We start from the raw sequence: 45,921 nt of genomic DNA, 5'->3' as shown, positions 1-45,921 counted from the left end.
CGCGGTCGTCTGCGCCGCGGCGGGCGTCTCGGCCGCGGGCCCCGCCGCACGCCGCCTGCGCCGCCCGGTGGGTGCCGTCGCGGCCGTGTCGGAGGAGGCGGCCGCGGCGGCACCCACCTCGCTCTCCAGGAACGCGTCCACGGACGACCGGCGGGCCCGCCGCCGCCCGCCGCTCTGCTGTGCGGCCGGCTCGGGCGGGACGGCCTCGGCCCCGGACTCCTCCGCGGGAGCAGGGGGCGCCGCCACCGCCCCGGCGCCACCGCCGAGCGGCACCTCCAGCACATACGCGCTGCCGCTCATGCCGGGCACCTCGTGCGTCTGCAGCACACCGCCGTGGGCGCGCACGATGCCGCCGACGATCGGCTGGTGCACCGGGTCTCCCCCGGCGTACGGGCCGCGCACCTCGATCCGTACCACCTCGCCGCGCTGCGCGGCGGCCACGACGACGGTGTTGTCCATGTAACCGCCCGCCGAGACGGGGGCGTTGCCCGTGGCGTCCACGCCCGCCACGTCCGCGACGAGATGCGCGAGCGCCTGCGCGAGCCGCTGCGGGTCGACCTCGGCCTCGATGGGCGGGGCGTGGACCGCGAACTGCACACGCCCGGGCCCGATCAGTTCGACGGCGCCCTCGACACCGACGGCGACGACCGCGTCGAGCATCACGGGTGTCCGGACGAGGTCGTCCTCTCCGGCGTCCAGACGCTGGTAGCCGAGGACGTTGTCCACGAGGGTGGTGATGCGCGAGTAGCCGGCCGCGAGGTGGTGCAGCACCTGGTTGGCCTCGGGCCACAGCTGGCCGGCGTCGTCCGCGGCGAGCTTGGACAGCTCACCGCGCAGCTCGTCCAGGGGGCCGCGCAGCGACCGGCCGAGCAGGATCAGCAGTTGATCGTGCCGGGCGGCGAGCGCCTCGTACCGGTCCTTCTCGCGTTCGCCGAGCGCGGCGTACCGCTCGTCGCCCGCCGCGATCTCCTCCGCGTGCCGCTCCCTCAGCCCGTCGAGCTCGGCGGCGTGCTCCTTGCGCAGCCGTTCCAGCTCCGCCTCGTGCTCCTCGGCGACCCGCTCCAGCTCTTGCTTGTGCCGCTTCTCGGCCGCGTCCTTCTCGGCGACGACCGCCTCGTACGGCCGCCGGTCGGTGAACGTCAGCACCGCGCCGACGAGCTGGTCGCCGTCGCGCACCGGCGCGGTCGTCAGATCGACCGACACCTTGTCCCCGCTCTTGGACCACAGCACCTGTCCGCGCACGCGGTGCTTGCGTCCGGAGCGCAGGGTGTCGTGGAGCGGCGACTCCGTGTAGGGGAAGGGGGAACCGTCCTCGCGGGAGTGCAGCACCAGGGTGTGCAGCTCCTTGCCGCCCAGGTCACTGGCCCGGTATCCGAGTATCTGGGCGGCGGCCGGGTTGACGAGCACGATCCGCCCGTCGGTGTCCGTGCCCACCACACCCTCGGCCGCCGCCCGGAGGATCATCTCGGTCTGCCGCTGCGACCGGGCGAGTTCCGTCTCCGTGTCGACGGTGCCGGACAGGTCGCGGACGACCAGCATGAGCAACTCGTCGCCGGTGTAGCCGTAACCGTCGTAGGCCTGCCGGCCGTCCTCCAGGTTGGCGCTGGTGACCTCGACGGGGAACTCGCTGCCGTCCGTGCGTCGGGCGATCATCCGCGTCGGCTTGGTCCGCCCCCGGGGGTCCATGGAGTCGGGGCGCCGCATGGATCCGGGGATCAGCCGCGAGTCGAACTGCGGCAGCAGATCGAGCAGCCCGCGCCCCACCAGGGCCGTGCCGGGCGTCTCGAAGGTCTCCAGGGCGATGGTGTTGGCGTTGACCACGGTCCCGTTGGCGTTGACCAGGACCAACGCGTCGGGCAGCGCGTCCAGTATGGCAGCGAGGCGAGCAGCGCCTCGGGATGGCCTGCTGCTCACGCGACGCTTCCTCCCTGTTACCGCACCTTGCCCACTGCGGAGGCCATCTTGCCAACCGGCCCGCAGCGTGTCACGCGAGGGAGTCTACGGGCAGCGGCCCAGCTCGCGAGGCCGGATGAGAGGGAGGTCGCACGCGGAAGTGACGCAGAACCCGTGACCGTGCAGGTCGCCCGCGGGACCTGGTAGCCGCCCGCGGGGACGGCCCTGATGCGGCGGCGCGCGAGCCTACGAACGAACGTCCGGCAGCACGGGCACCAGGTCGTCCCAGCGGGCGATCTGACAGCCGTTGCTGCGGTCGTACCGCGCGTCCACCGGGCGCCCCGCCCAGGTGCCGGTCACCCGCGCGGTGGCCGTGCCGCCGTACTGCATCGTGCACAGGCTGCGCGGCGGCACCGGGGCGAAGGGGTCTTGGCCCCAGACGGTTCGCCGGTCGAGCGCGTCGCACGCGGCGACGGGGTCCGGATGGCTGCCGCCCCCCGGGTGGCACCGCAGCACATATGTACCGTCGGCGCGCCCCGCGTGGCTCACGGTGACCACGATCCGGTCACCGAGGGGAACGGACGGACGCCCGTGTGCGTACGCCGGGGCCGCGGCCCCGGCCGTGGAGAGGAGGGCGACGGCACCGAGGAGCACGCCGCAAGAGGTGAACTGGACCATGCCGTGACTAACGGCCCCGGGGCGTGACGGTTGCGGACACGGCGGGGCGGGCCCCCGGAGCGCCCTGCGGAAGAGGCATCCCGCCCCGCGGATTGCGGCCCGATGCTTTGCCCTGCGGGCTTTCTGCCTAGTACCGTAGGCGTCGATTGGTGACACCCCACTCGGCTGTGTCATCATCTGCACGCACCACTCGCGCTCGCGCGGGCGGTTGTGCTGGAGGCGTCGCCTAGTCCGGTCTATGGCGCCGCACTGCTAATGCGGTTTGGGCCTTAAAGCCCATCGAGGGTTCAAATCCCTCCGCCTCCGCCCTCTGACCAGGGAGTTCGGCTGATTTCGGCTGGGCTCCCTGAGTCGCGTTCAGGGCCACTGTCAACGCTCTGACGGCACGGTGGGCACCAACGGCTGAGAGTGGTGCAGCGGGCACTTCTGCGGCCTGTCCGAGGCCCGGTTCGCACGCGGGATGAACGCCGCGATCCGGCGCGTGGCGTCCGCCGCCGTCTCCTCGGCGACGACCGCGTACACGTCCTTCGTGAACGCCACCGAGGCGTGTCCCAGGACCTCGCTCACGAACTCGCCGTCGACCCCGGCCGCCAGGAACATCGTCGCCGCGCCGTGCCGGAGGTCGTGGAAGCGGATGGGCGGCAGCGGCATCAGCAGCGCCACGCGCACCGCGGCCTCCGTGGTCCGGAACTTCCGCGCGATCCGCTCGACCGGTCAGCCCTCGCCGGCCTTCTCGTGATGTCGGCGTGCCGCTCGATCAGGATCCGGTGGCGGCTCGACAGGTACTCGGCCTTGAGCTCCGTCCTGTCCTCGCAGACGTACACGCGCCCCGAGTCCTGGTACGTCCCGCTCCACTGCAACCGCTCTTCGAGCTTCCGCTTCCGCCACGCCTTGTGGACCCGGGCGGTCTCCTCGTCGAGGGAGACCTGTCGCCGACCGGCCTCACGCCGCTGGACGGCGTGACGGCACCGAGAGCGGTGGAGCACCGGGAGCTGTGCCTACGCCTGGCCCGCACCGTCGAGCGCGTCGAGCGCGGAGCCGTGGCCGCAGCGGAGCTGCTGACCACGTGCATGGATAAGGCTCTCCAGGCGCAGCGGGAGAAGGACAACCCGGGTGGCGACGCGCTCGACGCCCTCTTGGGCGGACTGGGTGGGTTCGGTCTCCAGGCCGGCACGCTGGTCCAGCCAGGTCGGCCCAGCCTCAAGCCGTTGTTGTTGTGCTTGGCCGCCGGTGGGCCAGTTACTTGGAGGGCGTTTCTCACGCCGTCACGCATCGGCGAGGAGCGGGTCATACCGGGTGGACCGTTGGCGCCCGGACATGAAGGACAGGAAGTCGTTGACGAATGTGCTGCGGGTGTACCCGCCCTCAGCACCGGTCGTGTCACGGTGGAACGCGGTACGGAACAGGCTGCGGTACTCGTCTGCGTCGATGCGCTGGTCGCCGTCCTTGTCGGTGACGTCGAAGAGGACCTCGGCGACTTCGATCAGAGCGGGCCCGGCCAGTGACGGAACAGCCGTGGCGTATTCCTGGGCGCTCACGCGGCCGTCACCATCGGTGTCGAGGGCTGCCTGCAGTTCGCGCCACCAGTCGGCGAAGGCGTCGTAGAGCCTGGTTTCCCCGGGTTCATCCAAGTCGAGGCGGCTGGACAGCTCGCGGGCCATGGCTGCGCAGTCCGGCCAGTCCAGGTAGCCATCGCCCGTCTGGTCAAGCACCTCGCGGAAAAACTCCGCCGCGCCGCGCTGCGCCTCGCCTCCCGCAGTAGGCCGGTGTGAGACAAGTGGTGTGATGAGCCTGAGCAGCGCTCCGGCGCGCTTCATCTTTTCGCGCAGGGCAACGACCGTCCTTGCCCGAGGGTCGTCGCTGTCGGGTGAGAGGGCCAGCAGGTCCGCGATGACTTCCGCCTGGATCCAGCCATCGGGAAGAAAGCGGGCCAATCCGACGGCGAGGTAGGCGCTCTGCATCAGGGTCTGCGCGCCGGGCATCTCGGGCAGTCCGGCACGTCGGCGGAAGGGCTCCGGGAGGGATGCCACAGTGATCGCCCCGATGACTGGGCCGATCAGTGCGCGGCCGGTCGCCCACAAGGTGGGCAGGCCGTTCAGCAAAGGAGGGGCCGGCAGATGATCGAAGAGCCTGTACAGGATGATGCGCATGGCCTCCGTGTTCTCCAGCTCCTCTGCGACCACGCGGTCGTAATAAGCCCAGAACTCGTGAAGGGCCGGCGGCAGATGGCCGGCTTCGTCTCCCATGGCGGCAAGGAACCCCTGGAATTCGGCATACAGCCGCTCCATTGCCGTTTGTTCGAGAGGCTGTCCGCTCAGCCGGTACATAGTGACTGCACTCTCGAACAGGGTTGCGACCACCCAGGCCCGCGCGTGAGGGTCCATCGCGTTGTACGGCCGATTCTGTGTGTCGGTTCCGCGGAGCCGTGCGTGCAGCCGGTTGAGTCGCGCTGCCTCCCTGCTTCGTACCTGCTCGTCGGAGCCGAACATGCGCTGCATGCTCACGAAGGTGTTTCGCAACCGCCGCCAGGGATGGGCGACGAATGTGGAGTTGCCGATCAGCGCGGCGCCGATCTGTGGGTGTGCCGCCTCTAGCACGGTCGCACGCACCATTGCCAGTGCCCAGCGCGGGTCATTGAAGAATGCCTCGAACTGGGAGCCGGGTCCGAACACGGGTTCAGTCTCCGACTCGATGGCGGACCGCTCGGAACAGCCCTCGCGCTCAGTGGCGTCGGCACCAACACCGTTCTGTTCGTTGGTCACGGTCAGGATCCTCCGTTCTGCTTCGGCAGCACGTCGCCGAAACGGCGCTCTCGTTGTTGGTAGGTGTGCAGGCACTCGAGGAAGTGCGGCGCGCGAAAGTCGGGCCATAGCACTCGTGGGAAGATCCACTCGGCATAGGCGACCTGCCACAGCATGAAGTTCGAAATGCGCTGTTCACCCGAGGTGCGGATCACGAGATCCACATCGGGCGTGTCAGGAAAAGGCAGGTGGGCGGCGAAGCTCTGCTCGGTCACGGCCTCGGCCGGCACACCGGCCCGGATGAGAGACCGTGCGGCCTCGACAATGTCCCTGCGCCCACCGTGATCGAATGCGATGGTCAGCGTCATTCCTCGGTTGTCGCTGGTCAGCGTCATCAGGTCGGTGAAGTCCTGGGCCAGTTCCGCGGGAATGCGCGGATCCGTCATGCCGAGGAAGCGGCAGCGGATCCCGCGTGCGTGCAGCAGCGGGGCATGCTTGCGGACCACGCGGCGGACCAGCTGCATAAGGAAGTCCACCTCAGAGCTCGGGCGGCGCCAGTTCTCGGTGGAGAACGCGTACAGGCTCAGCCATCCGACACCAGCCGCCCTCGCCGCCTCGATGACGTCGATGACCGTTGTCTCCGCCGCCCGGTGGCCTGAGGTACGCGGCAGTGACCGCTGGGCCGCCCACCGGCCGTTACCGTCCATCACACATGCGACATGACCTGGCACTCGGCGCGCCACTGGGCCACCCGGGTGGCGATGCGTCGAGCCGAGTGAATCGGCGGAATCACCAATAGTCGGCCGAACTGCCACACCAGCCCCCTCCGACGTCACCTGCGACGCCGCACCGTCTCTCAGCAGCCACCTCAAGACGGGCCCATGTACGGCCGTCGTGCCGCATGTCCTCTGTCCGTGCCGGTTCTCCCGGGACGCCAGACATCCGACAGCGCAGCTCAACGAGCCGATTCGATACCTCCAGCACAGTGCCAGGCTTCGGTTCGCGGAGGATGGCGAGTGCAGCGGTTCCACCCTTGAAACGCCTGTCTGAGTCGGTTGGACCGCGCGGAACGCCGAGCGATGCTGCGCGCGAAAGGCACTCCTCGCCACGGAGCAGGCTGAACACGTCGGGGTGACGGTCCTCGGTCTGCCCGCTCATGAAGTCGCCTTCGCTCAGCGTGCGGCGGTCGTCCTCCTCGGCCGGGGACCTGGTCGACCAGGCCCGGGACCGAACCAGTGGTCGGCGGAGCAGCAGAAGGCGTGGCCGAAGCCCACGGGGGTGCCGCCCGCGTACGCGACGACGAGGGTGAAGCAGGCGCTGGCCGATGTGCAGCCTGCACTTCTTTCCCCGGCAGCGCGAGGCAGGTCCGGTCCTTGCCGAAGCGCTCGGTCTCGCCGGTACCGGCACACTTCCGGCACGGGGTGAACGGCTGGGCCGCGCACAATGCAATGCAGCCGAGCAGACCGACGAATGGACCGAACAACGCCGCTACACCGGCCCGGACATCCTCGCCGAGTGCATCTCCGGCAAGTCAGCCGAGCCCGGCACTCCCGACCTTGGAGGCCAGCCGCCCGCCCTCAGCCATTGAGCCATGTGAGGGACCGCCTCCGGCGGCCCTCACATCCTCATCCGTACACCACGTCCGTGGACGTGACCTCGGGCTCGGCGTCCTCGATGCCTTGGAGAAGGCCGCTGAGGAAGATGAGACCAGGTCAAAGGGGGCGGCGGTGAGGAACGAAACAGGCAAGACGGCGAAGCCGATCCCGGACGGGAGGAGCGACGACGGGTGAGGCGCCAACGCGAGCTCCGGCTGAAGGCCGCCCTTCTGGGGCGTTCGAGGGCGTTCGAGGGGCGGACAGACCGGCAAGGTCCACCTGGCAGCCGACCGCAGATGCCGGCCGCTGGCGTCCGCCCTGACCGCGGGGTCAGGCTGCCGACAGTCCGCAGTTCATCCCCGTCCTGGCCAAGGTGCGGGTCCGCGGTCCGGTCGGCCGTCCCCGGACCCGGCCCGGCCCGGTCGTCGCGGACAAGGTCTACTCCTCTCGCGGCAACCGCGCCTACCTGCGCAGACGCGGCATCAAGGCCGTCATCCGCAGAAGAAGGACCAGGCCGCCAACCGGAAGAAGAAGGGCTCCCGGGGTGGGTGGCCCGTCAGCCACGACGCCGAGCTCTACAAGGAAAGGAATACCGTCGAGCGTCTGATCAACAAGCTCAAGGCCTGGCGAGGCATCGCCACCCGCTACGACAAGACCCCAGGCAGCTACCTCGCCGGACTCCACCTCCGTGCCTCTATGATCTGGATCAAGGACCTCGTCCGGGCCGCTCAACGATCACGATCCGGCTGCTACTCCGCCGGTGACCAGGGAGCGGAGCGCAAGTGCGCGACGCTGTGCCGGGCGCGGCCCTCCGGCGGTCCGTCGGCCGCCTTGCCCACCGCGACCATGGAAACGATCACCCAGCCAGGGTTCGGGGCCAGCTCCTTGGTGAGCCCTTCCAGGTCGAAGGCCCGGAACTGGTGCGCAGCCAGTCCCATGGCCTGGGCCTGGACAGTCAGGTGGGCGATGGCCTGGCCGAGGTCGTAGTCCGCAAACTCGGAGTAGAGCAACTGCGTGTCATCGACGTGCCGGCGCGTCAGCGTGACGACGAGCAGGCCCGCATCCGTCGCCCAGCGGGCCGAGCTCGGCGCGAGGTGAGGGAGCACCCGGTCGTGCTCCGGCTCACCGGGCCTGCCGGTGAAGAAGCCCCACGGCTGGGAGTTCCCCGCCGACGGTGCCCATCGCGCGGCTTCCAGCAGCAGCCCGAGGGTGTGGTCGTCGACAACCGCCGACGGATCGAACCGGTAGGGGCTGAAGCGCCCGGCAAGCAGTGGGTGTATGCCGCTGGGCGGCTCCTGAGGATGGCGCATGTTCCGCTGCAACCGGCGGCCGTGAGTGCGTATTCCGGCTGGTGAGAGCGCAGGCACCGCCGACGCCAGACGATCTGCCAGAACGAAGATCAACGAGGGGAAAGCCCACACATTGATCACGACCCGATACACGCCCTAGGCCCAGCGGCCGTCCTAAGGGCGGGCGCGGCCCTGCCGGCGTCACGGCGGGTGATGGCAGCCACCACATCGGCGCGCGTGATGCCGCGTCGGTTGCGGCCCTCGCCGTCGCTGTCCGTGCCCCACACATGCCCCGTCTCGACGCCCCACGGTTTGAGCGCGCTGGTGACCTGGGCGCCGCCCCATTCGCCGTAGACATCGGGCCAGCGCTCGCCGAGGCGGGCCGCGATCCGTTCGCACCACACCCGCTCCTCGGCGGCCGGGATGACCCCGAGGTCGTCCATCCCGGTGTGCGCCTCGGGGCCCTCGCCGATGGCGTGGCCGTGGACCTTGCGTACGGGGCGCTTGCCGCGGTCTGCGCGGCGGGCCTGGTCGGCGGCGCGCTCGTACTCCGCGGCGGCCCCGATGACGCCGGTCTCCGGCATCTCCTCCGGGGCGTAGACGTCGGCCGGGTACGGCGCACTGGTCGGCTCCTGCTCCCGGAAGAGGGCGGCCGGGGCGATGACCGAGCGGACCGCGTCGGCGACGGTGCCGAGCAGGCCGCGGACGGTACGGGCGGCGCGAGGGGCCGTGAGAAGGTCCAGCAGAGCGGTTCTCCTGTCGTGTCAGGCGTTTCGTGAGGCCCCGACCGGAAGGTGACAGCTTCGGTCGGGGCCGCTCCGTTTCGGGAGCCACAAACTGTGTATCTACACGGAACTGATAAAACCGTGTAGATACACATGCCGTGTGGGAAGTGGCGGAGTCCGTGTCGCTGCACGGGTGAGGGAGGGGGCGGCAGATGGCCGAGCAGCAGGGGGCCGCTCCGAAGCGGCACACCACCCCGCGCCCGATCCGGGTGCCTGACCGGCTCTGGCGCGCGTACGGGCACGTCTGCGAGCGGCTCGGCACCGACCGCACCAATGACCTCCTGGACCACATGCGCGCCCAGGTGTGCGAGCACGGCACCGAGGAGGACCGGGCGGACCTCCTTGCCGCGGAGCGCGAGCTCGCCGAACGCCGCTCGCGCAAGGGAGGCCGGCCCCGCCGTACGCCCACGTCGGAGGGGTCCCGGAAAGCGTGAGCTGATGGCGCGCGGATGGCGTCAAGAGTGCGGGACGCGTTCGGACGCCGTCCGTCCGGATCGGTCAACTACCCACGCTGGGCTGGGCATACGGGTCGCTGTCGGGCGAAGCGGGTCACGCTCGGACGAACTCCGGCGCACTGCTGATGCGGTTTGGGTCTTAAGGTTCATCGAGGGTTCAAATCCTTCCACCTCCGCGCATGATCACCGAAGCCCCGGTCCGTATGGCCGGGGCTTCGACGTTCCCGCCCCATGCGCTGGCCCTCACCCGTCCGGCATGGCGTTTTCGCAGGTCACAAGGGGTGCGGCAAACGGATTTCACATGGCGGCGACTGTCATGTAATGTTCTTCCTGTCGCCGCGAGCGGGCCGGAAGAGCCCAGGAGCGGGGAGGAAAACAGAACAAGCACTCGTAGCTTAACGGATAGAGCATCTGACTACGGATCAGAAGGTTGCAGGTTCGAATCCTGCCGAGTGCGCGCAGGTCAGAAGCCCTGCCGGATCTTCCGGCAGGGCTTCTGACATCAGCGAGTGACATCAACGCCCCCGCGTAGTGCCGTTCAGGCCGCGCTGTCGTCCTCCGTCTCGCCCTCGTCGTCGAGCCCCAACGCGTCATCCATCCGGTCGGCGGCGGCGCGCAGGGTCGTCCCCATCACGTGCGCGTACGTGTCCAGCGTCATCGTGATGGTGCTGTGCCCGAGCGTCTCCATGATGGTGCGGGCGTCGACGCCTTGGGCCAGCAGCAGCGACGCGCAGGTATGACGCAGGTCGTGAACCCGCACCCGCCGCACCCTGGCGTCCCGGCACAGGATGGTCAGCATCCTGTTCAGCCCGCGCGGGTCGATCACTCTGCCCGTGGACGTCGTGAAGATGAGCCCTGCCGGCTGTCCCTCGATCGGCTTCCACTTCGGCCCTGCGACCTTGCGTTCCCGTTCCTGCGCCTCGCGGTGCTCCGTGAGTGCCTGCACGCACCGTCGGGGCAGGGAGACGGTACGGATGGACCGCATCGTCTTCGGCGTGCCGAAGATCAGTTCCCGCCGAATGCGCTGGACGTTGCGGCGGACGCGGAGGGTCCCGGCGTTCAAGTCGACGTCCGACCACGTCAACGCCAGTGCCTCACCGCGGCGCAGGCCGGTGGAGACCAGCAGCAGCCACAGGGCGTAGAGGCGGTGGGACCGGGCCGTCTTGAGCAGCGCTTTCGCTTCTCCGGCGTCCAACGGGCGAACCTCCTTGTGGTCCACGGTGGGGGTTTCGACGATCCGGGCGACGTTCCGCGCGATCAGTTCCTCACGGATGGCCTGTTGCAGCGCGGACCGCAGGACGGCGTGCACGTACTGGACGGTGCGCGCGGACGGACGCCGCTCGCAGCAGCGACCGACCGCACAACACGTGCGCTTGTCCTCCGGGCGTTCCTTGTCCGCTCCACGCAGACAGCACAGGCACGCCGACTTGAACTCGGAGAGGAAGCGACGCACGTCTGCCGGTGACAGCCGGTTGAGCCGCTTCTTGCCCAGCGCGGGCCGGATGTACAGCCGGGCCAACCCCTCGTAGCTGTTCAGCGTCGCGGGCTTGAGCCGTTCCGGGGCGATCGTGGCGAGCCAGTACGTGAGGTAGTCACCGAACGCCATGGTGGACGATGCCGCCGGGATGCCCTGCCGGGTCTTCTCCTGCATCTCCGTGAGCTTGTCGGCGACTTCCTCACGGGTCTTGCCGTAGACGAATCTCCGGGTGCGGGTGCCGTCGGGGCGGTAGACGTACGCGGCGGCGTGGTACCGACCGTCCTTCCGCTTGGTGATCGTTCCTTCGCCGTTGGCGCGTCGCTTGGCCATCAGGCGGCTTCCTCCATCCGGTTGTGCATGTACTGGCGAACGGCGTCGACCGGGATGCGGCGGCACCGGCCAGACGTGAAGCTGTGCAGTTGCTTGGAGCGGATCAGGTCGTAGACCTTGCTGCGGCTGAGTCGCAGGGCGCTCATGACCTCCGGGACGGTGAGCGCTTCCGGCTCGACAGGGACGACGGTGAGCACGCCGAAACCTCCGTGATGGGTCGGGGCACCTGGGCCCCCTTCTGGGAAGTCCGCTACATCCGCTACAGCGCTACATCGCAGGTCAGCGGGGGTGTTTTTGTAGCGGAGGGGTGGCGTGTAGCGGCTACGCATGCGCAACGGGGTGGCGGGCGTAGCCGCTACAGGCTTCGGTGCCGCTACAGATTCAGGGGCTCTGAGCTGGGCTGTAGCGGTGTAGCGGATGTAGCGGAGTCCCGGGGAGGGGGCGGGCAGTAGCGCGACCATGCGTCCGCCAGATCCTCGGCGTGGAAGCCTTTGAGGACTCCCCCGGCGGTGCGGATGTTGCGGGACCGGATGGGGGCGTTGTCGGCGGTCATGTACTCGCCGAGCATCCGAGCAAGGCGCCGGTTGTCGAGCGGCTTGCCGTCGAGGTCGGCCCATGGGGCGTCGTCGAGGGCGTTGAGCCGGTCGAGGATGGCGATGGTGGGCAGCTTGTCCACACCGATCAGGACGTGGTCGCGCAGGTCAGTCAGCAGTCGGATGCCGAGGCTGTGCTTGTCGGTAGTCTGCGCTGCTCTGACGAGCGTCACGCAGGCCGCGCGGGCTCGCTCGGGCCAGTGGCCGCCGACGGCGTCGGCGATGGCGAGCAGGGGTTCCCACACGTCGGCCGGGCGGTCGGTGACGCCGTCGGGCATGTCCGGCCATGCGCCCATGACGAATCCGCGGGCGTGTTCGGCCCACTGTGCGAGGCGGTCGCGGAGCTTGTGCCCCTCGGCCTCGTGGAGGCGGGCTCGGAAGGCTTCCACGCGTTCGTTGCGTGCCCGGCGGCGCATGCGGATGACGACCGAGCGGGTCATGATCGTGTCGGGGAGGGAGCCGAGTCCAGCGACCGCGACCGCGCAGTACGACGGGAAGGCTTGCACGGTCTGGTTGCCGCCGTCGCCGATACATCGGTAGGTGACCCCGGTGCGGCGGTGGCCTGCGTTCAGGAACCCGCGCAGTTCCTCGTTGTCCCCCGCCTTGGGTCCGAAGATCGTGTCGATCTCGTCGAACAGGATCGTGGGCCGGCCGCTGGGGTTGGACACGGACCGGAACAGGGCGGCGGCGGACGCGTTGACGGCCGTCATGGGCTGGGGAACCAGCGTCTCTACGATCTCCAGCGCCCGCGACTTGCCTGATCCCGGTTCCGGGGACAGGAACGCCAGCCGCGGGGTGGAGTCGAAGCACTCCAGCAGGTGCGCGTGCGCGTCCCACAGCGCGACGGCGACGTAGGCGGCCTCGTGGGGGAAGACGTTGAAGCGGCGGTGGAAGGCTTCCACCTCATCCAGCAGCGCGGCCCCGTCGACGGTGGGGGTCATGCGGCGGCCCTCCCTTCGGTGGGTTCGGCAGGCTTTCCGGTGCAGAAGTGCTTGTGGGCGGCGTACTCGGCGGCCAGGGCGGCCACGGCTTCGGGGCCGGTGGCGGTGCCGGTCTGCCCGCAGGTGCAGGCGTAGGCGGCGGTGGGGGTGTCGCCGTAGCGCTTGGACCAGCGGGCGCCGTCGTAGTGGTGGCGGTAGACCGGTGGGGCGTAGATGCGGATACCGGGCCGATCCGGTGTCGGGTCGTCCGTGCCGTGGCGCGCGTCGTCTGCCCGGAACCGGTTCGAGCGAAGGGCAGTTTGGACGCCCTTGCGGGCGGCGCCTTTCGGCTCGCCCACAGCCGGACGCGGTGCGGCCGGTTCGGCGGCGCTCGGCCTGGTGGGGGTGGTGGTGATGCTCTTCAGTGGGGGATGGGGGCGGGGGTTCATGCCGCATCCCGCCTGCGCTGGTTGTGGGTGATGGACCAGTGCAGGGCGCTGCGCAGGGTGGAGCGGCACTCGGCCGCGGACAGTCCGGCCGCCTCCCCCGCCTCCTGAAGAGCCTGCTCGACCACGTGCCGGGGGAGGTCGCCCCACGCGACGAACCGTCCCAGGGCGCGCGCCGCCCGGAACAACGTCGCTTCCCGCGCGCCGAGTTGGGCCGAAGCGACGTTCCGGGTCTCGTTGTTGAGTGCTACGTCCGCGTATCGGCGTGATTGCCCCGCTACAGCCATTGAGGGCGCCTGTGCGGGCTTGGGGGCGGGTTTCAGGATGCTTTGCAGCCACGCGGGCAGGTGGGCGGTCACAGGGCCGCACAGGGCCTCGTACGGTCCGGTGGGGGTCGTGCTGCCGGCGGCGACGACGTAGCCGCCCCACGCGCGGGTGTCGACCAACGGGGCGATGGTTCCTGCCGTGTTGGTCAGCCGGATGCCGGGCGGGGCGGTGAAGTACAGGTGCGTCCCGCCGCTCGCGGTCCGGGTGCGGTAGGTGGTGGGGACGGCGTGGCCGGCGCGCTCGCAGAGCGCTCGAAAGGTTGTCGCGCCGCCAGGCGCGTCCGAACTGCCCTTGTCCTTGGGCTCGTCGAGGTCGACGACGACCAGCCCGGACGGGCCGGTCGCGATGCCGACGTTGTAGGGGGCGTGCGACCAGGTGGCGCGGATGCGGTCCGGGTCGGTGGTCGCGCGTTGCTCCCACTTCAGGTGCCCCTCGGCGCACGGGCCGGTGCGTGGGCAGGCGGCCTCTCCGTGGAGGGCGGGGCGCTTGGTGCCGGGGCGCAGGGGGAAGACGTGCCAGCCGTGTTCGGCGGCGTCCAGTGCCGCGCGCAGCAGCGCGGTATGGGGGTCATGGGTCATGCTGGAGGTCTCCAGTTCCTTGGATGGATGCTGGCTGGCAAGGGCGGCCCCGGTCTTTGGCGAGAGGGGGCCGCCCTTGGCGTAGCTAGTTGTTCTTGGCCCAGTAGACGTACTGTCGGCGGACGTAGGCGCGCGGGTCGCAGATCACGCCCGTCTGGTCCATGTCGAGCAGCATCAGGGCCGCCGCTTCGGCGGTTTCGGTGGCGGCGGCGCCCATGGCGCCGGGTTCGTCGAGCAGGGCGATGCGGTCGAGCAGTGCGGCCTTGCGCAGGTAGAACTCCCGGTCCAACTCGCTGTAGCACTCGGCGTCGGCGAGGAAGCGGGCCGTCCATCCGATCTCGCTGTTGATGCTCGGGGCGTCGGCGTATGCCTGCTGGGGGGTGGGCCAGTCCTCGGGGGTGGGGCGGTGGTCGGCGGTGAGGTAGAGGCGGGTGCGCTCACCGTCGCGGGTCGGGTACCGGCGCACGTCGCCGCCGGTGAACGCGGCGGTCAGCGCGGTGGTGACGCGTTCGGTGTCGGCGGGGTCGCAGATGACGCGGATCTCGAACACGGTTCTCCTTCGGGGGCGTTCAGCCGTGGAAGTGGTTGCGCTTGAAGATGGCCTTGCGGATGTTGACCGTGGTCCCGCCCTCGCGCTGTCCGTGCGCGCTGAAGACCTGCACGGCGATCCATCCGCCGAAGACGACCGCGGCGAGGATGATGAGCTGGGTGACCAGCGCGGTCAGCGCGGCGATGAACGTGGTCAGCAGCAGCAGTCCGCCGCACACGGCGAGAAACCCGACGCCCCCGAGCGCGACGTTGACCGCCGCGCGGGAGACGGCCGGCTTCACGGCCACCGGTTCGGGTCGGGTGGGCTCGATGGCGTAGCCGGTGACGACACGGCCGTCCGGGAGGACGACGGACGCGACCGCCGGAACGCCGTGCGGCTGGAGGGGAACGAGCGGCGCCGGGTACGGCGCGGTGGGGGTGATGGGGGTGGGCTGGTGGACTTCCGGGGCCCGTACGGCGGGCGCCCGGTCGGTGTGTTCGGGGTACATGCGGAATCCCTTCCGATGACGGTTCAGGGAGGTAGAGGCACCCCCTTCGGGGTGCGCTCTGGAGGGGGTTTCGGGGGTGCTGACCTGCGTGCCTCCCTGCCTCCCTGAACGATCATTCGTGCAGGTCAGGGCCAGGGAGGCGGGCCAGGGAGGCGTTCAGGGAGTTCTCCCTGCCTCCCTGACCCGTCGGCGGTGTGTTCCCTGTCATCCGTCGGCGGAAGCGGAACCCTCGCTGTCGCGGTTGGCGAGGGCGCGGGCCACGCGGTCGCGGGCGACGACCATCACGCCGTCGGACTTGTACGGCTCCGCGCCGGCGTCGTCCAGGACTCGCTTGAGGTCGATGAACGACCAGCCGCCGTAGGCGTCCGCGTTCCGTGTGGCGAGCCGCGCCAGCACGTCCTTGGTCCGCACGCGGGGCGCGTCGCCGATGACGGCGGCGATGTCGGCGAGCGGGTCGTGTTCCTGCCCGCGCTCGATGGCGTGCAGGGTGGTGACGCCGTCGCGCAGGGCCTTGGCCCGGTCGGTGATGGCCTCGGCTGCGTCGTCGTCGATGTAGTGCGTGCGCACCGTGATGGACGACTGTCCGGCCGGAATGGTGATGCCGTCGGAGGCGACGACCAGGGTTCCCCGGTCCAAACCGGGTCGCAGCAGGTTCGGCGCGGCGCCGCCGTCGACGGCCTTGTCCCCCAGGGCCATGCGGGCCTGGGACTCGGTGCCCAGTGCGAGAGAGGCGCGGGTGTGGGCGCCCTCGCGGACCAGCTTGGGAAGGTTCTCGTTGGTCGGGTCCTGGGTGCCCTGCCACATCAGCACGTTCACGGCCCGCCCCTGGTTGTGAATCTTCCGGACGGCCATGAAGTACCGGGAGTTGGCCTTCGACCCGCCATACGGGCGCTTGTCCTCGTCCTTGGCCGGGCACATGAACGCCACCTGTGCTTCGTCGACCAGCACGATCAGCGGCGGGAACACGGTGCCGGGCGGCGCCTGGATACGGCGGTTCATCTCGTCGACTGCGCTTTCGACCATCTCGGTCACCTGGATCACGTGCTCGTCCGTCGGCCCTTGGATCAGGGTCGTGGCGAGTCCGTCGAACATGGCCCAGTCGCCTATGCCCTTGAGGTCGCCCATGAGGAACTGCACCGACTTGTCCAGCGACAGCCACAGGGCCAGGGAGCGCAGGGCCACGGTCTTGCCCTGGTTCGACAGGCCCGTGATGAGCAGGTGGCGCTGATACAGGCTCAGGCTCGCGGCGTCTCCGCGCAGGTCCTGCCCCCAGGGCGCTTTGCCCTTGGCGTAGTCGGCGGTCATCGTGTCGTCGGTGACCAGCGGTGACGGGCCGATCGGCTCGTCCAGCGCACCCGAGTCGGCGATCCACAGTCGCACCGTGCGGGCGGCCTGGGGGATGGTGATGAACACCTCGTGTTCGTGCCGGGTCAGGTTCTCGGCAAGCTTGCGGCGCTTGTTCTGCACCTCGTTGGTGGACACCCCGGAGGGCAGGGTGACGTCGACCTCGACGCCGCATCCGGCGATGGTGATCGGTCCGAGCATGGACGCGCCGGCGTCGCCCATTTCCTTGATGGCGCGGGCCAGGGCGGGCACTCCGAGGTCGCGCAGGGCCTTGACCACGATGGACGGGGTGATCGGCTCTCCCTCACCCGACCGTACGTTGGCGGGCAGTGCCCAGTTGGGTGCGGCGTGCTGCTTGCGGCCGACGGACCACAGGGCGAGCAGGGCCAGGAACGGGCCGATCGTGAGCGCCGGACCCCAGACGACCTGAACGATTCGGATCAGCAGGGCGATGAAGTCGATCGTCGCCGACAGGGGCGTGATGACGTCCCCGGCATGGCCCGTGTTGAGGGCCATGACGACTCCGAGGGCGACCAGGACACCGATGCTCATGCCGGTGCCGACGGCCACGCCCTTGGCGGCCTCCACCGGGGAGTGCAGCAGGTCCATGCGGCGGTGGTGGCGGGCGGCGCGGAAGCGCTGCAACCGCTCCTCCCACTCTTCGGCCGCTTCCAGGTTCCCCGCGGCTTCCGCCGCACGGATCATCCGCTCGTAGCGGGACCCGGTACGGCCGTCCCAGGTACGCCGGGCCACGATCCGCCCACCGTTGAAGGTGTAGAGGCTGTGCCGGGCGGCGGCACGCGCGGCGGTGCGGGTGCGCTCGTGCGTGAGGGCCGTCTTCACCGTGCGCCCGGAGCGCACCCACAGCGGAACCGGGGCGGGCGGTGCGGGGTCGGGGACCACGGTCAGGGTGGTCACGGCGGACGGTTCGGCGGGGGTGGTGTCTTTGTGCAGGTGGACGACGGTGTCACCCATGACGGGAACACTCCTGACTGCCCCGGGGCGGGGCGGGAAGTCGGCGGGGGCCCCGCCCGGCAACCAGGACGGGCGGGGCGGGGGTGGGTGGTGGTTCAGGCGCCGTGGCGGGCGCGGTTCTCCGCACGGCTGAGCTGGGACGGGTCGACGCGGGGGCCGTCGAACCAGCAGAACGGGCGGATTCCGTCGGCGGCCTTGAACACCCGGATCGCGGTGCCGGGCGCGGCATGCGGGAGGGCGTAGACGCGTCCGCCGTCGAGGGAGGCGAGCAGGCGGGCGCCGTGGTGCTCGCAGCCGTCCGCGCCTCCGTTGAAGCGGTCCAGCACGGTCACCACGACCGGACCGACGCACGGCGTCGGGTCGTCCGGGTGGGCGGCCGGGCAACGGCCGCCTGCGGGCTGCGTGTTCACCACCACCGCGACGTGCCCTTCTTGGCGGCCTTGGCGGCGGCGTACTCGCGCACGATGCGCTGACGCTCGATGTGCAGGGCGGTGATCTCGGCCGTCAGCCGGGTGATGGCCTGCTCCGAGACGGACTCCAGCCGGTTCTCCTGCCGGGTGGCGCTCTTGCCGCGCAGGACCCGGTACGAACCCCCGGCGAGCGCCCCGATAACGGCGCGCCGCTCGGCACTGTTCAGGGGCCACATCTCGCCCCGGCGGACCGCTTCCAGCTTGCGGTTCGTCCTGCTGATCTCGCGGTCGATGCTGCGGGTGTCGGGCTTGCCCATGACGTGAGGACTCCTCAGACAGAGTGGTGCGAAGCAGGGGGAAGGCGTCAGGCCACGACGCGCTTCCACGCGGCGCGCAGGCGCATCTCGGATGCGGAGTGGCCGGCCGCGCGGAAGCGGATGGCCATCTCGCGGTAGGACAGAGCGGGCGTCTGGCTGTGACGGATCTCGTCGACCAACTCGTCAAGCGCCGCGTCCGGCAGGGCGTTGCCGTCCCCCGGCGGGAGCGCGGCAACCGGCTCCACAGGGCCCCACACGGGCAGCTCCCACGTGGGCGTGACGTCGGGTGTGACGCGGGCCGTCACGCTGGTCAGCGCCCTGCCGGTGTCCTCACCCCGTCGCGCCGCCTCCAGCGTCGACCACGCGTCGGCCAGGGTGGCGGCGGTCTCGGCCTGGACGCGTGCGACGCGCGCGCCCGCCTGCGTCACGGCCGTCAGCCGGGTCTCCTCGGTGGCCGCTTCGGCCCGCAGCCGGGCACGGGCCACGGCCGCTTCGTCGCGGGCTTCCTGCTGGATACCCGCGATGGCGTCCAGCGCGACCGGGGTGAGCGCGGTGCGCTCCCACAGCCCGTGCACCAGCCACAACGCTTTGGCCGCGACCGGGAGCCACGCCACGGCCAGCCACGCGCCGGGGGAGTCCTCCCCGAGGGCGTGCGCGACCAGAACGCCGGTCGCTACGGCGCCGAAGCACCAGCCGACGGCGGTGACGGCGCGGCTGTGGTCACCCTGCGCGGCAAGGCGGCGTTCGTAGGCGAGGGTGGCCAGCCATCCGCCGTCGATGCCGAGACCCACGACCAGCGCGACGGGCCACGGCATCGCGGTGCCCAGCCACATCACCACCACGGCCAGGGTCAGGACCATGGACACCGCCGTCATCGCAACGGCGGGCAGAACGGTCTTGGCCTTCACGCCGCACCACCCGGCATGCTCGCGCCCGCCGCGCGGTTGACCAGGTCCCGCCGCGCGGTCAGCACCCGGTTACGGGCCCGGCGGATCCGCCGCGCGTCCAGTTCGGTCGGCGTGCGGTCAAGGGTCATGATCTGCGCGTCGAGCAGGTCGACCTCCGCCAGGATCGCGGGCATCTCCTGCTCGATCGCGTCCAGCTCCGCAGCCGTCGGCTCGCGGTCGAAACCGTCGACGGTAACAACCATCTGAAGTGCACCGATGTGCTCCATGGGTCGTGTTCTCCCTTGCAGGTGGCAACGGCCCGAACCGCGCCCCGGTGTTCCCGCACCGGGGCGCTTGCCGTTGGGGTCGGACGATCCGGCTCCCCTCGGCGCTGCCCGTACGAGACGAGCAGCGGAGGCAACCGGCCGCGGCGGTGGGTGCCGCGAAGTGGTTGAGCGTGCGTGTCGCTGTCTCCTTCGGGAGCGCGCTCCCGTTTCAGGCGCATGGAGACGTGACCTTTCGGTCTAAGCCCTCCGGTTGACCAGGGGTCCGGGTCCCTCGGCCCGCTCTGTCCCGGGCCCCTTCACCCCGGGCGAGCCTGCGAGAAGACACAGGAATGCCCGGGGCGCTGTAGCTATTGTCCGTACAATGGCTACAGTCAGGATGTTGGCAGACGTGGCGATGGGCCGCAAGAGCATTGGCCGCATTGACTGGACAATGCAGTCAGCGAGCGGCTTCCATGGGAGGCATGGCAGTGACCCGACTCGGGCGAAACCCGATGTACCAGCAGATCGCGGACGCGCTGCGGGAGCAGATCACGTCCGGGAAGCTCGAACCGAACGCGAAGCTTCCGACGGAGGCTGAGCTGCGCGACCAGTACGGCGTGTCGCGGGAAACCGTGCGAAAGGCGCTCGCACAGCTCGTGAACGAGGGGCTTGTCGTCTCAGCCCGGCCGCAGGGTCACTTCGTCCGGCGCCGCCGGCCGATGGTGTTCCGTCCGCAAGCGGAGTTCCGGAAGCGGCCCTACTCGCCAGAGATGGACGCCTTCATGACCGAATACTCGGCGGAGGGACGTGAGCCGCGGCAGGAGATCGAAGTGGCGATCGTGGAGCCGCCGGAAGACGTGGCCAAGCGGTTGCGGTTGGAGCCGGGCGAACTGGTCGCGGTCCGCAAGCGGGTGCGGTACCTCGATGGCGAGCCCTTCAACATCAATGACAGCTACTTCCCGCTCGCCATCGTGCGGGACTCGGAGGTCATGCGCCCGGAGGACATCTCCCGCGGCGCGAACGAGGTGCTGGCCGAACTCGGGTACCGGCAGGTGCGGGCGCTGGACGAGATCTACATCCGGATGCCCACGCCGGAGCAGGTGCATCGGCTCGACCTTGGCCCCGGCACGCCGGTCGGCGTCCACATGACCACCGGATCTACGGCCGAAGGGCAACCCGTGCGCGTCGCTGTGACCGTGCTCCCCGGGGACCGGCACGTGATCTCCTACGAGCGACAGCGCGAAGCGCCGAACGAGGAAGCATGAGCGATCTGCACATCCGTCCCGGCCGTCCTGACGAACTCGGCGTCGTGGAAGGGCTGCTGAGTGGCGCGTCCGCATGGCTCGCATCCCGCGGCATCGACCAGTGGCAGTACCCGCCGCACCGCGACCGCATCATGACGGCGCTGGAACGGGGAGTGTGCTTCCTCGCATTTGAGGACGGCGAGCCGATCGCGACCATGCAAGTGGACGACTTCGCCGACCCGGAGTTCTGGACGCCGGACGACGATCCGGGCGCTGCCCTGTACCTGCACCGCATGGCTGTGAGCCGGAGCGCGGCCGGCGTCGGCGTGAGGCTGCTGGACTGGGCCGCCGAGCGTGCGGCGGCGCAGGGGAAGCGGTGGCTTCGTCTGGATGCATGGAAGGACAACGAGGGACTGCACCGGTACTACAAGGCTGCGGGATTCACCCTCGTACGCATCGTGGACCTACCACACCGCAGGTCAGGAGCACTGTTTCAGCGTCCGGCCGCATCACCGTCTGACACCAACCGCTGACATCAACAGCGGCGTACATCAAGGTACGACGGCGCACCGTCCGCCGTGTCCAGGCGGCGCGCGACGAGCCGAAAGCCCCTCGTTGGGACGCGGCGCTCACGCGATGCACGCGCCTACGGATCAGAAGGTTGCAGGTTCGAATCCTGCCGAGTGCGCGCAGCTCAGAGGCCCCGGAATGATCCGGGGCCTCTGGCGTTTCGGGAGCGTACAGCAGCGAAGTACAGCCGCAAATGATCGCAGCTTGCCAAGCCGAGAGCACTCTGCCTGACGGATACTCGGCCGACCCCTCAGTCACTCAATCCCATCTCGCCGACGCGCACGCCGGCCTGGAACCGCGAGGCCGAGTCGAGGGCGTCGAGCAGGCCGGCGACGCGGCGGCGGTAGGTGCGCAGGGACATGCCGAGCCGGCGCGCGGCCGCCTCGTCCGTGGCGCCGGACCCCAGGGCGCGCAGGACCGTTCGGCTCTCGGCATCGAGACGGGGGTGCTCGCCGCGCAGGAAGGCATGGAGACCGGTCGCGGTCTCCCAGGCGGCTTCGAACAGCGCGTATACGCCGCCTACCAGGGTGGGCGCGGTGGTCAGGGTGTATTCGCGGCCACCTGGGTCGTTCACGCCGGCGAGGATCGCGAACCGGCGGTCGATGATGATCGTCTCATGAGGCAGAGCGGTGGCGGCGATCCGTACCTGGGCGCCCTTGTCGACGAGCCTGCCGAGGTGCTCGCGGCTGCGCCGGTCGGCGAGCGAGGCCGGGCTGAACAGCTTGCGGATCCGCCTGGGGTCACCGTTCATGAGGTGGGCGCCGGCGGCCTGCCGGGCCCCGGGGCGGGACCAGGTGTCGAGATCGCGGGCGGCACAGATGAACTCCTCGTGAACAGCGGAGAAGACATGCTCGGTACGAGCGAGGAGTTCCAGGTCACCTCGGATCGTCACGATGTCTGCCACTCCGCCATTCTGCCCGATGGCAGCAAGCTGCCACGGGTTCGCGGGCCGCACCCCCGCGGTCCAGGCTGGGGGCATGGGAAACGACTTCCGCCTCGGTGGCGACCTTCTGCTCAACCGGATCGGCTTCGGGGCCATGCGCCTGCCCACCGACAGCTTCCATGGTCCGGCGCGCGATCCCGGAACCGGTCGCGCCGTCCTGCGCCGTGCCGTGGAACTGGGCGTCAACCACATCGACACCGCAACCTTCTACACCAGCGGCGACGGCACCGTTCGGGCCAACACCCTGATCCGGGAGGCTCTTCACCCCTACCCGGCCGGGCTGGTCATCGCCACCAAGGTCGGCCCGGCCCGCACCCCCGACGGCGGCTTGGCCGCGACCACCGATCCCACGGTCCTGCGGCCCATGGTCGAGGAGAACCTCGAAACCCTCGGTGTGGACCGGCTCGACCTGGTTTATCTGCGCATTGGGGGCGTCATGCCGCCGCCGCACGGTGAATCCGTCGCCGAACGCTTCGAGGCGCTGGCAGCGCTGCGCGAGGAGGGACTGATCCGCCACCTCGGCCTGAGCAACGTCGACGCAGGCCACCTCGCCGAGGCCCGCGCGATCGCACCCGTCGCCGCCGTCCAGAACCACTTCCACGCCGCCAAGCGCGATGACACGGAGGTCCTGGCGGTCTGCGAGGACGCCGGCATCGCCTACGTGCCGTTCTTCCCGCTGGGCGGCGGCCTGAGCGACCTCACCGGTGACCGCATGGCCAAGGTCGCGGACCGGCATGGCGCCACGGTCCCTCAGATCGCCCTGGCCTGGCTGCTCGGCTCCTCCCCTGTCACCCTGGCCATCCCGGGCACCGGCTCCCTCGCCCACCTGGAGGAGAACACCGCCGCCGGAGAGATCGTCCTCACGCAAGAGGATCTCTCCGACCTCACCTGAGGTGAGGAGCGCTCCGGCCCTGCACGCGCCTTCACGGCGGAGCCCTTGCATGCGGTCCGGAACGGAGCGCCGTTGCGGGCGTCAGCCAGTGGCTGGGCCACGATCGCCGGAAGCCGCCCACGAGGATCGATGTCAGTGGTGGCCCCTACTCTCGGCAGTGATGACACAGCTGTGGAGATGCGCGGGGCTGCGGTGGGGTGACGGCGTGCCCGTGCTGGCGTGGGAAGGCGGGCGGTGCAGTGGTCTGGAGCGGGGCAAGCGGGTGGCCTTCGCGGTCGTGGCGGGCGGCGCGCGGAGCTGTGTGGGTGCGCGCGGACACGGATGCCCGGCGCGGGCCGGGGTGCCGGGACGCAGCACCGGTGCACGGTGCGAGGAGTGCGCGCGCCTCGACCGGGCCCACTCGGTCGCCGCCGACACACTCGCCGACGACCCGCGGCCGTACCGCGTCTACCTCGCGTGGTTCGGGCCCGGCATGGTCAAGGTCGGGATCACGGCGGTCGGGCGTGGACCGGCGCGGCTGCTGGAGCAGGGCGCCGTCACCTTCAGCTGGCTGGGGCGTGGGCCGCTGATGGCGGCGCGGCGCACGGAGGAACTGCTGCGGGCCGCGCTCCGGGTGCCGGACCGGATTCCGTACGCCGGTAAGCGGGCGGTGCGGGCCGGCCTGCCGCCGATCGGGGAACGGGAGGCCGAACTGGCGGAGCTGCATACGCGGGCGCTGGCGCTCCACGGATGGCCGGAGTCGCTGGAGCGGGCGCCGTTCCGGGCCGTCGACCACGGCGCGGTGTTCGGGTTCGAGGGGCTGCCGCGCACGGACGGCGTGGTGAGCGAGCTGGTCGCGGGCGGGGTGGTGAGCGGGGACGTGCTGGCCGCCGCCGGGCCAGATCTCCATCTGGCCGCCGGGCGCGGGGTGGTCGTCCTGGACACGCGTCTGATGACGGGATGGGCGCTGACCACTGCCGACCGGGACGACGTGACCGTGCCGGTGCGCGAGGTCGGGGACGCGGGGGCGCAGGAAGGGCTGTTCTGAGGGGGCGGCGATGCCGTGACGGCGTGGCTGGCGGCTCGATGCCCCGTGGATCCCGTTCGAGAAGGGACTGGACCGGCGGTGCCCGATCACCGATCGTGGAGTCATGAGCGATCACCGCGTTGCGCCTGGTGGGTCCGTGCCCTCCCCCGGCGCCCCCGCACCGGCCCCCGTCCCCGTCCCCGTTCCCGTCCCCGCCCACGAACCCCCGTACTACGCCGTCGTCTTCACCTCCGTGCGGGCCCAGGACGACAACGGGTACGCGGAGACCGCCGAGCGGATGGAGGAGCTGGTCAAGGAGGTCCCCGGGTACCTGGGGATGGACCACGCCCGGACGCCGGGCGGGCTGTCGATCACGGTCGGGTACTTCCGCGACCTCGCCGCCGTCGAGGAGTGGCGGGGCGACCTGGAGCACCGGGCGGCTCAGAAGCAGGGGCGCGAGCGCTGGTACGAGTCGTACTCGCTGCACGTCGCCAGGGTCGAGCGCAGCCACACGTTTCAGCGGGCGCACGCAGAAGGGTGAACCGCCCGGGACACGTCCCGCGACACCGACCCGGCCGTTAGTGCTGTCCCGTCAACTATGCGCATTCCAAGGCGGGTTCACGGTCTCCTAGGAGTTTCCTGAGAGGTGCCTGTGTGTTTCTTAGGGAAATCACAGACGGGTGAAAGGGCGCTCTCAGGGGACCCCGACAAGGTGTCGAGCATGACCACGACCTCGCCCCAGAGGCGCACCGAACTGCTGAGGCCGGACGGGAGCCCCGTCCGAGTGCTGGTGGTGGACGACGAGTTGTCGATCACCGAACTGCTGTCCATGGCCCTGCGCTACGAGGGCTGGCAGATCCGCAGCGCGGGTGACGGACACGGCGCTATCCAGGCCGCGCGCGAGTTCCGGCCCGACGCCGTCGTTCTCGACATGATGCTCCCGGACATGGACGGCCTGGCCGTGCTGGGGCGGCTGCGACGCGAACTGCCCGACGTGCCCGTCCTCTTCCTCACCGCGAAGGACGCCGTCGAGGACCGCATCGCGGGCCTGACCGCGGGCGGCGACGACTACGTCACCAAGCCGTTCAGCCTCGAGGAGGTCGTGGCCCGGCTGCGCGGGCTGATCCGGCGGTCCGGTGCCGCCGACCGCCGCTCGGACTCCGTGCTCGTCGTCGGCGACCTCACCCTCGACGAGGACAGCCACGAGGTGTCGCGGGCCGGTGAGAACATCCACCTCACCGCCACCGAGTTCGAACTGCTCCGGTTCCTGATGCGCAACCCGCGGCGCGTGCTCAGCAAGGCGCAGATCCTGGACCGCGTGTGGTCGTACGACTTCGGTGGGCAGGCCAACGTCGTCGAGCTCTACATCTCCTACCTGCGGCGGAAGATCGACGCGGGCCGGGAGCCGATGATCCACACCCGGCGCGGCGCCGGCTACCTGATCAAGCCCGCCGCGTCATGAGCGGGCGACGGCGGTCGCGTACCCGCAGGGGAGGACGACAGCCGCGCACGCTGCGCACGCGGCTGGTCGTCTCGGCGGTGGCGTTGATCGCCGTGGTGTGCGTCGTGATCGGTACGGTGACGACGATCGCGCTCGGGCAGCACCTGTACCAGCAGTTGGACGGCCGGCTGGGCGAGGTGGCGGCGCGGGCGACGGGCGGGCCCATTGGAGCCCCGGTCGGGCCCAAGGGGGTCGCGCCCGAGCACGGGAACGACACGTTCACGCTGGAGGACTTCGTCGCCCGGGGCCCGCAGCCGATGAACACCATCGCTGCGAAGGTCGAGAACGGCGGCATCACCGAGGCCAGGATCGGCAAGCGGTACAAGGACGCCAACGGCGTTCCCCAGTCCAGTGCGCGTGCCCTGAGCGCGGCCCAGACCGCCGCGCTCGGTTCCGTCCCCAAGGACGGCGGGCCGCACAGCGTGGACATCCCCGGGCTGGGCGAGTACCGCGCCGAATACCGGACCGGTGTCAACGGCAGCTTCTACGCGGCCGTACCGACCGCGGACGTCACCAACACCATCGACACCCTCGTCATCGTCGAGGTCAGTGTCACGGCCGCCGGTCTCGTGGCGGCCGGTATCGCGGGCTCCGTGCTCGTCGGTCTCGCCCTGCGCCCCCTGCGCAAGGTCGCCGCGACCGCCACCCGCGTCTCCGAACTGCCGCTGCACGCCGGCGAGGTGACCCTCGACGAGCGGGTCCCGGCGTCCGAGACCGATCCGCACACCGAGGTCGGACAGGTCGGGGCCGCGCTCAACCGCATGCTCGACCACATCCACGGCGCGCTGCACGCGCGGCAGCAGAGCGAGATGCGCGTACGGCAGTTCGTCGCGGACGCCAGTCACGAACTGCGCACCCCGCTCGCCTCCATCCGCGGATATGCCGAGCTGACCAGGCGGGGACGGGAGGAGACCGGCCCCGACACCCGGCACGCCCTGGGACGGATCGAGTCCGAGGCAGGGCGCATGACCCTGCTCGTCGAGGACCTGTTGCTGCTCGCGCGCCTGGACGCCGGGCGACCGCTCCAGTTCGAGCGGACCGACCTCGTCCCGCTCGTCGTGGACACCGTCAGCGACGCGCGCGCCGCCGGGCGGGACCACAACTGGCGGCTCGAACTGCCCGACGAGCCCGCGCTCGTGTCGGCGGACGCCGCACGGCTCCAACAGGTCCTCGTCAACCTGCTCGCCAACGCGCGCAACCACACCCCTCCCGGTACGACCGTCACGGCGCGCGTGCGACAACGCGGGCCATGGCTGTGCACGGACGTCCAGGACGACGGCCCGGGCATTCCGCCCGATCTGCTCCCGCACGTCTTCGAGCGGTTCGCGCGCGGCGACTCGGCACGGTCCCGGTCCACCGGCTCGACGGGGCTCGGGCTCGCCATCGTGCAGGCCGTCGCGGCCGCGCACCGCGGTGCCGTGACCGTGGACAGCGTGCCCGGCCGCACCGTGTTCACCGTGCACGTGCCCGCGCTCACCGCCGAGGTGGCGCCGCACGGCTCGGAAACGGGACCGCGACGCCACTCACAGCCGCACCACAGTGCCAGCACATGGGTGCGACAGGGCGCTTGAGAAGAGTCGGTGCCATGCGAACCGATTCCTCTCCCGGCACCCTGCCGGCACGGGAGCACCTCCCGGCCGCCGGAGCCGGTACGCCTGTCCTGGACGTAGTGGTCCCCGTCTACAACGAGGAGAAGGACCTCCAGCCGTGCGTGCTCAGACTGCACGAGCACCTCAAGCGCACCTTCCCGTACGCGTTCCGCATCACGGTCGCGGACAACGCCTCCACCGACACGACCTCGCAGGTGGCCGCGCGGCTGGAGGCACAGATCCCCGAGGTGACGTGCTTCCGGCTGGAGCAGAAGGGCCGGGGCCGGGCGCTGCGGACCGTCTGGTCCGCCTCCGAGGCCCCGGTCCTCGCCTACATGGACGTGGACCTGTCGACGGATCTCAACGCGCTGCTGCCCCTGGTGGCGCCGCTGATCTCGGGCCACTCCGACCTGGCGATCGGCTCCCGGCTCGCCCGCGCCTCCCGCGTCGTGCGGGGTCCCAAGCGCGAGTTCATCAGCCGTGCGTACAACCTGATCCTGCGCGGATCGCTGCAGGCCCGCTTCTCGGACGCGCAGTGCGGCTTCAAGGCGATCCGCCGTGACGTGGCCCAGGTGCTGCTGCCGCTGGTCGAGGACACCGGCTGGTTCTTCGACACCGAGATGCTGGTCCTCGCCGAGCGCGCGGGCCTGCGTATCCACGAGGTGCCGGTCGACTGGGTCGACGACCCCGACACCACCGTGCACATCGTGAAGACGGCGACCGACGACCTCAGGGGCGTGTGGCGCATCGGCAGGGCCCTGGCCACCGGTTCGCTGCCGCTCGACCGGCTCGCCCGGCCCTTCGGGGACGATCCACGCGACCGGGAGATCAAGGACGTGCCGCGGGGCCTGGCTCGCCAGCTCGTCGGGTTCTGTGTGGTCGGCGGTCTGTCCACCATGTTCTATCTGGCGCTCTACAGCCTCTTCCGCCAGGTCGCGGGCGCGCAGATCGCCAACGCGCTCGCCCTGCTGGTCTCCGCGGTCGCCAACACGGCGGCCAACCGCCGGCTCACCTTCGGCGTGCGGGGCCGCGGCGGTGTCGTCCGTCACCAGGCGCAGGGCCTGGTGGTCTTCGGTATCGGCCTCGCCCTCACCAGCGGCTCCCTCGCCGCCCTGAACGCGGCGACGAGCGACCCCTCGCACTCCACGGAACTGGCGGTGCTGATCGCCGCCAACCTCGCCGCGACGGTCCTGAGGTTCCTGCTCTTCAGGGCGTGGTTGTTCCCGGACCGGCGCGACGGTCTCCCGGCGTCTCCGCCCCCCGCCGCCCGGCAGCACCTCCAGCACCAGCAGCACCAGCAGTACCAGGACCATCCCGGCCAACAGCAGTACCAGCAGGACCCGCGCGCTGCCCACGACGCGTACGGCACCACCGGGTTCCGCGCCGATGCCGACGCGGACCGCACCACCTGAAGGGACGCGACCATGCCACTGCAGCCGGTGCGCCCGCACACCACCCATGCGAGGAACCACGATGGCAACTGACCATCCCCGCACGACCTTCCCCGGGGACACGGCGCCCTCCTCCTGGGGGCCGCCCCGCCCGGCAGGTGAGCCCGGGCAGCCGCCGCCGGCGCACACACTCCGGCGCGGGCGGCCCGAGGACCCGCGCTGGGCGCGCCCCGCCTTCCTGGGGCTGCTGCTCGTCACCGCGGTGCTGTACCTGTACGGCCTGAGCGCATCCGGGTACGCCAACTCCTTCTACTCGGCGGCGGTCCAGGCCGGCAGCAAGTCGTGGAAGGCGTTCTTCTTCGGCTCGCTGGACGCGGGCAACGCGATCACCGTCGACAAGCCCCCGGCCGCGCTGTGGCCGATGGCGCTGTCGGTGCGGGTCTTCGGCCTCGGCTCATGGGCGATCCTGGTCCCCGAGGCCGTCATGGGCGTTCTCACGGTCGCCGTCGTGTACGCGGCGGTCCGGCGCCGCTTCAGCCCCGCGGCCGGCCTGATCGCGGGCGCGGTGCTGGCGCTCACGCCGGTCGCGGCCCTGATGTTCCGGTTCAACAACCCGGACGCGCTGCTCGCGCTGCTGATGGCGCTCACGGTCTACTTCGTGCTGCGGGGCCTGGAGGACGGCCGTACCAAGTGGCTGGTGTGGGCGGGCGTCGCGGTCGGCTTCGCCTTCCTGACCAAGACCCTGCAGGCGTTCCTGATCCTGCCGGCGCTGGCGGTCGTCTACGGCGTCTGCGCACCCGTCAAGCCGATGAAGCGGCTCGCGCAGCTGGCCCTCGCGACCGTCGCGCTGGTCGTGGCGGGCGGCTGGTGGGTCGCGATAGTCGAGCTGTGGCCGGCGTCGTCCCGCCCGTACATCGGCGGTTCGCAGAACAACTCCTTCCTGGAGCTGACCTTCGGCTACAACGGCCTCGGCCGCATCAACGGCGACGAGACCGGCAGCGTCGGGGGCCGGGGCGGGGGAGGCGGCGGCAGCGGCGGTCCGTGGGGGGAGACCGGCTGGAACCGGATGTTCAACTCCGAGATCGGCAGCCAGGTCTCCTGGCTGCTCCCGGCCGCGCTGATCCTGCTCGTCGCGGGCCTGGTACTCACGCGGAAGACCGCTCGTACGGACACCGTCCGCAGCGCGTTCCTCGCCTGGGGCGGCTCGCTGCTGATGACGCTGGCCGTCTTCAGCTACATGGCCGGCATCTTCCACCAGTACTACACGGTGGCGCTGGCCCCCTACATCGCCGCCCTGGTCGGCATGGGCGTCGCGGTCCTGTGGGAGGAGCGGTCGAGGACATGGGCGTCGCTCACGCTCGCGGCCGCCGTCACGGCGACGGCGGCGTGGGGATACGTCCTGCTCAACCGCACGCCCGACTATCTGCCCTGGCTGAAGTGGCTGGTCCTCGTGGGCGGTCTGGCCGGTGCCCTCGGCCTGGTCTTCGCGGGCCGGCTCGGGCGGCGGCTCGCCCTCGCGGTGGTGGGCGTGAGCGTGGTGGCCTCGCTCGCGGGCCCGGCCGCGTACACCCTCACCACGGTGAACCAGGGCCACACCGGCTCCATCGTCACGGCCGGTCCGGTGGGCGCGAGCATGATGGGCGGCCGGGGCGGTCCGGGCGGTGGGGGTATGCGCGGCGGCTTCGGCGGCGGCATGCCGGGCCGGACCCAGCCGAACGGCACCACGCAGATTCCGAACGGCCCCCCGGGCGGCAGCACCGGAGGCTTTCCCGGCGGCGGCATGCCCGGCCAGAACGGCCAGAACGGCCAGAACGGCCAGAACCGGCAGGGCAACGGCACCGGCCCGAACCAGCAGGGCGGTGGCCTCCCCGGCGGCGGCCGGACGGGCGAGGGCGGCATGGGCGGTGCCGGCGGCATCGGCGGTCTGCTCAACGGCGCGAACGTCGGCTCCGAGGCCAAGAAGCTGCTGGAGAAGGACGCCGGGGACTACACCTGGGTGGCCGCGTCCGTCGGCTCCCAGAACGCCGCCAGCTACCAGCTCGCCACGGGTGACCCGGTGATGGCGATCGGCGGGTTCAACGGCAGCGATCCCTCCCCGACGCTCGCCCAGTTCCAGAAGTACGTGGCTGAGGGCCGGATCCACTACTTCATCTCCGGTGGCGGTTTCGGCGGCTGGGGCAACGGCAAGGGCGGCTCCTCCGTCTCCTCGCAGATCAGTACCTGGGTCGAGGAGAACTTCACCAAGGTGACGGCCGGTTCGGCCACCCTCTACGACCTGACTCGCAAAACGAGCGGGAGTTGACGGTTCGGCCGTGACGGCGGTGGGCGGGGCACCGGTGTGCCCCGCCCACCGGGTTTCCCGCGGCGGCGTTGGCGCACAGGGCGCAGCGGGCAGACTCGCAGGAGGCGGTCGCCGGGAAGCGCCGGACCACGGCGTGGCCGGTCGAGCGCGGGACGCTCGCGGCCGAGGTGCGGATCCTCGCGTTCCGGTCGGGGCCTAGCATCGTGACCAGCGGTCGGAGTGTCGAGGAAGGTGCGCCATGGTCAACGCAGCCCAGCGGGCGGGGCGCCCGGCGCGGACCAGCGTCTGGCTGGAGGGCAAGGCGCCTCGGGGCGGTGGAGCGCGCGGTGGCGGCGGTCAGCCCTCCGGCCTGGACCGGGGCCGGATCACCGAGGCGACGGTGCGGCTGCTGGACGCGGAGGGCCTCGCCAGGTTCTCCATGCGCCGCCTGGCCACGGAGCTGAACGTCACGGCCATGTCGGTCTACTGGTACGTGGACACCAAGGACGACCTGCTGGAGCTGGCGCTGGACGCGGTCTTCGGCGAGATGCGGCTGCCGGCCGCCGACTCGGACCAGGACTGGCGCGACCAACTGCGGGCGCTCGCCACGGAGTACCGGACGCTGCTGGTGCGCCACCCCTGGCTGTCGCCGCTCGCCGGAACCTTCCTCAACATCGGCCCGCACTCCATCGACTTCTCGCTCGCCGTGCAGCGGGTGATCCGCCTGACCGGGCTGCCCGCGCACGGCCAGACGGGCGCGATCTCGGCGGTCTTCCAGTTCGTGTACGGCTTCGGCACGATCGAGGGCCACTTCATCGCACGCTGCGCCGCGGCCGGGATGAGCCAGGACGAGTACTTCCGCCATGCCATGGGCGCGGTGACCCGGAGCCCCGAGCTGAGCGAGGTCGTGCACCGGTCCGCGGCCCTCGTTCAGGCCCGCGGCGGAGACACGGTGGAGGAGATGCGTGAACGCGACTTCACGTTCGCGCTGGAGACACTGGTTGCGGGCATCGAGGCGATGGTCGCCCGGAACCGGCGGGGTTCCTAGTCGTCCGAGGACGCCAGGCGGGCTGGGAAGCCGCCCGTCGCCACCGGTCCCCACCGCTGCGGGGTGACCCGGATGATCGACTTGCCCTGCTTGACCATGGCCTGCCGGTACTCGTCCCAGTCCGGGTGCTCGCCCGCGATGTTGCGGTAGTACTCGACGAGGGGCTCGACGGAGTCCGGGGTGTCGATGACCTCGGCGGTGCCGTCGACCTGGACCCATGGCCCGTTCCAGTCGTCGCTCAGCACGATCAGGCTGACACGCGGATCCCGCTTGGCGTTGCGCGTCTTGGCGCGTTCCGGGTACGTGGAGACCACGATCCGCCCCGAGTCGTCGACCCCGCAGGTCAGGGGCGACCCCTGAGGGCTCCCGTCGGCGCGCCGCGTCAGCAGGATCGCCCGATGACGGGGTCGTACGAAGTCCAGCAGCTCGTCCAGCGTCACGGCGGTGTTGGTCGCGATGTTCGGTGCCATGGGACGCAGCCTAGGGGCTCGGACCGCCGCGGAGCGTGACCCTGCCGTGCCTACGCCCGGACCGGGCAGCGGCCGCGTTCGTCAGGACGGGAGGACCGGCCCGGGGCGCGCCGCACCACGAGGAGCGCGCCGCCGCGGGCCGGCGCCCGGACTACTCCGCCGGGTGGGCGAGCCGGATGTCGTGGTCGTCGACGTCGCGTCCGAAGAGCGTCACAGCCGTCGCCACGGGCGGGTAGCCGGTCGCGATGACGGTGTACTCGCCGCTGTCCAGGCCGGTGAAGGCGTACCCCCCGTCCGCGCCGGTGGTGGCGGTGCCGACCACGTTGCCCACCGCGTCCACCAGCGTCACGCGGGCGTCGGCGAGGGGACCGTGCGCGGCCCGTACGACGCCCTGGACCCGGACGTCGGCGTCGAGGCCGATCTCGACCCGGGCGGCCCCGTCGACCCCGATCTCGGCCGGCAGGGCCCGCGGGCGGAACCCTGCGGCGTTCACCGCGACGGTCACGGAACCCGACGCCGGCCCGGTGAAGGAGAACTCGCCCTGCTCACCGGTGGTCTGGGTGGCGAGCAGGTGGCCGCGGGCGTCGGTGACGATCACCATCGCGTCCTTGACGGGCAGCGCGGTCCCGGCGGCCCGGACCGTACCGGTGAGCCCGCTGGTGCCGCCGAGCAGGATGTCGTACGACAGCGGGTCCTCGTGCACGGCGACTGTGGACGCCTGCGGCTGGTAGCCGTCGGCGGCGGCGACCAGGACGTAGCCGCCGGCGCCCGGCGCGTCGACCGCGTAGGAACCGTCGGCCCGGGCGACCGCCTGGCTCGGCTGCCGTCCGCCGAGCGAGATCAGGGTCACGGCGGCGCCCGCGACGGGTGCGCTCCCGCTGTCCCGCACGAAGCCGCGGACCGGGATGCCGCCGGAGAGCGCGGACTTGTCCGGCGCGGCCACTGTGGCGACGGCCGCGGGCTCCTGGTCGCCCGTGACCGGGCCTGTGCCCGTGACCGGGCCTGTGCCCGTGACCGGGCCTGTGCCCGTGACCGGGCCTGTGCCCGTGACCGGGCCTGTGCCCGTGACCGGGCCTGTGCCCGTGACCGGGCCCGTGCCCGTGACCGGGCCTGTTGTGCCCGCGTCCGTGTCCACGCGCGTGCCCCTGTCCTCGGCGCCCGGCTCCGGGCCCGCCACCGCCCAGCTCGGCACTTTCTCCTCGGCGGGGACCTCCTCGGCGGGGACCCTCTCCTCGGCGGGAGCGGGCGAATCCGCCGCGGCGTGCGACCGGGTGGACCCGGACGTCGCGGCCTGGGCCAGGGCGCCCTTGGTCCGCAGCGGGACCTCCTTGATGAACAGCGTGATCACGAAGGCGAGGAACGCCATCGGGGCGGCGATCAGGAAGACGTCGGCGATGCCGTGGCCGTAGGCGCTCTCCATGACGGTGCCCAGCGGCGCGGGCAGGCTGTTCATGTCCGGGATGGAGCTGCTGGAGCTCGAACCGGAGGCCAGAGCCGCGTACTCGGGGCCGAGGGCGGCGAGACCGTCCTTGACGTAGTCGGTGATCCGGTGCGCCATGACCGCGCCCAGCGCGGAGACGCCCACGGCACCGCCGAGGGACCGGAAGAAGGTGACCGTGGAGCTGGCCGCGCCGAGGTCCGTCGGGGCCACCTGGTTCTGCGTGGACAGCACCAGGTTCTGCATCATCATGCCGATGCCGAGACCCAGCAGCGCCATGAAGACCGCCATCTTCCAGTAGGCCGTGTCGTAGCGGATGGTGCCCAGCAGTCCCAGCCCGGCCGTCACCAGCACGCCACCGCTGACCAGCCACGCCTTCCACCTGCCGGTCTTGGTGATGACCTGGCCGGAGACGGTGGAGGAGACGAACAGGCCGCCGATCATCGGGATCGTCAGCACCCCGGACATCGTCGGGGACTTGTCCCGCGCCAGCTGGAAGTACTGCGCGAAGAAGATCGAGCCGGTGAACATCGCGACGCCCACGAAGAGCGAGGCGAGCGACGACAGGGTGATGGTGCGGTTGCGGAACAGCCGCAGCGGGATGATCGGTTCCGCGGCCCTGGACTCGACGAGGACGAAGACCAGCCCGAGCACGATCGCGCCGCCCACCAACGCGTACGTCTGCCACGACAGCCACGCGTACTTGTCACCGGCGAAGGTCACCCAGATCAGCAGCAGGCTGACCGAGGTGGAGACGAAGAACGCGCCGGCCCAGTCGACCTTCACGTCCCGCTTCACCACAGGCAGGTGGAGGGTCTTCTGCAGCACGATCAGGGCGATCACCGCGAAGGGCACGCCGACGTAGAAGCACCAGCGCCAGCCGAGCCACGAGGTGTCGGTGATGACGCCGCCGAGCAGCGGGCCGCCGACGGTGGCGACGGCGAAGGTGGCGCCGAGGTATCCGGAGTAACGGCCGCGCTCGCGCGGGGAGATCATCGCGGCCATGACGATCTGCGCCAGGGCGGACAGGCCGCCGACGCCGATGCCCTGGACGACCCGGCAGGCGATGAGCATGCCGGGGTTCTGCGACAGACCCGCCGCCATCGAGCCCAGTACGTAGACGACCAGGGCTATCTGGACGAGCGCCTTCTTGCTGTAGAGGTCCGCGAGTTTGCCCCACAGCGGGGTGGTCGCGGTCATGGCCAGCAGCGAGGCGGTGACGACCCAGGTGTAGGCCGACTGACCGCCGCCGAGGTCGCCGATGATGTGCGGCAGCGCGTTGGAGACGATCGTGGACGACAGGATCGCCACGAACATGCCGAGCAGCAGCCCGGAGAGGGCCTCCATGATCTGCCGGTGCGACATCGGAGTGCCGTCGGGGGAGCCTCCCCCGTGCTCGGCATGGGCCCGCACACCGGCCGGTGTGGTCGTTGCCATGGGCTTCCTTTTCCTATGTTCTGTCTGCGGGTGTACGGGGGGTTCCTTCGGTGACGGGCTCCGCGGCGTGGACGGCCGGCGCGGGATGCGATGCGGAGCGGCAGTCGCCGAAGCTCTGCCGCAGCCGCGCCAGCAGCCGGGTGAGCCGGCCGATGTCGTCGTCGGACCAGTCGCTCAGCCGCTCGGCCAGCAGTGCGGCGGTGCGCCGTGACAACTCGTCGAGCCGGGCGCGGCCGGGTGGTGTCAGGCGCAGGATGCGGGAGCGCTTGTCCGCGGGGTCGGGGGAGCGTTCGATCCAGCCGCGGTCCGCGACATGCGCGACATGGCGGCTGGTGACCGACATGTCGACGGCGAGCAGCTCCGCGAGCTTGCTGATGCGCATGTCGCCGTGGCGGTCGAGCAGGGTCAGTACGGCGGCGGAGCCGCCCGGGCAGTCGGGCGGCAGGATCCGTCCGAGGTCCCTCTTCACGGCACCGGCGGCGCTGAGCTGACGCGCCAGCTCCTCGTACTGCGCTCGCTCGGCCATCCCAGCCTCCCCAGTTCGTTGCTCAGGGCAACCACATTAGGGGAAGTTGGTTGCCGCAGGCAAATTAAGCCCTCGATGTTGGGCTAAAAAGTTGGCAAAGGCATGCATTGGTGAACGTAAATCCACAGGTGGGATGGTGGATGACGGGGCGGCTCGGCCGTTCGAGGACCGAGTCCTTTCGGGGCGAAGCGGGGCACGGGGTCACGGCCCCCACTTGGGCGGGGCCGCACGTATTCGCTAGGGTCCGGGGCCATGGCTAACACCCAGGGCCCCCAGGGCAACTACGACCCCGCGGGCAGCACCCAGATGTTCCGTGCCTTCGTCGACGAGGCTCCGCAGGGCGGCCGGCAGGAGGCGGCCTCCCCGGGCCCCCGCGTCGGCCTGATCGTCGGCGTCGTCGTCGCCGTGGCGATCGTCGCCGCGGTCGCCTGGCTCGCGCTGAGGTAGGCCGGCCGGGGCGAAGCCCTACGTCCACCGGACGGACACGTCGCGCGTCTCGATGTGCATCCCCAGCGGGACCCGCCAGGCGTCGACGCACACCGTCCAGGTCTTCTTCACGGTGGCCCCGCCGGCGATCGGCGCGGGCAGCGCCTCCGCGGACTCGATCGTCGCCCAGTCGATCCCGAGCGCCCCGATGATGTGCGTCCCGAAGGCCACCGTGCCCGAACGCACCGGGCTGCCGCCGGTGTTGGCGAAGGAGACGGTGACCTTCTCGCACCACCGCCGGTCGGTGGCCTCCCGCACGGGCTCGCCCACGCTCAGCACAGCGGGTCCGGCGGGTGTCGTACGGGAAGGCGCCGGCGCCGGGGAGGACGGTTCCGGGTCCGCGCCGACGGGCCCGGTGGCGGGGGGTGAGACGCTCGCGCCGCCCGGTGCGCCGCCCGCGCCCGGTGCGCCGCCCGCGACCGGGGCACCACCCGCGACCGGGGCACCACCCGCGACCGGTGCGCCGCCCGCGCCGCTGACCGGCGCGCCCGCGGACGAACCGCCGCTCGGCGAATCCCCTCCAGCCGCCGATGAGCCGGCCGTCCCGGCGGTACGGCTCCCGTGCCCGCCGGTGGTACCGGGCCGGTCCGTCCCCCGGAGCGGCACCAGCGTCACATCTCCCGTGGGTGCCACCGCCGCGCCCGGGACGGAAGGGGTGCCGCCCGCCGGTCCGACCGCGACGTATCCGTCACCACCCGCGCCGCCCGCGCACGCGACCGGCAGCCCGGCCAGGCACGCGAGAACCGCGGAGGCACCGATCACGGCCCGTCGGCGGTCCCGCAACCACGTCGCTCGCAGCATCGCGCCAGTGTCGCTGACGGACCGTCAATTCGGAAGCCCGCGGACCTCGCGAAGCCCCGGCCGGGCACCGGAGCCCCGGACGCCCCGCGAGGCGTCGTGCCCCGCGAGGCCCGTGCGTACTCAGTCGGAGATGAGCCCGTCCCGCAGTTGCGCCAGCGTGCGGGTCAGCAGCCGGGAGACGTGCATCTGCGAGATGCCGACCTCCTCGCCGATCTGCGACTGGGTCATGTTCGCGAAGAACCGCAGCATGATGATCCGCCGCTCGCGGGGCGGGAGTTTGGCCAGCAGCGGCTTGAGGGACTCGCGGTACTCCACGCCCTCCAGGGCCGAGTCCTCGTAGCCCAGCCGGTCCGCGAGCGACCCCTCGCCGCCGTCGTCCTCGGGGGTCGGGGAGTCGAGCGAGGACGCCGTGTACGCGTTGCCGACGGCAAGGCCGTCGACCACGTCCTCCTCCGACACGCCCAGCACGGAGGCGAGTTCGGTGACCGTCGGGGAGCGGTCCAGCTTCTGGGACAGCTCGTCGCTTGCCTTGGTGAGGGCCAGGCGCAGCTCCTGGAGGCGGCGCGGCACCCGCACCGACCACGACGTGTCCCGGAAGAACCGCTTGATCTCACCGACGACCGTCGGCATCGCGAACGTCGGGAACTCCACGCCCCGTTCGCAGTCGAAGCGGTCGATCGCCTTGATCAGCCCGATGGTGCCGACCTGGACGATGTCCTCCATGGGCTCGTTGCGGCTGCGGAAGCGGGCGGCCGCGTAGCGCACGAGCGGGAGGTTCAGCTCGATGAGCGTGTCCCGGACGTAGGCGCGCTCCGGGCTGTTCTCGTCGAGTGCGGCGAGCCGCAGGAAGAGGGAGCGGGACAGGGTGCGGGTGTCGATGGCTTCCGATGACGGGAGGTCCTGGGCCTCGGGGGCCGGGATGGTCTCGGCGGCCGGGAGGTCCTGAGGGGCCTGAAGGTCCTGAAGCACGTCGGGCGCGGAGTCGCTCTGCGCGAGCGTGAGCACCTTCGAGCTGCCCTGGTCTGCGGACATGCCACCCCCTTTGGGTCGCGGGACGGTCGCGGCGGACGCTCCCGTCGGAGGAACGCAGCCTCCACCTGAATACCGGCCGCGAGGCTGCGGCAAACGCTCTTCCGGAAGAATGTCACATGTCGGCAACACGCTGTAGCGATATGTCGACATGTGAAAGCCGAATGCGCCCTGGTTGGAAGGGTTCTGAGGGTTTTTCAGCGCAGAACCATCGACAAGGGAAGGTTCGGACGATTCGCTCTTGTGAGCTATGCGTCGATCCTGTTTGCGGATCGTAGCCGCGCGAAGCTCCTGGCGAGGAGCCTTGACACATGCATCTGGGAGACGCCCAGTTCGGCGCTGATCTGCGACTGGGTGAGGTTGCTGTAGTAGCGCAGCAGCAGGATCCGCTGCTCGCGCTCGGGCAGCTGGACGAGCAGGTGCCGTACGAGGTCGCGGTGTTCGACCCCGTCGAGTGCGGGATCCTCGTAGCCGAGCCGGTCGAGCAGGCCGGGCAGGCCGTCCCCCTCCTGGGCGGCCTCCAGGGAGGTCGCGTGGTAGGAGCGGCCCGCCTCGATGCAGGACAGCACCTCCTCCTCGGTGATGCGCAGCCGCTCGGCGATCTCGGAGGTGGTCGGAGAGCGTCCGTACGCCGTCGTCAGGTCCTCGGTCGCGCTGTTGACCTGCACCCACAGCTCGTGCAGCCGGCGCGGGACGTGGACCGTGCGGACGTTGTCGCGGAAGTACCGCTTGATCTCCCCGACGACGGTCGGCATCGCGAAGGTCGGGAACTGCACGCCCCGGTCGGGGTCGAAGCGGTCGATGGCGTTGATCAGCCCGATGGTGCCGACCTGGACGACATCCTCCATGGGCTCGTTGCGGCTGCGGAAGCGGGCGGCCGCGTAGCGCACGAGCGGGAGGTTCGCCTCGATGAGCGCCCCGCGCACGCGGTGGTGCTCCGGCGTGCCCGGCTCCAGCCCCTTGAGCTGGGCGAAGAGCACCTGGGTGAGGGCCCGGGTATCGGCGCCCCGGCGCTTCCGGGCGGCGGCGGCCGGAGCCGGTCCTCGGGGGTGGGTGGAGGTCGTGGCGGATGTCTGTGCCCGGTCGGGGGCCGGGGCCGGAGCCTCGTCCTGGGGTGGCGCAGTACTGGCCGACACGGTCAACGCCACCTCTTCATCCGTCCACGCATCCGTCAATTCACGTCAAAAGCGGTCATAGCATCACAAGAAATGGACACGGTGTGCAAGCACCGCATAACTCCGTGTTGAAGGCGAGTTGATGCGGAGGACGTGAGCGATCACCATCGTCGCGGTGGAGGGCGCCTCGCGTGGTTCCGCCCCCGGAATCCGGGGGCGGTGTCGCTCAGATTTCGTAGTCGGCGATCACCCAAGTGGCGAACTCGCGCCACAGCGCGACCCCCGCCTGGTGCGCCGGGTGCTCGAGGTAGCGCCGCAGCGCGTCCGCGTCGTCGACCGCCGAATTGATCGCGAAGTCGTAGGCGATGGGCCGGTCGCTGATGTTCCAGGCGCACTCCCAGAAGCGCAGCTCGTCGATCAGGCCGTCGAGGGACTCGAAGGCGCGCACCCCCTCGACGACGCGCGGGTCGTCGCGCCGGACGCCCTCGTTGAGCTTGAAGAGGACCAGGTGGCGGATCACGGGCGCTCCCAGGGGTACGACGACGGCGGCCGCCCTGCCGTGGGTGCGGCGGGAGGCCTCACTTGGCCCCGTCGGCGAGCCACGTCATGAAGTGACCGAAGGCCTTGGCGGCACTCGAAATGCCCTCGAACCCTATCTGCACGTAGTCGGCGGCCTTGGCGGGGTCGGTGATGATCACGTAGAGCGCGAAGACCGCGAGCACGTACAGTGCGATCTTCTTTCCCTGTACCGCCACCGCGGCCTCCCCCGTCTCCTCCGCCCCGCGGGGCCCGGCCTGCCGCGGCCGAGTGTAACGCGGCCGGGTGTTCGGGTCTCGCAAAAGATCACGTATGCACCATGTCCTCACGTCGATCTTCTTTATGTGGTCTTTAGGGACCAACGGCCCGGCTGCCTGGGCCCTTTGTCCCGCCCGCGGGGGCGCCCCGCAGTCGCAGGATGGTGTGGACCCGACGGATCTGGCAGGAGTCCCGAGGGCCGGGACCGGACCCGACTGCGGGGTCCGCGCCGTGGGCTTCCCCCAGACGTGGCGTGGGCTTGGGGCCCGATTCCTCACCGGGGAAGGCGGCTTGACCCCCGTAGCCGTCTTCCCCGTCACCGGAAGGAGCCCCGGCGGACGAGCGGCGCTGGGGCTTCGTCGCGCCGCCGGCGACCCGCAGGGCGCCTTGGGCGGCTCTGAGCGGACCCGGCGCGGGTCCTGGCCCGGGATGGTCCTGACCGGTGGGTGGTCCTGGGCGGTGGCCCTGACGGGCGGTTCCGGAGTGAGCCCGGCGGGCGGTTCCGGTGGCGGGCCTCGGATGCGCTCCCCGGCCGGGGGACAACCTGACGCGTCCCCCGGCCGGGGGCAGGGGCTCAGGCGAGCCAGTCGGCGTAGTGGGTCGGGGCGATGCGGGCGTCACCGTGGGCGATCAGGACGTCACCCTCGACGGCCGCGAACATGCCGACGGCGTCATCGACGGCGACCGAGCGCCCGTCGCCCTTGGCGGTGAGGGTGATCCGGCCGAGTTCGTCGAGGGTGTAGACGTCGGGGCCCGCGATGTTGAGGATGCCGTTCAGGGGGGTGCTCGCGGCGACTTCGGCGACGGCGGCGGCGACATCGGCGGCGGCGATCGGCTGGATCGGGGTGCGCGGCAGGCGGACCGTCTCGGCGTCCGCCGTCCAGGACAGGACCGCGTCCATGAACTCCATGAACTGCGTGGCACGGACGATGGAGTACGGGATCGGGCCCCCGGCGAGGATGTTCTCCTGGAGCGCCTTCGCCCGGTAGTACGCCAACTGGGGTACCTGGTCCACGCCGACGATGGAGAGCACGACGAAGTGGCCGACGCCGCCCTTCTCGCTCGCGGTCAGAAGGTTGGCCATGGACGTGCGGAAGAAGTCGGGCGAGGCCTCGTCGAACGTCGGGGAGTTGGTCAGGTTGACGACGACGTCGGCGCCCGTCACGGCATCGTCCAGGCCCTGACCTGTGATGATGTCCACCCCCGTGGAGAGGGAGTGCGGTACGGCCCGGTGTCCGGCCGCCTTCAGGTCCTCCACGACCCGCGACCCGATCAGGCCGGTTCCCCCGATGACTGCGATCTTCATGGCTTGTCCCTGCTCTCGATGCATCATGTCCGATATGTGCCCAGTAGGGCCGGATGGTGGCCGGGGCTTTAACTCGGACATCTTTTGTCCGAGACGATACTCGGACAATATGTGTCCGGGTCAAGGCGGCGTTGTTACGATGCCGACGTGAAGATGTCCGGCGGTGTGGAGTGGGCCCTGCACTGCTGTGTCGTGCTGACGTCCGTGCGGGAGCCGGTGCCCGCCGCGCGACTGGCGCGGCTGCACGACGTCTCGCCCACGTACCTCGCCAAGCAGCTCCAGGCCCTCTCGCGGGCCGGACTCGTGCGATCGGTGCAGGGAAAGTCGGGTGGCTACGTCCTGACCCGGTCCCCGGCGCAGATCACGGTGCTCGACGTCGTCGATGCGGTGGAGGGGCCCGGCGCGGCGTTCGTGTGCACGGAGATACGCCGGCGCGGCCCGCTGGCGGCGCCGCCCGAGGAGTGCACCGAGCCCTGCGCCATCTCCCGCGCCATGGCCGCGGCGGAGGCGGCACGGCGGGAAGCCCTGCGGGCCGTCACCATCGCAGACCTGGCCGCAGACGTCGAATCCGACTCGGGGGACGGGACCCTGGCGGGTATCGGCGCCTGGCTGAACGCCGCCGACGCGTGACCGGGGCCCGGAGGCCGAGCGCCCACCGCGGTGCCCGCCGTGCCCTCCGCTCCCGCGCGGCCCCGGCTGCGCCCCCGGACACGGCCCGCCCTGGACGCGGGCCTTGGGGCGCCCTGGTCACCGGCCCCGGCGTGCGACCTTCCGCAGCCGCGGGCCTTGGACCCGGCTCGGAGCGCCGGCCCGGCGCGGCCCCTCGCCGGCGGCCTCGCGGCCGAGGCTCCCGGATGCGCGAAGGGCCCCGGATGCGCGAAGGGCCCCGTCCTTCGACGGGGCCCTTCTTCGGCGGTAGCGGAGGGATTTGAACCCTCGGTGACTTGCGCCACACTCGCTTTCGAGGCGAGCTCCTTCGGCCGCTCGGACACGCTACCGAGGGAGACCCTACCCCACCGGGGGCCCTGCTTTGAAATCCGTTTCCCCGTTCGCCCTGGGCGGGCCTGAGCGGGCCCGGAAGAAGTCCGTGAGGAGCTGCGCGGACGCGTCGGCGAGCACGCCCTCGATCACCTCGGGCCGGTGGTTGAGGCGCCGGTCGCGCACCAGGTCCCACAACGAACCGACCGCACCGGCCTTCTCGTCGCGCGCGCCGTAGACCACCCGGTCGACGCGGGACTGCTGCAGCGCGCCCGCGCACATCGTGCACGGTTCCAGGGTGACGACGAGCGTGCAGCCGGCCAGCCGCCATTCGCCGAGCGCCTTGGCGGCCCGGCGCAGCGTGAGGATCTCCGCGTGGGCCGTCGGATCGCCCGTGGCCTCGCGCTCGTTGTGCCCGGTGGCGAGCACCGAGCCGTCCCGGGACAGTACGACGGCACCCACCGGGACGTCACCGCCGTCGGCGGCCCGCGCCGCCTCGTCCAGGGCGAGCCGCATCGCGGCCCGCCACCGGTCGCGCACCGGATCGGGGGCCGGCGTCCCGTCGTTCGTCACCCGTATGCCTAGCGGACGGTCTCCAGGACCTCCGAAGCGCCCAGGGCCTCGGCGATCGCGCTGAGCGCGTCCTCGGCGTCCAGGGCGCGCAGTTCCTTCTCACTGACGCCGAGGTCGTCGAGGATCTCGCTGTCTCCGACGGGGCCGTGGGGCACGGAGGTGTCCGCGCCGGCTCCGTCCTCGTCGTCGCCCTCGGGCTCACCGTCCTCCGTGCCGTCGAGGTCGAGGGAGTCCAGGTCGGCGCCGTCGTCGCCGGGCTCCCTGCCGAGCAGTTCGTCCGTGAGCAGGATCTCGCCGTACGAGCTGCGGGCGGCGGCCGCTGCGTCCGAGACGTAGATGCGAGGGTCGTCCTCGCCGTCCACGCGGACCACCCCGAACCAGGCGTCCTCCTGCTCGATGAGGACGAGCACCGTGTCCTCGTCGACGGAGGCGTCACGGGCCAGGTCGGTCAGATCCGACAGGGTTTCCACATCGTCGAGCTCTGTGTCGCTCGCTTCCCACCCGTCTTCGGTGCGCGCGAGCAGTGCGGCGAAGTACACCGTGACTCTCCCACTGGTCATAGGCGTGCCGGTTGGGGGTCCCCCCGGCGGAGGTTGCGGGCGGGGAGTGCTTCTCCGAGCCCCACCCACTCGGAATCGTGGCAGAAACAAGGCGTTCAGGGGACGTCTTCGGCTCCCTGTGTCTGGCCGTTTTGGTCGCGGACGCTCCGATCAAAGCGGTCGGCTCACCAGCGCACTCATTGCCGCCACCTGCGGATCGTACGCGGCCCGGGGCGGTGTGGTCGCGCGGCCACCCCCGAGGTGGCGCGCCGCTACCAGCGGAATGTGCGCATGCGCAGGGCGTGACGCAGCCGCGCGGCCTTGGCGCGCCGCGGCTGGACGCGGTCGCGCAACTCCCGTGCCTCCGCGAGTTCGCGCAGGAACAGGGCCCGGCGCCGCCTGCGCTCGGCGTCCGTCTCCTGCGCTTCCGTTTGCTCGTGGGACTTTCCGTCGGGCATAGGCACACCACCCCAGTCGCGTCCCCTTCACTTTCCCTCTGATGGGGGGATTGATGCAGGCCCGGACGGAAGGGGTGCGGGCGGCGCCTTCGGGCGCGAGCGACGGGGGCGGGCCGGACGGCGAGGGCGGCGCGGGAGGTGTGCCGGCGGGGCGGGATGCGCTGTCGTACGGCGGCGCGGGCGGGCGCCGAGGGCCCCGTTAGTGTGGGGGACATGCGTCTCCACGTCGTCGACCATCCGTTGGTCGCCCACAAGCTCACCACGCTGCGCGACCGGCGCACCGACTCCGCGACCTTCCGTCGGCTGGCCGACGAACTCGTCACCCTGCTCGCCTACGAGGCCACGCGGGACGTGCGCACCGAGCAGGCCGACATCGAGACCCCGGTCGCCCCCACCACCGGCGTCAAGCTCTCCCATCCCCGCCCCCTGGTCGTGCCGATCCTGCGGGCCGGCCTCGGCATGCTGGACGGCATGGTCCGGCTGCTGCCGACCGCCGAGGTGGGCTTCCTGGGCATGATCCGCGACGAGGAGACGCTCAAGGCGTCCACCTACGCGACACGCATGCCGGAGGATCTCTCGGGGCGTCAGGTGTACGTCCTGGACCCGATGCTCGCGACCGGCGGCACGCTCGTCGCGGCCATCCGGGAGCTGATCAGGCGTGGTGCGGACGATGTGACGGCCGTGGTGCTGCTCGCCGCCCCGGAGGGCGTCGAGGTCATGGAGCGCGAGCTGGCAGGGCGACCGGTCACGGTGGTGACGGCCGCGGTCGACGAGCGTCTCAACGAGAGCGGCTACATCGTGCCGGGGCTGGGCGACGCGGGGGACCGGCTCTACGGCGCGGCGGAGTAGGGGCGAACCGGCCTGCAGGACGGGGCACTCCAGGACTGGGCGGGCCCCAGGAGGGGCGGTGGCCGGACGGGACGAGGTGCGGCCGCACGGTGTGCGGCCGCCCGTGGCCGCCGTTCGCGGCTCGGCCCGCGCGGGTTTCAGCAGTTCTTCTTGTCGCCGCCCGCCGAAGCCGCCTTCGCCGACGTGGTCAGCGCGGCCAGGGCCTTGTCCGCGGCCGCCTTGTCCGCCAGCGATGTGAACCCGTCGCCCAGGACCAGATCGACGGAGGTGCCCGTGCGGGCGTCCGTGCGGTGCTCGGCGCCCGCCAGTTGCGTGCCGACGACCGGCAGTGAGGTGTCGAGGGACGTCTTGGGGCCGATCAGCACTCCGGCGCCCTTGACCTTCTTGTCGTACTCCTTCGTCGCGTTGCCCACGTCGCCGATGAGGAAGCCGCGCTTCTTCAGCTCGTCCGCGGTCTCCTTGGCGAGGCCGGTGCGGGTCGTGGCGTTGAAGACGTTGACGGTGATCTGGCCGGGCCGGGGCAGGGCCCGTGCGGCGGTCGTCGGCGACGTCTTCGTCCTGGTCGCGCAGCCCGCCCTCGCGCCGGACGCCGAGGATGTGCCGCTGCCGCCCGTGAAGATGTCGATGAGCTGCAGGGTTCCCCATCCGATCAGCCCGATGGCGGCGACTGATGCGACGACGGCGAGCACGAGCCGGCCGCGGCGCCGCGGCCGGCGCATCCGTGGGTACTTGTCCCCCGTGATCCGGTACTGGCCGCCCATGCCGGGGGGAGTCAGCATGCTCATGAGCGCAGCGTAGTGCGCCGGGGCGGCAATGCCTACTAGATGATCATTGGATGCCGCACAGTCCAACCCGAAAGGATCAAAGCGGACGGGCCGCGCGTCCGCGTCCGCGCGGCGTTCAGTCGAGTTCGAGGACCCTCGCGTGCAGGACCTGGCGCTGCTGCAGCGCCGCGCGCACCGCGCGGTGGAGACCGTCCTCCAGGTACAGGTCGCCCTGCCACTTCACGACATGTGCGAAGAGGTCGCCGTAGAACGTCGAGTCCTCGGCGAGAAGGGTCTCCAGGTCGAGTTGCTGCTTGGTCGTCACGAGCTGATCGAGGCGGACCGGGCGCGGCGCGACGTCCGCCCACTGCCGGGTGCTTTCCCGGCCGTGGTCGGGGTACGGCCGGCCGTTTCCGATGCGCTTGAAGATCACACGGAAAGCCTACCGGTCAAGACGTTCCGGGCGCAGCCACGGCGACCGAGTGCGACGCCGGAAAGATGCGGTAAACGGTGCAAAAAGGGAACAGGTGCTCGAAGTTGGCGGGGCGA

General features: G+C 71.0%; 49 protein-coding genes, 3 tRNA genes and 1 pseudogene. 18 read left to right on the top strand and 35 right to left on the bottom strand.

Annotation, left to right across the window (positions count from 1 at the left end; all coding sequences use genetic code 11):
- On the bottom strand, nucleotides 1-1,914 hold a 1,914-nt coding region (locus tag ACFSL4_RS07860), incomplete at its 3' end, for a PAS domain-containing sensor histidine kinase (RefSeq protein WP_381079947.1).
- Between the two features lie 225 nt (nucleotides 1,915-2,139).
- Nucleotides 2,140-2,571 carry an SSI family serine proteinase inhibitor gene (locus ACFSL4_RS07855; RefSeq protein WP_381079945.1) on the bottom strand — a complete coding sequence of 144 codons (432 nt, stop codon included), beginning with the start codon at nucleotides 2,569-2,571 and terminating at the stop codon, nucleotides 2,140-2,142.
- 215 nt (nucleotides 2,572-2,786) lie between these two features.
- On the opposite strand from ACFSL4_RS07855, the gene ACFSL4_RS07850 reads away from it, so the two are divergent.
- A tRNA-Ser gene (locus ACFSL4_RS07850) sits at nucleotides 2,787-2,877 on the top strand.
- A 63-nt stretch (nucleotides 2,878-2,940) separates the two neighbouring features.
- On the opposite strand, the gene ACFSL4_RS07845 is transcribed toward ACFSL4_RS07850, so the two are convergent.
- The 3 genes from ACFSL4_RS07845 to uppS form a co-directional block, all read right to left on the bottom strand.
- Nucleotides 2,941-3,240, bottom strand: coding sequence for a tyrosine-type recombinase/integrase (locus tag ACFSL4_RS07845; RefSeq protein WP_381079943.1), 300 nt, complete (start codon nucleotides 3,238-3,240; stop codon nucleotides 2,941-2,943).
- 596 nt (nucleotides 3,241-3,836) lie between these two features.
- The gene (locus ACFSL4_RS07840) at nucleotides 3,837-5,441 is read right to left on the bottom strand and encodes an oxygenase MpaB family protein (RefSeq protein WP_381079941.1); all 1,605 of its coding nucleotides are present in this window, start codon (nucleotides 5,439-5,441) and stop codon (nucleotides 3,837-3,839) included.
- Nucleotides 5,336-6,019, bottom strand: a complete 684-nt coding sequence (gene uppS / locus ACFSL4_RS07835) for a polyprenyl diphosphate synthase (RefSeq protein WP_381079961.1) — start codon at nucleotides 6,017-6,019, stop codon at nucleotides 5,336-5,338. Before uppS ends, ACFSL4_RS07840 begins: the two co-directional genes overlap by 106 nt.
- A 617-nt stretch (nucleotides 6,020-6,636) precedes the next feature.
- Between uppS and ACFSL4_RS07830 the strand changes: the two genes are divergently transcribed.
- Both ACFSL4_RS07830 and ACFSL4_RS07825 read left to right on the top strand, forming a co-directional pair.
- Nucleotides 6,637-6,900, top strand: coding sequence for a hypothetical protein (locus ACFSL4_RS07830; protein WP_381079939.1), 264 nt, complete (start codon nucleotides 6,637-6,639; stop codon nucleotides 6,898-6,900).
- A gap of 82 nt (nucleotides 6,901-6,982) precedes the next feature.
- Nucleotides 6,983-7,639: pseudogene (locus tag ACFSL4_RS07825) on the top strand (IS5 family transposase); the annotation flags it as partial.
- A gap of 17 nt (nucleotides 7,640-7,656) precedes the next feature.
- On the opposite strand, the gene ACFSL4_RS07820 reads toward ACFSL4_RS07825, so the two are convergent.
- The gene (locus tag ACFSL4_RS07820; protein WP_381079937.1) at nucleotides 7,657-8,217 is read right to left on the bottom strand and encodes a nitroreductase family protein; all 561 of its coding nucleotides are present in this window, start codon (nucleotides 8,215-8,217) and stop codon (nucleotides 7,657-7,659) included.
- A 116-nt stretch (nucleotides 8,218-8,333) separates the two neighbouring features.
- The gene (locus ACFSL4_RS07815; protein ID WP_381079935.1) at nucleotides 8,334-8,780 is read right to left on the bottom strand and encodes a hypothetical protein; all 447 of its coding nucleotides are present in this window, start codon (nucleotides 8,778-8,780) and stop codon (nucleotides 8,334-8,336) included.
- Nucleotides 8,781-9,133: 353 nt separating this feature from the next.
- On the opposite strand from ACFSL4_RS07815, the gene ACFSL4_RS07810 reads away from it, so the two are divergent.
- Together ACFSL4_RS07810 and ACFSL4_RS07805 are read left to right on the top strand one after the other, a co-directional pair.
- A complete protein-coding gene (locus ACFSL4_RS07810) occupies nucleotides 9,134-9,415 on the top strand; it encodes a hypothetical protein (RefSeq protein WP_381079933.1) in 282 nt (93 codons plus the stop codon).
- A gap of 405 nt (nucleotides 9,416-9,820) precedes the next feature.
- Nucleotides 9,821-9,893, top strand: a tRNA-Arg gene (locus ACFSL4_RS07805).
- 81 nt (nucleotides 9,894-9,974) lie between these two features.
- Here ACFSL4_RS07805 and ACFSL4_RS07800 read toward each other — a convergent pair.
- The 12 genes from ACFSL4_RS07800 to ACFSL4_RS07745 all read right to left on the bottom strand — a co-directional run bounded on the left by ACFSL4_RS07800 (nucleotide 9,975) and on the right by ACFSL4_RS07745 (nucleotide 19,364).
- A complete protein-coding gene (locus ACFSL4_RS07800) occupies nucleotides 9,975-11,243 on the bottom strand; it encodes a tyrosine-type recombinase/integrase (protein ID WP_381079931.1) in 1,269 nt (422 codons plus the stop codon).
- Nucleotides 11,243-11,440 (bottom strand): helix-turn-helix domain-containing protein, encoded by a 198-nt coding sequence (locus ACFSL4_RS07795; RefSeq protein ID WP_381079929.1) that lies wholly within the window; start codon nucleotides 11,438-11,440, stop codon nucleotides 11,243-11,245. Before ACFSL4_RS07795 ends, ACFSL4_RS07800 begins: the two co-directional genes overlap by 1 nt.
- Nucleotides 11,441-11,616: 176 nt before the next feature.
- A complete protein-coding gene (locus ACFSL4_RS07790) occupies nucleotides 11,617-12,777 on the bottom strand; it encodes a DUF3631 domain-containing protein (RefSeq protein WP_381079927.1) in 1,161 nt (386 codons plus the stop codon).
- Entirely contained in the window at nucleotides 12,774-13,205 is a 432-nt protein-coding gene (locus ACFSL4_RS07785; RefSeq protein ID WP_381079925.1) for a hypothetical protein, read from the bottom strand. Before ACFSL4_RS07785 ends, ACFSL4_RS07790 begins: the two co-directional genes overlap by 4 nt.
- On the bottom strand, nucleotides 13,202-14,107 hold the full coding sequence (locus ACFSL4_RS07780; protein WP_381079923.1) for a bifunctional DNA primase/polymerase: 906 nt from the start codon (nucleotides 14,105-14,107) through the stop codon (nucleotides 13,202-13,204). The genes ACFSL4_RS07785 and ACFSL4_RS07780 overlap by 4 nt, the downstream gene beginning before the upstream one ends.
- An 85-nt stretch (nucleotides 14,108-14,192) precedes the next feature.
- The gene (locus ACFSL4_RS07775; RefSeq protein ID WP_381079921.1) at nucleotides 14,193-14,657 is read right to left on the bottom strand and encodes a hypothetical protein; all 465 of its coding nucleotides are present in this window, start codon (nucleotides 14,655-14,657) and stop codon (nucleotides 14,193-14,195) included.
- A gap of 19 nt (nucleotides 14,658-14,676) precedes the next feature.
- Nucleotides 14,677-15,144: a hypothetical protein gene (locus ACFSL4_RS07770; RefSeq protein WP_381079919.1), complete on the bottom strand. Its 468-nt coding sequence runs from the start codon at nucleotides 15,142-15,144 to the stop codon at nucleotides 14,677-14,679.
- 204 nt (nucleotides 15,145-15,348) lie between these two features.
- On the bottom strand, nucleotides 15,349-17,463 hold the full coding sequence (locus ACFSL4_RS07765; protein WP_381079917.1) for an FtsK/SpoIIIE domain-containing protein: 2,115 nt from the start codon (nucleotides 17,461-17,463) through the stop codon (nucleotides 15,349-15,351).
- A gap of 95 nt (nucleotides 17,464-17,558) precedes the next feature.
- On the bottom strand, nucleotides 17,559-17,879 hold the full coding sequence (locus ACFSL4_RS07760; protein WP_381079915.1) for a hypothetical protein: 321 nt from the start codon (nucleotides 17,877-17,879) through the stop codon (nucleotides 17,559-17,561).
- The gene (locus ACFSL4_RS07755) at nucleotides 17,870-18,190 is read right to left on the bottom strand and encodes a hypothetical protein (RefSeq protein WP_381079913.1); all 321 of its coding nucleotides are present in this window, start codon (nucleotides 18,188-18,190) and stop codon (nucleotides 17,870-17,872) included. Before ACFSL4_RS07755 ends, ACFSL4_RS07760 begins: the two co-directional genes overlap by 10 nt.
- Nucleotides 18,191-18,237: 47 nt before the next feature.
- Complete coding sequence (locus ACFSL4_RS07750; RefSeq protein ID WP_381079911.1) at nucleotides 18,238-19,098, bottom strand: protein spdB; 861 nt, start codon at nucleotides 19,096-19,098, stop codon at nucleotides 18,238-18,240.
- Nucleotides 19,095-19,364 (bottom strand): DUF6284 family protein, encoded by a 270-nt coding sequence (locus ACFSL4_RS07745; protein WP_381079909.1) that lies wholly within the window; start codon nucleotides 19,362-19,364, stop codon nucleotides 19,095-19,097. Before ACFSL4_RS07745 ends, ACFSL4_RS07750 begins: the two co-directional genes overlap by 4 nt.
- 491 nt (nucleotides 19,365-19,855) lie before the next feature.
- Between ACFSL4_RS07745 and ACFSL4_RS07740 the strand changes: the two genes are divergently transcribed.
- The gene (locus tag ACFSL4_RS07740) at nucleotides 19,856-20,608 is read left to right on the top strand and encodes a GntR family transcriptional regulator (protein WP_381079907.1); all 753 of its coding nucleotides are present in this window, start codon (nucleotides 19,856-19,858) and stop codon (nucleotides 20,606-20,608) included.
- On the top strand, nucleotides 20,605-21,120 hold the full coding sequence (locus tag ACFSL4_RS07735) for a GNAT family N-acetyltransferase (RefSeq protein ID WP_381079905.1): 516 nt from the start codon (nucleotides 20,605-20,607) through the stop codon (nucleotides 21,118-21,120). The genes ACFSL4_RS07740 and ACFSL4_RS07735 overlap by 4 nt, the downstream gene beginning before the upstream one ends.
- Before the next feature lie 287 nt (nucleotides 21,121-21,407).
- Here the strand turns inward: ACFSL4_RS07735 and ACFSL4_RS07730 are convergent, their stop codons facing one another.
- Nucleotides 21,408-22,061 carry a DNA-binding response regulator gene (locus ACFSL4_RS07730; RefSeq protein WP_381079903.1) on the bottom strand — a complete coding sequence of 218 codons (654 nt, stop codon included), beginning with the start codon at nucleotides 22,059-22,061 and terminating at the stop codon, nucleotides 21,408-21,410.
- Between the two features lie 73 nt (nucleotides 22,062-22,134).
- On the opposite strand from ACFSL4_RS07730, the gene ACFSL4_RS07725 reads away from it, so the two are divergent.
- From ACFSL4_RS07725 to ACFSL4_RS07690, 8 genes are all read left to right on the top strand, one after another.
- Nucleotides 22,135-22,992 (top strand): aldo/keto reductase, encoded by an 858-nt coding sequence (locus ACFSL4_RS07725; RefSeq protein WP_381079901.1) that lies wholly within the window; start codon nucleotides 22,135-22,137, stop codon nucleotides 22,990-22,992.
- 160 nt (nucleotides 22,993-23,152) lie between these two features.
- Complete coding sequence (locus ACFSL4_RS07720; RefSeq protein ID WP_381079899.1) at nucleotides 23,153-24,019, top strand: DUF2797 domain-containing protein; 867 nt, start codon at nucleotides 23,153-23,155, stop codon at nucleotides 24,017-24,019.
- A gap of 103 nt (nucleotides 24,020-24,122) precedes the next feature.
- Nucleotides 24,123-24,539 carry an antibiotic biosynthesis monooxygenase family protein gene (locus ACFSL4_RS07715; protein ID WP_381079897.1) on the top strand — a complete coding sequence of 139 codons (417 nt, stop codon included), beginning with the start codon at nucleotides 24,123-24,125 and terminating at the stop codon, nucleotides 24,537-24,539.
- A 180-nt stretch (nucleotides 24,540-24,719) separates the two neighbouring features.
- A complete protein-coding gene (locus ACFSL4_RS07710) occupies nucleotides 24,720-25,460 on the top strand; it encodes a response regulator transcription factor (protein ID WP_381079895.1) in 741 nt (246 codons plus the stop codon).
- Entirely contained in the window at nucleotides 25,457-27,070 is a 1,614-nt protein-coding gene (locus tag ACFSL4_RS07705; protein ID WP_381079893.1) for a sensor histidine kinase, read from the top strand. The genes ACFSL4_RS07710 and ACFSL4_RS07705 overlap by 4 nt, the downstream gene beginning before the upstream one ends.
- Nucleotides 27,071-27,084: 14 nt before the next feature.
- A complete protein-coding gene (locus tag ACFSL4_RS07700; RefSeq protein WP_381079891.1) occupies nucleotides 27,085-28,500 on the top strand; it encodes a bifunctional glycosyltransferase family 2/GtrA family protein in 1,416 nt (471 codons plus the stop codon).
- A gap of 61 nt (nucleotides 28,501-28,561) precedes the next feature.
- A complete protein-coding gene (locus ACFSL4_RS07695) occupies nucleotides 28,562-30,781 on the top strand; it encodes an ArnT family glycosyltransferase (RefSeq protein WP_381079889.1) in 2,220 nt (739 codons plus the stop codon).
- Between the two features lie 238 nt (nucleotides 30,782-31,019).
- Nucleotides 31,020-31,808, top strand: a complete 789-nt coding sequence (locus ACFSL4_RS07690) for a TetR/AcrR family transcriptional regulator (RefSeq protein ID WP_381079887.1) — start codon at nucleotides 31,020-31,022, stop codon at nucleotides 31,806-31,808.
- Here the strand turns inward: ACFSL4_RS07690 and ACFSL4_RS07685 are convergent.
- The 3 genes from ACFSL4_RS07685 to ACFSL4_RS07675 form a co-directional block, all read right to left on the bottom strand.
- The gene (locus tag ACFSL4_RS07685; RefSeq protein ID WP_381079885.1) at nucleotides 31,805-32,278 is read right to left on the bottom strand and encodes a PPOX class F420-dependent oxidoreductase; all 474 of its coding nucleotides are present in this window, start codon (nucleotides 32,276-32,278) and stop codon (nucleotides 31,805-31,807) included. The genes ACFSL4_RS07690 and ACFSL4_RS07685 overlap by 4 nt on opposite strands.
- A 151-nt stretch (nucleotides 32,279-32,429) precedes the next feature.
- Nucleotides 32,430-35,081 carry an MFS transporter gene (locus ACFSL4_RS07680; protein WP_465269752.1) on the bottom strand — a complete coding sequence of 884 codons (2,652 nt, stop codon included), beginning with the start codon at nucleotides 35,079-35,081 and terminating at the stop codon, nucleotides 32,430-32,432.
- 85 nt (nucleotides 35,082-35,166) lie between these two features.
- Nucleotides 35,167-35,679 carry a MarR family winged helix-turn-helix transcriptional regulator gene (locus tag ACFSL4_RS07675; RefSeq protein WP_381079881.1) on the bottom strand — a complete coding sequence of 171 codons (513 nt, stop codon included), beginning with the start codon at nucleotides 35,677-35,679 and terminating at the stop codon, nucleotides 35,167-35,169.
- A gap of 252 nt (nucleotides 35,680-35,931) precedes the next feature.
- Here ACFSL4_RS07675 and ACFSL4_RS07670 point away from each other — a divergent pair, with 252 nt between their 5' ends.
- Nucleotides 35,932-36,126: a hypothetical protein gene (locus ACFSL4_RS07670; RefSeq protein WP_381079879.1), complete on the top strand. Its 195-nt coding sequence runs from the start codon at nucleotides 35,932-35,934 to the stop codon at nucleotides 36,124-36,126.
- An 18-nt stretch (nucleotides 36,127-36,144) separates the two neighbouring features.
- On the opposite strand, the gene ACFSL4_RS07665 is transcribed toward ACFSL4_RS07670, so the two are convergent.
- From ACFSL4_RS07665 to ACFSL4_RS07640, 6 genes are all read right to left on the bottom strand, one after another.
- A complete protein-coding gene (locus tag ACFSL4_RS07665) occupies nucleotides 36,145-36,966 on the bottom strand; it encodes a hypothetical protein (RefSeq protein WP_381079877.1) in 822 nt (273 codons plus the stop codon).
- A 120-nt stretch (nucleotides 36,967-37,086) separates the two neighbouring features.
- Nucleotides 37,087-37,998: an RNA polymerase sigma factor SigF gene (locus ACFSL4_RS07660; protein ID WP_381079875.1), complete on the bottom strand. Its 912-nt coding sequence runs from the start codon at nucleotides 37,996-37,998 to the stop codon at nucleotides 37,087-37,089.
- A gap of 245 nt (nucleotides 37,999-38,243) precedes the next feature.
- Nucleotides 38,244-39,137, bottom strand: a complete 894-nt coding sequence (locus ACFSL4_RS07655) for an RNA polymerase sigma factor SigF (protein WP_381079959.1) — start codon at nucleotides 39,135-39,137, stop codon at nucleotides 38,244-38,246.
- A 199-nt stretch (nucleotides 39,138-39,336) separates the two neighbouring features.
- Nucleotides 39,337-39,630: a Dabb family protein gene (locus ACFSL4_RS07650; RefSeq protein ID WP_381079873.1), complete on the bottom strand. Its 294-nt coding sequence runs from the start codon at nucleotides 39,628-39,630 to the stop codon at nucleotides 39,337-39,339.
- Between the two features lie 58 nt (nucleotides 39,631-39,688).
- A complete protein-coding gene (locus ACFSL4_RS07645; RefSeq protein WP_381079871.1) occupies nucleotides 39,689-39,865 on the bottom strand; it encodes a hypothetical protein in 177 nt (58 codons plus the stop codon).
- Nucleotides 39,866-40,479: 614 nt separating this feature from the next.
- Nucleotides 40,480-41,211 (bottom strand): SDR family oxidoreductase, encoded by a 732-nt coding sequence (locus ACFSL4_RS07640; protein ID WP_381079869.1) that lies wholly within the window; start codon nucleotides 41,209-41,211, stop codon nucleotides 40,480-40,482.
- A gap of 153 nt (nucleotides 41,212-41,364) precedes the next feature.
- Between ACFSL4_RS07640 and ACFSL4_RS07635 the strand changes: the two genes are divergently transcribed.
- The gene (locus tag ACFSL4_RS07635) at nucleotides 41,365-41,841 is read left to right on the top strand and encodes an RrF2 family transcriptional regulator (protein ID WP_381079957.1); all 477 of its coding nucleotides are present in this window, start codon (nucleotides 41,365-41,367) and stop codon (nucleotides 41,839-41,841) included.
- Between the two features lie 283 nt (nucleotides 41,842-42,124).
- On the opposite strand, the gene ACFSL4_RS07630 is transcribed toward ACFSL4_RS07635, so the two are convergent.
- The 4 genes from ACFSL4_RS07630 to ACFSL4_RS07615 all read right to left on the bottom strand — a co-directional run bounded on the left by ACFSL4_RS07630 (nucleotide 42,125) and on the right by ACFSL4_RS07615 (nucleotide 43,759).
- Nucleotides 42,125-42,209: transfer RNA gene (locus ACFSL4_RS07630), tRNA-Ser, on the bottom strand.
- A gap of 10 nt (nucleotides 42,210-42,219) precedes the next feature.
- Nucleotides 42,220-42,705 carry a tRNA adenosine(34) deaminase TadA gene (tadA, locus tag ACFSL4_RS07625; RefSeq protein ID WP_381079955.1) on the bottom strand — a complete coding sequence of 162 codons (486 nt, stop codon included), beginning with the start codon at nucleotides 42,703-42,705 and terminating at the stop codon, nucleotides 42,220-42,222.
- A gap of 65 nt (nucleotides 42,706-42,770) precedes the next feature.
- Complete coding sequence (locus ACFSL4_RS07620; protein ID WP_381079953.1) at nucleotides 42,771-43,301, bottom strand: tRNA adenosine deaminase-associated protein; 531 nt, start codon at nucleotides 43,299-43,301, stop codon at nucleotides 42,771-42,773.
- 272 nt (nucleotides 43,302-43,573) lie between these two features.
- Nucleotides 43,574-43,759, bottom strand: coding sequence for a hypothetical protein (locus ACFSL4_RS07615; protein ID WP_381079867.1), 186 nt, complete (start codon nucleotides 43,757-43,759; stop codon nucleotides 43,574-43,576).
- A 213-nt stretch (nucleotides 43,760-43,972) separates the two neighbouring features.
- On the opposite strand from ACFSL4_RS07615, the gene upp reads away from it, so the two are divergent.
- Complete coding sequence (gene upp, locus ACFSL4_RS07610; RefSeq protein ID WP_381079865.1) at nucleotides 43,973-44,608, top strand: uracil phosphoribosyltransferase; 636 nt, start codon at nucleotides 43,973-43,975, stop codon at nucleotides 44,606-44,608.
- 137 nt (nucleotides 44,609-44,745) lie between these two features.
- Here upp and ACFSL4_RS07605 read toward each other — a convergent pair whose 3' ends face one another.
- Together ACFSL4_RS07605 and ACFSL4_RS07600 are read right to left on the bottom strand one after the other, a co-directional pair.
- Nucleotides 44,746-45,393 (bottom strand): LytR C-terminal domain-containing protein, encoded by a 648-nt coding sequence (locus ACFSL4_RS07605; protein WP_381079863.1) that lies wholly within the window; start codon nucleotides 45,391-45,393, stop codon nucleotides 44,746-44,748.
- Between the two features lie 115 nt (nucleotides 45,394-45,508).
- On the bottom strand, nucleotides 45,509-45,805 hold the full coding sequence (locus tag ACFSL4_RS07600; RefSeq protein ID WP_004943146.1) for a type II toxin-antitoxin system VapB family antitoxin: 297 nt from the start codon (nucleotides 45,803-45,805) through the stop codon (nucleotides 45,509-45,511).
- Nucleotides 45,806-45,921: the final 116 nt, after the last annotated feature.

The organism is Streptomyces caeni (genome assembly GCF_042678285.1).
GTDB classification, from domain to species: domain Bacteria; phylum Actinomycetota; class Actinomycetes; order Streptomycetales; family Streptomycetaceae; genus Streptomyces; species Streptomyces caeni.
This window is presented reverse-complemented; position numbering and strand designations above follow the sequence as displayed.

Excerpts from the sequence above, each read along its gene's own strand:
- ACFSL4_RS07855 (WP_381079945.1), bottom strand. The coding sequence starts at position 2,571 with ATGGTCCAGTTCACCTCTTGCGGCGTGCTCCTCGGTGCCGTCGCCCTC.
- ACFSL4_RS07720 (WP_381079899.1), top strand. The coding sequence starts at position 23,153 with ATGACACAGCTGTGGAGATGCGCGGGGCTGCGGTGGGGTGACGGCGTG.
- ACFSL4_RS07675 (WP_381079881.1), bottom strand. The coding sequence starts at position 35,679 with ATGGCCGAGCGAGCGCAGTACGAGGAGCTGGCGCGTCAGCTCAGCGCC.
- ACFSL4_RS07765 (WP_381079917.1), bottom strand. The coding sequence starts at position 17,463 with ATGGGTGACACCGTCGTCCACCTGCACAAAGACACCACCCCCGCCGAA.
- tadA (WP_381079955.1), bottom strand. The coding sequence starts at position 42,705 with ATGCGGCTCGCCCTGGACGAGGCGGCGCGGGCCGCCGACGGCGGTGAC.
- ACFSL4_RS07815 (WP_381079935.1), bottom strand. The coding sequence starts at position 8,780 with ATGCCGGAGACCGGCGTCATCGGGGCCGCCGCGGAGTACGAGCGCGCC.
- ACFSL4_RS07635 (WP_381079957.1), top strand. The coding sequence starts at position 41,365 with ATGTCCGGCGGTGTGGAGTGGGCCCTGCACTGCTGTGTCGTGCTGACG.
- ACFSL4_RS07665 (WP_381079877.1), bottom strand. The coding sequence starts at position 36,966 with ATGCTGCGAGCGACGTGGTTGCGGGACCGCCGACGGGCCGTGATCGGT.
- ACFSL4_RS07700 (WP_381079891.1), top strand. The coding sequence starts at position 27,085 with ATGCGAACCGATTCCTCTCCCGGCACCCTGCCGGCACGGGAGCACCTC.
- ACFSL4_RS07755 (WP_381079913.1), bottom strand. The coding sequence starts at position 18,190 with ATGGGCAAGCCCGACACCCGCAGCATCGACCGCGAGATCAGCAGGACG.
- ACFSL4_RS07725 (WP_381079901.1), top strand. The coding sequence starts at position 22,135 with ATGGGAAACGACTTCCGCCTCGGTGGCGACCTTCTGCTCAACCGGATC.
- ACFSL4_RS07685 (WP_381079885.1), bottom strand. The coding sequence starts at position 32,278 with ATGGCACCGAACATCGCGACCAACACCGCCGTGACGCTGGACGAGCTG.
- ACFSL4_RS07640 (WP_381079869.1), bottom strand. The coding sequence starts at position 41,211 with ATGAAGATCGCAGTCATCGGGGGAACCGGCCTGATCGGGTCGCGGGTC.
- ACFSL4_RS07670 (WP_381079879.1), top strand. The coding sequence starts at position 35,932 with ATGGCTAACACCCAGGGCCCCCAGGGCAACTACGACCCCGCGGGCAGC.
- ACFSL4_RS07810 (WP_381079933.1), top strand. The coding sequence starts at position 9,134 with ATGGCCGAGCAGCAGGGGGCCGCTCCGAAGCGGCACACCACCCCGCGC.
- ACFSL4_RS07785 (WP_381079925.1), bottom strand. The coding sequence starts at position 13,205 with ATGAACCCCCGCCCCCATCCCCCACTGAAGAGCATCACCACCACCCCC.
- ACFSL4_RS07800 (WP_381079931.1), bottom strand. The coding sequence starts at position 11,243 with ATGGCCAAGCGACGCGCCAACGGCGAAGGAACGATCACCAAGCGGAAG.
- ACFSL4_RS07715 (WP_381079897.1), top strand. The coding sequence starts at position 24,123 with ATGAGCGATCACCGCGTTGCGCCTGGTGGGTCCGTGCCCTCCCCCGGC.
- ACFSL4_RS07710 (WP_381079895.1), top strand. The coding sequence starts at position 24,720 with ATGACCACGACCTCGCCCCAGAGGCGCACCGAACTGCTGAGGCCGGAC.
- ACFSL4_RS07745 (WP_381079909.1), bottom strand. The coding sequence starts at position 19,364 with ATGGAGCACATCGGTGCACTTCAGATGGTTGTTACCGTCGACGGTTTC.
- ACFSL4_RS07680 (WP_465269752.1), bottom strand. The coding sequence starts at position 35,081 with ATGTCGCACCGGCAGATCATGGAGGCCCTCTCCGGGCTGCTGCTCGGC.
- uppS (WP_381079961.1), bottom strand. The coding sequence starts at position 6,019 with ATGGACGGTAACGGCCGGTGGGCGGCCCAGCGGTCACTGCCGCGTACC.
- ACFSL4_RS07735 (WP_381079905.1), top strand. The coding sequence starts at position 20,605 with ATGAGCGATCTGCACATCCGTCCCGGCCGTCCTGACGAACTCGGCGTC.
- ACFSL4_RS07770 (WP_381079919.1), bottom strand. The coding sequence starts at position 15,144 with ATGTACCCCGAACACACCGACCGGGCGCCCGCCGTACGGGCCCCGGAA.
- ACFSL4_RS07690 (WP_381079887.1), top strand. The coding sequence starts at position 31,020 with ATGGTCAACGCAGCCCAGCGGGCGGGGCGCCCGGCGCGGACCAGCGTC.
- ACFSL4_RS07615 (WP_381079867.1), bottom strand. The coding sequence starts at position 43,759 with ATGCCCGACGGAAAGTCCCACGAGCAAACGGAAGCGCAGGAGACGGAC.
- ACFSL4_RS07695 (WP_381079889.1), top strand. The coding sequence starts at position 28,562 with ATGGCAACTGACCATCCCCGCACGACCTTCCCCGGGGACACGGCGCCC.
- ACFSL4_RS07830 (WP_381079939.1), top strand. The coding sequence starts at position 6,637 with ATGTGCAGCCTGCACTTCTTTCCCCGGCAGCGCGAGGCAGGTCCGGTC.
- ACFSL4_RS07605 (WP_381079863.1), bottom strand. The coding sequence starts at position 45,393 with ATGAGCATGCTGACTCCCCCCGGCATGGGCGGCCAGTACCGGATCACG.
- ACFSL4_RS07840 (WP_381079941.1), bottom strand. The coding sequence starts at position 5,441 with ATGGCCCGACTTTCGCGCGCCGCACTTCCTCGAGTGCCTGCACACCTA.
- ACFSL4_RS07780 (WP_381079923.1), bottom strand. The coding sequence starts at position 14,107 with ATGACCCATGACCCCCATACCGCGCTGCTGCGCGCGGCACTGGACGCC.
- ACFSL4_RS07790 (WP_381079927.1), bottom strand. The coding sequence starts at position 12,777 with ATGACCCCCACCGTCGACGGGGCCGCGCTGCTGGATGAGGTGGAAGCC.
- ACFSL4_RS07820 (WP_381079937.1), bottom strand. The coding sequence starts at position 8,217 with ATGCGCCATCCTCAGGAGCCGCCCAGCGGCATACACCCACTGCTTGCC.
- upp (WP_381079865.1), top strand. The coding sequence starts at position 43,973 with ATGCGTCTCCACGTCGTCGACCATCCGTTGGTCGCCCACAAGCTCACC.
- ACFSL4_RS07740 (WP_381079907.1), top strand. The coding sequence starts at position 19,856 with ATGTACCAGCAGATCGCGGACGCGCTGCGGGAGCAGATCACGTCCGGG.
- ACFSL4_RS07660 (WP_381079875.1), bottom strand. The coding sequence starts at position 37,998 with ATGTCCGCAGACCAGGGCAGCTCGAAGGTGCTCACGCTCGCGCAGAGC.
- ACFSL4_RS07705 (WP_381079893.1), top strand. The coding sequence starts at position 25,457 with ATGAGCGGGCGACGGCGGTCGCGTACCCGCAGGGGAGGACGACAGCCG.